Annotated in this window: 51 protein-coding genes, 1 tRNA gene and 3 pseudogenes (1 of these 55 running past the window's edge); 34 read left to right on the top strand and 21 right to left on the bottom strand. The window is 71.2% G+C overall.

Features of this window, described 5'->3' with window-relative positions; genetic code table 11:
* Both V7E45_RS06500 and V7E45_RS06495 read left to right on the top strand, forming a co-directional pair.
* Positions 1-1,001 carry the 3' portion of an aldehyde dehydrogenase family protein gene (locus V7E45_RS06500; RefSeq protein WP_333773108.1) on the top strand. It extends 619 nt beyond the left edge of the window, so the window shows 1,001 of its 1,620 coding nt (coding positions 620-1,620); its start codon lies off the left edge, out of view; its stop codon occupies positions 999-1,001.
* Positions 972-1,059: transfer RNA gene (locus tag V7E45_RS06495), tRNA-Leu, on the top strand. Before V7E45_RS06500 ends, V7E45_RS06495 begins: the two co-directional genes overlap by 30 nt.
* Before the next feature lie 190 nt (positions 1,060-1,249).
* Here the strand turns inward: V7E45_RS06495 and V7E45_RS06490 are convergent.
* From V7E45_RS06490 to V7E45_RS06480, 3 genes are all read right to left on the bottom strand, one after another.
* Positions 1,250-2,581 (bottom strand): L,D-transpeptidase, encoded by a 1,332-nt coding sequence (locus V7E45_RS06490; RefSeq protein WP_333773107.1) that lies wholly within the window; start codon positions 2,579-2,581, stop codon positions 1,250-1,252.
* A gap of 171 nt (positions 2,582-2,752) precedes the next feature.
* Entirely contained in the window at positions 2,753-3,046 is a 294-nt protein-coding gene (locus tag V7E45_RS06485) for a hypothetical protein (RefSeq protein WP_333773106.1), read from the bottom strand.
* A complete protein-coding gene (locus tag V7E45_RS06480; RefSeq protein WP_333773105.1) occupies positions 3,043-3,678 on the bottom strand; it encodes a ParA family protein in 636 nt (211 codons plus the stop codon). The genes V7E45_RS06485 and V7E45_RS06480 overlap by 4 nt, the downstream gene beginning before the upstream one ends.
* A 676-nt stretch (positions 3,679-4,354) precedes the next feature.
* Here V7E45_RS06480 and fusA point away from each other — a divergent pair.
* From fusA to V7E45_RS06465, 3 genes are all read left to right on the top strand, one after another.
* Complete coding sequence (gene fusA / locus V7E45_RS06475) at positions 4,355-6,427, top strand: elongation factor G (protein ID WP_333773104.1); 2,073 nt, start codon at positions 4,355-4,357, stop codon at positions 6,425-6,427.
* Positions 6,428-7,033: 606 nt separating this feature from the next.
* On the top strand, positions 7,034-7,381 hold the full coding sequence (locus V7E45_RS06470) for a carboxymuconolactone decarboxylase family protein (RefSeq protein WP_333773103.1): 348 nt from the start codon (positions 7,034-7,036) through the stop codon (positions 7,379-7,381).
* Positions 7,382-7,416: 35 nt separating this feature from the next.
* Positions 7,417-8,250: a class II glutamine amidotransferase gene (locus V7E45_RS06465; protein WP_333773102.1), complete on the top strand. Its 834-nt coding sequence runs from the start codon at positions 7,417-7,419 to the stop codon at positions 8,248-8,250.
* A gap of 60 nt (positions 8,251-8,310) precedes the next feature.
* Here the strand turns inward: V7E45_RS06465 and V7E45_RS06460 are convergent, their stop codons facing one another.
* Positions 8,311-9,600: an ROK family transcriptional regulator gene (locus V7E45_RS06460; protein WP_333773101.1), complete on the bottom strand. Its 1,290-nt coding sequence runs from the start codon at positions 9,598-9,600 to the stop codon at positions 8,311-8,313.
* 195 nt (positions 9,601-9,795) lie between these two features.
* Here V7E45_RS06460 and V7E45_RS06455 point away from each other — a divergent pair, with 195 nt between their 5' ends.
* The 7 genes from V7E45_RS06455 (at position 9,796) to V7E45_RS06425 (ending at position 19,140) form a co-directional block, all read left to right on the top strand.
* Entirely contained in the window at positions 9,796-11,112 is a 1,317-nt protein-coding gene (locus V7E45_RS06455) for an ABC transporter substrate-binding protein (RefSeq protein WP_333773100.1), read from the top strand.
* A 5-nt stretch (positions 11,113-11,117) separates the two neighbouring features.
* A complete protein-coding gene (locus V7E45_RS06450; protein ID WP_333773099.1) occupies positions 11,118-12,104 on the top strand; it encodes a carbohydrate ABC transporter permease in 987 nt (328 codons plus the stop codon).
* A 13-nt stretch (positions 12,105-12,117) separates the two neighbouring features.
* Entirely contained in the window at positions 12,118-12,957 is an 840-nt protein-coding gene (locus V7E45_RS06445; protein ID WP_333773112.1) for a carbohydrate ABC transporter permease, read from the top strand.
* The gene (locus V7E45_RS06440; RefSeq protein ID WP_333773098.1) at positions 12,954-14,351 is read left to right on the top strand and encodes a GH1 family beta-glucosidase; all 1,398 of its coding nucleotides are present in this window, start codon (positions 12,954-12,956) and stop codon (positions 14,349-14,351) included. The genes V7E45_RS06445 and V7E45_RS06440 overlap by 4 nt, the downstream gene beginning before the upstream one ends.
* Before the next feature lie 187 nt (positions 14,352-14,538).
* Positions 14,539-16,416: a discoidin domain-containing protein gene (locus V7E45_RS06435; protein WP_333773097.1), complete on the top strand. Its 1,878-nt coding sequence runs from the start codon at positions 14,539-14,541 to the stop codon at positions 16,414-16,416.
* Positions 16,417-16,620: 204 nt separating this feature from the next.
* The gene (locus tag V7E45_RS06430; protein WP_333773096.1) at positions 16,621-18,507 is read left to right on the top strand and encodes a DUF2075 domain-containing protein; all 1,887 of its coding nucleotides are present in this window, start codon (positions 16,621-16,623) and stop codon (positions 18,505-18,507) included.
* 393 nt (positions 18,508-18,900) lie between these two features.
* Positions 18,901-19,140 carry a hypothetical protein gene (locus V7E45_RS06425; RefSeq protein WP_333773095.1) on the top strand — a complete coding sequence of 80 codons (240 nt, stop codon included), beginning with the start codon at positions 18,901-18,903 and terminating at the stop codon, positions 19,138-19,140.
* A gap of 8 nt (positions 19,141-19,148) precedes the next feature.
* On the opposite strand, the gene V7E45_RS06420 is transcribed toward V7E45_RS06425, so the two are convergent.
* The 3 genes from V7E45_RS06420 to V7E45_RS06410 are packed head-to-tail and all read right to left on the bottom strand — an operon-like array spanning position 19,149 to position 21,576.
* A complete protein-coding gene (locus V7E45_RS06420; RefSeq protein WP_333773094.1) occupies positions 19,149-19,658 on the bottom strand; it encodes a hypothetical protein in 510 nt (169 codons plus the stop codon).
* Positions 19,655-21,112 carry a hypothetical protein gene (locus tag V7E45_RS06415; protein WP_333773093.1) on the bottom strand — a complete coding sequence of 486 codons (1,458 nt, stop codon included), beginning with the start codon at positions 21,110-21,112 and terminating at the stop codon, positions 19,655-19,657. The genes V7E45_RS06420 and V7E45_RS06415 overlap by 4 nt, the downstream gene beginning before the upstream one ends.
* Before the next feature lie 47 nt (positions 21,113-21,159).
* The gene (locus V7E45_RS06410; protein ID WP_333773092.1) at positions 21,160-21,576 is read right to left on the bottom strand and encodes a hypothetical protein; all 417 of its coding nucleotides are present in this window, start codon (positions 21,574-21,576) and stop codon (positions 21,160-21,162) included.
* Positions 21,577-21,878: 302 nt separating this feature from the next.
* On the opposite strand from V7E45_RS06410, the gene V7E45_RS06405 reads away from it, so the two are divergent.
* Positions 21,879-22,754, top strand: coding sequence for a hypothetical protein (locus V7E45_RS06405; protein WP_333773091.1), 876 nt, complete (start codon positions 21,879-21,881; stop codon positions 22,752-22,754).
* A 1,642-nt stretch (positions 22,755-24,396) separates the two neighbouring features.
* Here the strand turns inward: V7E45_RS06405 and V7E45_RS06400 are convergent.
* The 3 genes and pseudogenes from V7E45_RS06400 to V7E45_RS06390 all read right to left on the bottom strand — a co-directional run bounded on the left by V7E45_RS06400 (position 24,397) and on the right by V7E45_RS06390 (position 26,733).
* Complete coding sequence (locus tag V7E45_RS06400) at positions 24,397-24,933, bottom strand: hypothetical protein (protein ID WP_333773090.1); 537 nt, start codon at positions 24,931-24,933, stop codon at positions 24,397-24,399.
* A 663-nt stretch (positions 24,934-25,596) separates the two neighbouring features.
* A pseudogene (locus V7E45_RS06395) lies at positions 25,597-25,944 on the bottom strand (pentapeptide repeat-containing protein); the annotation flags it as partial.
* Between the two features lie 414 nt (positions 25,945-26,358).
* Positions 26,359-26,733, bottom strand: coding sequence for a C40 family peptidase (locus V7E45_RS06390; RefSeq protein WP_443055956.1), 375 nt, complete (start codon positions 26,731-26,733; stop codon positions 26,359-26,361).
* On the opposite strand from V7E45_RS06390, the gene V7E45_RS06385 reads away from it, so the two are divergent.
* Positions 26,710-27,270, top strand: coding sequence for a sigma-70 family RNA polymerase sigma factor (locus tag V7E45_RS06385; RefSeq protein ID WP_443055955.1), 561 nt, complete (start codon positions 26,710-26,712; stop codon positions 27,268-27,270). The genes V7E45_RS06390 and V7E45_RS06385 overlap by 24 nt on opposite strands.
* A gap of 344 nt (positions 27,271-27,614) precedes the next feature.
* Positions 27,615-29,141, top strand: a complete 1,527-nt coding sequence (locus V7E45_RS06380) for a hypothetical protein (protein ID WP_333773088.1) — start codon at positions 27,615-27,617, stop codon at positions 29,139-29,141.
* A 217-nt stretch (positions 29,142-29,358) separates the two neighbouring features.
* Here V7E45_RS06380 and V7E45_RS06375 read toward each other — a convergent pair whose 3' ends face one another.
* Both V7E45_RS06375 and V7E45_RS06370 read right to left on the bottom strand, forming a co-directional pair.
* Complete coding sequence (locus V7E45_RS06375) at positions 29,359-29,610, bottom strand: hypothetical protein (RefSeq protein ID WP_333773113.1); 252 nt, start codon at positions 29,608-29,610, stop codon at positions 29,359-29,361.
* Between the two features lie 30 nt (positions 29,611-29,640).
* Positions 29,641-30,261, bottom strand: coding sequence for a hypothetical protein (locus V7E45_RS06370; protein ID WP_333773087.1), 621 nt, complete (start codon positions 30,259-30,261; stop codon positions 29,641-29,643).
* A gap of 337 nt (positions 30,262-30,598) precedes the next feature.
* Between V7E45_RS06370 and V7E45_RS06365 the strand changes: the two genes are divergently transcribed.
* The 8 genes and pseudogenes from V7E45_RS06365 (at position 30,599) to V7E45_RS06330 (ending at position 36,954) form a co-directional block, all read left to right on the top strand.
* Positions 30,599-31,048: a hypothetical protein gene (locus V7E45_RS06365; RefSeq protein ID WP_333773086.1), complete on the top strand. Its 450-nt coding sequence runs from the start codon at positions 30,599-30,601 to the stop codon at positions 31,046-31,048.
* Positions 31,045-31,887, top strand: coding sequence for a nucleotidyltransferase domain-containing protein (locus tag V7E45_RS06360; protein WP_333773085.1), 843 nt, complete (start codon positions 31,045-31,047; stop codon positions 31,885-31,887). The genes V7E45_RS06365 and V7E45_RS06360 overlap by 4 nt, the downstream gene beginning before the upstream one ends.
* A gap of 437 nt (positions 31,888-32,324) precedes the next feature.
* Positions 32,325-32,594: a hypothetical protein gene (locus V7E45_RS06355; RefSeq protein WP_333773084.1), complete on the top strand. Its 270-nt coding sequence runs from the start codon at positions 32,325-32,327 to the stop codon at positions 32,592-32,594.
* Between the two features lie 15 nt (positions 32,595-32,609).
* On the top strand, positions 32,610-33,605 hold the full coding sequence (locus tag V7E45_RS06350) for a hypothetical protein (protein ID WP_333773083.1): 996 nt from the start codon (positions 32,610-32,612) through the stop codon (positions 33,603-33,605).
* A gap of 113 nt (positions 33,606-33,718) precedes the next feature.
* Positions 33,719-34,067 (top strand): annotated as a pseudogene (locus V7E45_RS06345) (hypothetical protein); the annotation flags it as partial.
* Between the two features lie 130 nt (positions 34,068-34,197).
* A complete protein-coding gene (locus V7E45_RS06340; protein ID WP_333773082.1) occupies positions 34,198-34,866 on the top strand; it encodes a hypothetical protein in 669 nt (222 codons plus the stop codon).
* A gap of 51 nt (positions 34,867-34,917) precedes the next feature.
* A complete protein-coding gene (locus tag V7E45_RS06335) occupies positions 34,918-35,673 on the top strand; it encodes a YcnI family protein (RefSeq protein ID WP_333773081.1) in 756 nt (251 codons plus the stop codon).
* A gap of 135 nt (positions 35,674-35,808) precedes the next feature.
* Positions 35,809-36,954, top strand: a complete 1,146-nt coding sequence (locus tag V7E45_RS06330; RefSeq protein ID WP_333773080.1) for a protein kinase family protein — start codon at positions 35,809-35,811, stop codon at positions 36,952-36,954.
* Between the two features lie 90 nt (positions 36,955-37,044).
* Here V7E45_RS06330 and V7E45_RS06325 read toward each other — a convergent pair whose 3' ends face one another.
* Positions 37,045-37,824 (bottom strand): CDP-alcohol phosphatidyltransferase family protein, encoded by a 780-nt coding sequence (locus tag V7E45_RS06325; RefSeq protein ID WP_333773079.1) that lies wholly within the window; start codon positions 37,822-37,824, stop codon positions 37,045-37,047.
* 108 nt (positions 37,825-37,932) lie between these two features.
* Between V7E45_RS06325 and V7E45_RS06320 the strand changes: the two genes are divergently transcribed.
* The 5 genes and pseudogenes from V7E45_RS06320 to V7E45_RS06300 all read left to right on the top strand — a co-directional run.
* Positions 37,933-38,907 carry a zinc-dependent alcohol dehydrogenase gene (locus V7E45_RS06320; protein WP_333773078.1) on the top strand — a complete coding sequence of 325 codons (975 nt, stop codon included), beginning with the start codon at positions 37,933-37,935 and terminating at the stop codon, positions 38,905-38,907.
* Positions 38,908-39,068: 161 nt separating this feature from the next.
* Positions 39,069-39,467, top strand: a complete 399-nt coding sequence (locus tag V7E45_RS06315; RefSeq protein WP_333773077.1) for a 6-pyruvoyl trahydropterin synthase family protein — start codon at positions 39,069-39,071, stop codon at positions 39,465-39,467.
* Positions 39,464-40,645, top strand: a complete 1,182-nt coding sequence (locus V7E45_RS06310; protein WP_333773076.1) for a glycosyltransferase family 4 protein — start codon at positions 39,464-39,466, stop codon at positions 40,643-40,645. The genes V7E45_RS06315 and V7E45_RS06310 overlap by 4 nt, the downstream gene beginning before the upstream one ends.
* The gene (locus V7E45_RS06305; protein ID WP_333773075.1) at positions 40,642-41,775 is read left to right on the top strand and encodes a methyltransferase domain-containing protein; all 1,134 of its coding nucleotides are present in this window, start codon (positions 40,642-40,644) and stop codon (positions 41,773-41,775) included. Before V7E45_RS06310 ends, V7E45_RS06305 begins: the two co-directional genes overlap by 4 nt.
* Positions 41,772-42,836, top strand: a pseudogene (locus V7E45_RS06300) (lysylphosphatidylglycerol synthase transmembrane domain-containing protein); the annotation flags it as partial. The gene V7E45_RS06305 and the pseudogene V7E45_RS06300, both read left to right, overlap by 4 nt.
* Before the next feature lie 101 nt (positions 42,837-42,937).
* Here V7E45_RS06300 and V7E45_RS06295 read toward each other — a convergent pair.
* Positions 42,938-43,714 carry a creatininase family protein gene (locus tag V7E45_RS06295; protein ID WP_443055954.1) on the bottom strand — a complete coding sequence of 259 codons (777 nt, stop codon included), beginning with the start codon at positions 43,712-43,714 and terminating at the stop codon, positions 42,938-42,940.
* A gap of 38 nt (positions 43,715-43,752) precedes the next feature.
* Between V7E45_RS06295 and ribA the strand changes: the two genes are divergently transcribed.
* The 4 genes from ribA (at position 43,753) to V7E45_RS06275 (ending at position 48,035) form a co-directional block, all read left to right on the top strand.
* Complete coding sequence (gene ribA / locus V7E45_RS06290) at positions 43,753-44,412, top strand: GTP cyclohydrolase II (RefSeq protein ID WP_333773073.1); 660 nt, start codon at positions 43,753-43,755, stop codon at positions 44,410-44,412.
* Positions 44,413-44,687: 275 nt separating this feature from the next.
* Positions 44,688-45,833 carry an NAD(P)/FAD-dependent oxidoreductase gene (locus V7E45_RS06285; RefSeq protein ID WP_333773072.1) on the top strand — a complete coding sequence of 382 codons (1,146 nt, stop codon included), beginning with the start codon at positions 44,688-44,690 and terminating at the stop codon, positions 45,831-45,833.
* Positions 45,830-46,891, top strand: a complete 1,062-nt coding sequence (locus V7E45_RS06280; protein ID WP_333773071.1) for a saccharopine dehydrogenase — start codon at positions 45,830-45,832, stop codon at positions 46,889-46,891. The genes V7E45_RS06285 and V7E45_RS06280 overlap by 4 nt, the downstream gene beginning before the upstream one ends.
* Entirely contained in the window at positions 46,884-48,035 is a 1,152-nt protein-coding gene (locus V7E45_RS06275; protein ID WP_333773070.1) for a saccharopine dehydrogenase family protein, read from the top strand. Before V7E45_RS06280 ends, V7E45_RS06275 begins: the two co-directional genes overlap by 8 nt.
* A 22-nt stretch (positions 48,036-48,057) precedes the next feature.
* On the opposite strand, the gene V7E45_RS06270 is transcribed toward V7E45_RS06275, so the two are convergent.
* The 5 genes from V7E45_RS06270 to V7E45_RS06250 form a co-directional block, all read right to left on the bottom strand.
* Positions 48,058-49,008: a CU044_5270 family protein gene (locus tag V7E45_RS06270; protein WP_333773069.1), complete on the bottom strand. Its 951-nt coding sequence runs from the start codon at positions 49,006-49,008 to the stop codon at positions 48,058-48,060.
* Complete coding sequence (locus tag V7E45_RS06265) at positions 49,001-49,639, bottom strand: RNA polymerase sigma factor (protein WP_333773068.1); 639 nt, start codon at positions 49,637-49,639, stop codon at positions 49,001-49,003. The genes V7E45_RS06270 and V7E45_RS06265 overlap by 8 nt, the downstream gene beginning before the upstream one ends.
* A 169-nt stretch (positions 49,640-49,808) precedes the next feature.
* The gene (locus V7E45_RS06260) at positions 49,809-51,032 is read right to left on the bottom strand and encodes a serine hydrolase domain-containing protein (protein ID WP_333773067.1); all 1,224 of its coding nucleotides are present in this window, start codon (positions 51,030-51,032) and stop codon (positions 49,809-49,811) included.
* Positions 51,033-51,090: 58 nt separating this feature from the next.
* A complete protein-coding gene (locus V7E45_RS06255) occupies positions 51,091-52,452 on the bottom strand; it encodes an MFS transporter (RefSeq protein WP_333773066.1) in 1,362 nt (453 codons plus the stop codon).
* The gene (locus V7E45_RS06250) at positions 52,449-53,024 is read right to left on the bottom strand and encodes a TetR/AcrR family transcriptional regulator (protein WP_333773065.1); all 576 of its coding nucleotides are present in this window, start codon (positions 53,022-53,024) and stop codon (positions 52,449-52,451) included. Before V7E45_RS06250 ends, V7E45_RS06255 begins: the two co-directional genes overlap by 4 nt.
* Before the next feature lie 99 nt (positions 53,025-53,123).
* On the opposite strand from V7E45_RS06250, the gene V7E45_RS06245 reads away from it, so the two are divergent.
* On the top strand, positions 53,124-53,585 hold the full coding sequence (locus tag V7E45_RS06245) for a PPOX class F420-dependent oxidoreductase (protein ID WP_333773064.1): 462 nt from the start codon (positions 53,124-53,126) through the stop codon (positions 53,583-53,585).
* Here the strand turns inward: V7E45_RS06245 and V7E45_RS06240 are convergent.
* The gene (locus tag V7E45_RS06240) at positions 53,564-54,556 is read right to left on the bottom strand and encodes an NAD(P)-dependent oxidoreductase (protein WP_333773063.1); all 993 of its coding nucleotides are present in this window, start codon (positions 54,554-54,556) and stop codon (positions 53,564-53,566) included. The two genes, V7E45_RS06245 and V7E45_RS06240, sit on opposite strands and share 22 nt — an antisense overlap.
* Before the next feature lie 84 nt (positions 54,557-54,640).
* Here V7E45_RS06240 and V7E45_RS06235 point away from each other — a divergent pair, with 84 nt between their 5' ends.
* Positions 54,641-55,237, top strand: a complete 597-nt coding sequence (locus tag V7E45_RS06235) for a TetR/AcrR family transcriptional regulator (RefSeq protein WP_333773062.1) — start codon at positions 54,641-54,643, stop codon at positions 55,235-55,237.
* A 235-nt stretch (positions 55,238-55,472) separates the two neighbouring features.
* Here the strand turns inward: V7E45_RS06235 and V7E45_RS06230 are convergent, their stop codons facing one another.
* Complete coding sequence (locus V7E45_RS06230; RefSeq protein WP_333773061.1) at positions 55,473-56,138, bottom strand: TetR/AcrR family transcriptional regulator; 666 nt, start codon at positions 56,136-56,138, stop codon at positions 55,473-55,475.
* Positions 56,139-56,354 lie beyond the last annotated feature (216 nt).

Raw genomic sequence — 56,354 nt, 5'->3', positions numbered from 1 at the left:
CGCTCGCCGCCCGCGAGGGACTCCCCGTCACGCTCGTCAGCGGCAGCGGCGGAGAACTCTCCCAGGCGCTGGTACGGGCGCCCGAGATCGGCTGCGTCTCCTTCGTCGGCGGCCGTGACACCGGTGCCGCGGTCGCCACGGCCGTGGCCGACCTGGGCAAGCGGCACGTGCTGGAACAGGAGGGCCTGAACACCTGGGGGATCTGGAACCACTCGGACTGGGACACCTTCACCGCGCTCGTGCCCAAGCTGTTCGACTACGGCAAACAGCGCTGCACCGCCTACCCGCGCTTCGTGGTCCAGCGCGACCTGTTCGACGCGTTCCTCGCCGCCTACCTGCCGGCGGTCCGCGCGCTGCGGGTCGGCCACCCCCTGGCGGTCGAGCACCCGGATGACCCGTTCCCGGACCTGGACCTCGGTCCGGTCATCAACGCGGCCAAGGCCAAGGAACTACGCGACCAGGTCACGGAGGCCGTCGACCGCGGTGCCGTCCCCCTCTTCCGCGGCGATCCGGCCGCCGCCCGCTTCCTGCCCGGCCAGGACACCTCCGCCTACGTCCAGCCCGTCACCCTCCTCGACCCGCCCCGCTCCTCACCGCTCCACCACGCGGAACCCTTCGGCCCCGTCGACACCATCGTCCTGGTCGACACGGAGGCCGAACTGCTGGCCGCCATGAACGCCTCCAACGGCGCCCTGGTCGCCACCCTGTCCACGGACGACCGGGCCACGTTCGAGCGACTGGCCCCGCAGATCCGCGCCTTCAAGGTCGGCCACGGCAGGCCCCGCTCCCGCGGCGACCGCGACGAACTCTTCGGCGGCTTCGGCGCCTCCTGGCGCGGCGCCTTCGTCGGCGGGGAACTGCTGGTACGGGCGGCCACCGCACGGAATACGCAGGTGAAACGCACTCCGAAACCTTGGTATTGTTGTCCATGTCGCCGCGGGGAACGCCCCGCAGGGCGGCAGACACACCTGGTCCGGGTGGCGGAATGGCAGACGCGCTAGCTTGAGGTGCTAGTGCCCTTTATCGGGCGTGGGGGTTCAAGTCCCCCCTCGGACACCAGCGAAGACCCCAGTGCATCTGGGGTCTTCTTCTGTTTCACCACGCACGGCGTGGCCGGCCTCCACCCTCGGGGCCCGCCCGCCCGCCTCGCTCGGTAGGGCTCGAGCCGCCGCGGGCGGCGGCCGACAGGGAGCCGGCCCGCCGCCCGGCGGGGATTCGAGTCGCCGCACGTGAAGTGAGCGAGGTGGCGTCAGCCGGTCGCGCTGCCCGAGACCCACTCGCTCCACGGCATGTTCCAGTCGCTGAGGCCGTTGCCCGGGGCCAGCTTGGTCTTGTCCTGGGAGTTCTTGATGATCACGACGTCGCCGATCATCGAGTTGTCGAAGAACCACGCGGCAGGCGTCCTGCTGCTACCGCCGCCCCTGACGTCCTTCAGACCCACGCAGCCGTGGCTGGTGTTGACCTTGCCGAAGACCGCGTCGGTGCCCCAGTAGTTGCCGTGGATGAAGGTGCCGGAGTCGGTCAGGCGCATGGCGTGCGGTACGGCCTTGATGTCGTACGACGGCTTGCCGTCCTTCTCCGTGAGGCCGACGGTCGCACCGTTCATGTGGATCTGCCGGAACTTCTCGGAGATGACCATCCGACCGTTGTACGTCGGGTGCTCGGCGCTGCCGGACGAGATCGGGATGGTCTTGATCTTCTTGCCGTCCCGCACGACGGTCATCTGCTTCGTCTTGGCGTCGACGGTGCTGATCTGGCTCCGGCCGATCTTGAACGTGACCGTCTTCTGGACGCCGCTGCTGCTGAGCGTGACGGTGACGGTGGAGCCCGGCTTCCAGTAGTTCTGGGGGCGGAAGTCCAGACGGTGATCGTTGAACCAGTGGCCGACGACCTGCTGGCCGCCGCTGGAGCTGACCTGGATCGCCGACTGCACGGCCGCCCTGTCGGCGACCGCCTTGCCGAAGTCGACCGTCACCGGCATGCCCACGCCGACGGTCGAGCCGTTCTCGGGGGACAGGTGCCCGATGAAGTTGTTGGCCGGGGAGACCGTGGTGATCGTGGCGTTCCCGGTGACGGAGCGGCCCTGGGCGTCCACGGCCTCGGAGGCGACCTGGTACTTCGTGGCCCGCTCCAGCCGGCCGGTCGACTTCCAGGACGTGCCGTCAGCGGACAGGGTGCCCGCGACCTCGGTACCGGACGCGACGGCGGTCACGGTCACCTTGGTGAGCTTGCCGTTGCTGACGGTGACCACGACGGGCCTGTCGACGCCGACGTTGTTGGAGCCCGGCCCAGGAGTGATCTTTATTCGGGCGTCCGAGGGCGCCTGAGCGGCCGCCGACGCCTGATCTCCCTGCGTCTGCGTCTGAGTCTGAGTCTGCGTCTGGGCCTGGGTCTGCGCCTTTGCCGGTGCGGGTGCCGACGACTGCGTGGGCGTCGGCGCCTGTGAGGTCGGCTGGGTCCCGGTGCCGTTGCCGCCGGTGGCGGCGTGACTGGTACCGCCGAGGGCCGTGAGGGCGAGTGCACCGCCGATTACGCCGGCCGTAGCCATCAGCCCGGTGCGTCGCTTACGTGCCGTGATCAAACGCTTCTCCCATGCCACTGGTCGTTGAATCCCTGGAGCCGTTCGCACGAAGACGTGCGACCGGCCGTAAAGAGCCATTTTTATGCATTCATCCGCTGAAACGGACAAATTGTGGCGGATTCCACGTGAGGGGAGACAGTGCCGTGTCGAGGTCCGGGAACGGATCGACCGTCACACAGTGTGTTCATCCTGGTCGGCTCGCCGGTCCTGCCGCGACGGTCGCAGGACCGCCTCGCCCGCGCGCACGAGTGCGGACAGTTGTTGCCCGGCCCAGCGGCTGAGGTCCCGCGCGGGGGCCGTGTCCAGTTCGATGGTCACCTTGACGTAGCGGGTGTCCAGTGGCGTGACCTGGGTGAGAGCGAACGCGGAGGGCGGGGGAGCGGCGGGGGCCGTGGGAGCCGTCGGGGGTGTGGTCTCCGGTCGACGCCGCAGTGCGGCGCGGTAGGTGTCCTTGCGCTGGTTCATACCGCGTCCTGACGTTTGACGAGTTCCTCGGCGAGGTCCATGTACGCGGTGCCCTTCACCTCGACAGGGCTGCCGAAGGACTGGGAGTACAGGTCGAGCCGGGGGATGTGCGTGGTCAGCACGTCGAAACCCCGCTCGGTGAGGGCTTCGCGGGCATCGGCATCGGGGCCGGTACGGGTGGCGTCCGGGCGGTTCGTGCGGTTCAGCAGGACGGCGGCGCGGGCCGGCCGGGAGCGCAGCGACTGCATGTCGTCCATCTCCCGGTCGATGGGCGCCATCCGGTCCAGCTCGATCGGGGCCGGGGTCACGGGAATGATCCACTCGCTCGCGTACCTCATGACCCCCCGGGCGATCTGGGCGTGATCCTCCATCTGCGGGGCGTCGAACACCACGGCCCGCCGGTTGTCGAGGAAGTCGTTCACCCGCCGGTGCACGTCACCCACCGGCAGGGCGAGCACGGGAAACGGGAATCCGCCCGCGAGCTCGCTCCACCGCAGCGCCGAGGACGCGGGGTCGCTGTCCACGAGCAACGGCGACAGGCCCGACGCGTGCAGCGCGTGGGCCAGCCAGACGGCGCTGGTCGTCTTTCCCACCCCGGGTTTCAGATTCACGAACGCATAGCTCAGAGGCACGGGAGCCGACGCTAGCGGGCGAGCGCCTGCGGCTTCCGACGACGCGTGATCGCCGTACGAGGTTCACCCGGTGGCGCCGGTGAATCATTCGCGCGGGCTAATGCGTGACACCGGCGAGGAGTCGGTGGTCTCCCTGAGCGCGCCGCGGGCGCAGGCGCCGGAAAATCAGGTGCTCCGGCCGAGCGATCTCTCGTACCGTCGTCGCGTACCGGGCGCCGCGACTTCACGGCGGCGCGCGCCGCTGCACACACAGACACCGAGGGGAGCCGACCGTGCGTGACCGCACCGCCGTCGTCGTCCCCCCGTCGCGGTCAGAGGTGATCCTGGTGTCCTCGTCCGTCCGGTGCCCGCTGCGCGGCCGGCACCGGACCCCGTGACGAGTCACTGACCCGGTTCACTCGTACTCGCCCCTCCCGTCCACCGCGGACCGGCACGCCTCCTGTTCACCGGGGGCCGGCCGGGTTCGCATCCCGCGGCCCGGGAGGCCGGCGCCGGTGAGACCCCTGTCCGGGACACCTCCGCCTGGGACCCCCCGTCCGGGAAACTTCCGTTCGGGAGGCCTCCGTCCGGGATACCACGGGCCGGAAGAACCTCGTCCGGGATACCCCGGGCCGGAAGAGCTCCGTCCGGGAAATCGCGCTGCCCCCTTCCCTGAACCGCAGAAAGGCCATGGGCCGTGCGCACTCACGTCAACGACCTCGCGACCGTCCGCAACCTCGGCATCCTCGCCCACGTCGACGCCGGCAAGACCACCGTCACCGAGCGGATCCTCTTCGCGACGGGCACCACCCACAAGCGCGGGGAGGTCCACGACGGCACCACCGTCACCGACTTCGACCCCCAGGAACGCGACCGCGGCATCACCATCTTCGCCGCCGCCGTCAGCTGCGCCTGGGCCGGACACCGCATCAACCTCATCGACACCCCCGGCCACGTCGACTTCGCCGACGAGGTCGAACGCTCGCTGCGCGTCCTCGACGGGGCCGTCGCCGTCTTCGACGCCGTCGCCGGGGTCGAGCCGCAGAGCGAGTCGGTGTGGCGGCAGGCCGACCGGTACGGCGTCCCGAGGATCGCGTTCGTCAACAAACTCGACCGCGCGGGCGCAGACCTCGACCGGGCCGTCGACTCCATCCGGGAACGGCTGCACCCCGCCCCACTGGTCGTGCAGCTGCCCATCGGCGCCGAAGGCGACTTCACCGGCGTCGTCGACCTGGTGCGCATGCGCGCGCTGGTGGGCGACGACGGCGGTGGTGGTACGGCGGTGGAGGCGCCGGTTCCCGAAGCGCTGCGGGAGGAGGCCCTTCGCCGGCGCCGCACGCTGGAGGAGGCGGTGGCCGAGCTGCATCCGGCCGCGCTGGAGGAGTTCTGCGACCGCGAGACCCTGTCCGCCGCCACCCTGACCGCCTGCCTGCGCGATCTCACCCGCACCGGTGACGGCGTGGTCGTCCTGTGCGGCTCCGCCTACCGCGACCGCGGCATCGAACCGCTGCTGGACGCGGTGGTGGCCTACCTGCCGTCACCGCTCGACGTGCCCGCCGTACGCGGCGTCCACGAGGGCACCGAACAGCGGCGGGCCGCCGAACCCGGGGCGCCGTTCGCCGCGCTGGCGTTCAAGGTGAACGCGAGCGGCACCGGGCGCCTGACCTGTGTACGCGTCTATTCGGGCACGATCGAGAAGGGAGACACCGTGTGGGACCCCGGCACCGGGCGCACCGAGCGGGTGGCACGGATCATCCGCCTCATGGCGGACCGGCACCTCCAGCTCGACCGGGCCGTCGCCGGTGACATCGTCGCGCTGGCAGGGCTGAAAGGCGCGCGGGCCGGGTCCACCCTCTGCGACCCGGGCGCCCCGCTGCTCCTGGAACGCCCCGTGGTCGCCGAACCCGTGGTGTCCGTGGCCGTCGAGGCGCGCCGCGCCACCGACAGCGGCCGGCTGGCGACGGCACTGGCGCGGCTCGCCGAGGAGGACCCCTCACTGGTCGTCCGCACCGACGGCGAGACGGGACAGACGGTGCTGTCCGGAATGGGTGAACTGCATCTGGAGGTGGCCGTGGAGAAGATCCGCCGCGACGGCGGGCCCGAGGTGACCGTGGGACGGCCACGGGTCGCGCACCGCGAGACCGTCGTACGTGGAGTCGGCGGGCTTGTCTTCCGGCACGTCAAACAGGACGGCGGAGCTGGGCAGTTCGCCCATGTCGTCCTGGACGTGGAGCCGCTCACGGGTGAACCGGCCGCGGCCGGCTTCGAGTTCCGGTCCACGGTGGTCGGCGGACGGGTGCCGCAGGAGTACGTGCGCGCGGTGGAGGCCGGCTGCCGGGACGCCCTGTCCGACGGGCCGCTCGGCGGCCACCCGGTGACCGGGCTGCGGGTCACGCTGACCGACGGCTCGACCCATGTGAAGGACTCCTCCGACATGGCCTTCCGCACCGCCGGGCGACTGGGCCTGCGGGAGGCGCTGCGCGCCTGCTCGATGGCCCTGCTGGAACCGGTGGCCGAGGTCACGGTCACCGTGCCCGAGGACGCGGTCGGCGGGGTGCTCGGTGACCTGGCCGCCCGGCGCGGCCGGATCAGCGGCTCCGAGAGCAGGGGCGGTGCGGCGGTCCTGACCGCCACCGTGCCGCTGGCCGAACTCTTCGGCTACGCGACCCGGTTGCGCAGCCGCACCCAGGGCCGGGGCACCTTCACCACCCGCCCGGCCGGCTACGCACCGGCGCCCCAGCCGCAGCCGCGGTCGGTCGCGGCCCGGTAGCCGACGTAGCTGGTCGGTATACAGGCCGTGGGCTTGTGTACGCGGTATACGGTCCGCACCACGCACCGGTGATACGCGCGGTGCGGACCGTCCGGCGACCGCATGTCGTCGGGCGGGTACCGCCGACTGCATACCGCCTACCGCATCCCACCGCCCGGTGACCGGCCCACGCCGACCGGTCCACGCTGACGGGCGACGGTCGACCGGCGCCCACCGACCGGTGACGGTTGACCGGCCCCCACCGATGGTCGACCGCTGCCCGCTGCCCGCTGCCCGCTGCCCGCTGCCCGCTGCCCGGCCGCAGCCGCCAGTGCCCGTCGGCTGTCTACCGTCGCCCGTCGCCCGTCGCCCGGCGACTGTCGACCGCCGACCGCCGACCGCCGACTGTCTAGCGGCGACCGGCGACCGGCGACCGCCGACCGCCGACCGTCGGCCATAGCCCCCCGCCCCCCACCCCAGGCGAACCCGCGCACCCCACCACCGCACCCGCAGGCAACCCCACAGACCCGGGAATCACCCTCCCCGGGCGATGCGGATGGTCCAGGCACCGGATGAGGTGGAAGGCGGACACCACCGGCCCGGTTGCCCGGAAGGCGTGAGGCGAAGATGACCGACGAAATCACCGGCGCGAGCGGCATGGCCGCCCTCGCCGAGGCAGACGCTCCCGTTTTCGAGACGCTCGTCCACATGACCCTGGACACCTTCGAGCGGTCCGGACTCGACCCCGAGACCTATCTGCTCGCCCGTATCGCCGCCCTGGTGGCGCTGGACGCGGCGCCGGCCTCCTACCTGCTCAACATCGGCACGGCGGAGCAGTTGGGGGTGCCGTTCGAGAAGGTGCAGGGCACGCTCGTGGCGATCGCGCCGGTCGTCGGCAGTGCCCGGGTGGTGTCCGCGGCCCGGAACATCGGGGTCGCGTTCGACCTGGACCTGGCCGGGGCGGAGGAGGCATGACGCGCCGCGGCGAACCGGCGGGGAGGGCATGAGCCATGTGCCGTTGGCTGGCCTACTCGGGCACACCCCTGGTCCTCGAAGAGGTCCTTTACCGCCCTAAGCACTCGCTGATCGACCAGAGCCTGCACGCGCGGATGGGCGTCGAGACGACCAACGGCGACGGCTTCGGCATCGGCTGGTACGCGACACACGCGCGGACCCCGGCCGTCTTCCACGACGTCGGGCCGGCGTGGAGCAACCGCAACCTCCAGGAGATCGCCGGGCACGTCAGCGCACCGCTGTTCTTCGCCCACGTCCGGGCGTCGACGGGTACGGCGGTGCAGCAGACCAACTGCCATCCGTTCCGCCATGATCGCTGGATGTGGATGCACAACGGCGCGATCGCCAGCTTCCACCAGCTCCGCCGGCCGCTCCTCCTCGGCGTCGACCCGGCGCTCTTCGCGTCGGTCGAGGGCACCACCGACTCCGAGGCGATGTTCTACCTGGCGCTGACGTTCGGGCTGGACGAGGACCCGCCCGGTGCGGTGGCGCGGATGGTCGGCTTCGTCGAGCGCGTCGCGGACGAACACGGTGTGTCCGCGCCGATGCAGATGACGGTCGCGGTGGCCGACGGGGAGAGCGTGTGGGCGTTCCGGTACGCCAGCGAGGGCACGCCGAGGTCGCTCTACTACAGCCGCAGGGTGGACGACCTGAGGGCGCTGCACCCGGACACGGACTTCCTGCGGGACGTCTCGGACGAGACCCGCCTGGTGGTGTCGGAACCGCTGGGTGATCTCCCCGGCGCCTGGAACGAGGTACCGGCGAACACGTACGGAGTGGTGGAGCCGGGCAGCGACCGGCTCCAGGAGTTCCATCCCGAACTCCCCTGACGGCCGACCGACTTGACCGTCCCTCCGGCCGGCCCTCCGGCCGGCCCTCCGCTCACCCCCTCACACCAGTCTCCCGTCCAGCGCCGTCCGCCACGCGGGCGACGGTGCGGCCCGGTTCGCCGGCCGGGGGCGGCTGCCGCCGCAGGCGAAGAAGGCGGCGAGGGGGAGGACCGCCGCGCCGACGGTGACGGCGTCCGGTCCGAGGCGGCCCAGTTCGATGCCGACCCGGCCCGCGGGGAAGCGCAGGGCGTGCGCGAGGGCGTGGGCGCGGACCTCGTCCAGGAAGCCGCCGCCGAGCTGGAGCCCCGCCCAGCCGCCGATCAGGACGCGTTCGGGCTGGAAGAGGTTGATCAGGTCGGAGAGGCCGGCGCCCAGGTACTCGGCGGTCTCGGCGAGGACGGCCGCGGCCACCGGATCGGGGTCGGTGCCGCTCGTCGGGCGGGCCGCGGCGAGCAGTTCGGTGAGGGCGGTCTCCTCGCCCGCACCGGCGGAGGGGCGGCCGCCCGCCTCCCGCCAGCGGGCGACGAGTGCCTCCGCACCCGCGTAGGCCTCCAGGCAGCCGTGGGCGCCGCACCGGCACCGGCGGCCGCCGACCCGGACCGTCAGGTGCCCCCACTCCACCGCCCGCCCCTGGGCCGCCTCCTCGGTGACGACGCAGGCGCCGACGCCGGAGCCGAACAGGACGACCACGGCGTTGCGGGCCCCGCGTCCGCCGCCGGACCACATCTCGGCCTGGCCGAGCGTCTTGGCGCCGTTGTCGATGAAGTACGGCACGTCGTCGGGCAGTTGGCCGCTGCGGCGCAGAAGTCGTTCGAGCGGGACGGCGTCCCAGCCGATCGTCTGGCCGTGGACGACCGCGCCGTCCTCCCCGGTGTCCTCGATGATGCCGGGTACGCCGATGCCGACGCCGAGCAGGTCGCCCGGCTCGAGCCGGGCCGTGCGGAGCACTTCGGCGACGCCTTGGTGCACATGGCCGACGACCGCGTCGACGTCGTAGCCACGCGGGCCCAACGGCCTTTCGGCGCGAGCTAGTTCGGTGAGACCGAGGTCCAGCAGCTCCACCCGCACCCGCGTCTCGCCGACGTCGACGCCGATCAGCCGGCCGCTGTCCGGCCGTATCCGCAGCAGCCGGCGCGGCCGGCCGGCGTCGGAGCCGACGCTGCCGGCCTCCTCCACCAGGCCGTCGGCCAGCAGTTCGGCCACGACGTTGCTGACGGAGCCCGAACTCAGCCCGGTCGCCGGGCAGAGCGCCTGCCGGCTCATCGGGCCGTCGAAATACAAACGTTGCAGAACGCTGCTCCGGCTCTCCCGTCGCAGGTCACGCACCGTACGGCCGCCCAGCCCTGCCATCCGGCCTCCCTGGTTCGCGCGTTTTGAGGGCCCGCCGGGCCGGTCGACGTTGCCGGATCCCTTGACGAGCGTTTCTCTTGAGGTTTAACTCACATCCTAAATTAAGCCATGAGGGGCTTCGGGGGCCGCACGGGGTGTCGGTTCCCGCGAACGCCCCTCGGGGTCTTCGACTCCCGGAAAGGGACACCAGGAGCCATGCGCAGCATCCGAGCCGCGGCCGTAGGCGCCGTCACCATGTCTCTCGCCCTCGCGGCTACGGCCTGCGGAGGCGGTTCGTCGAGCGGCGGCGGGTCCAATGACTCGCCGAAGACGCTCACCTACTGGGCCTCCAACCAGGGCGCCAGCATCGCGATCGACAAGAAGGTCCTGCAGCCGGAACTCGACAAGTTCCAGAAGCAGACCGGCATCAAGGTGAAGCTGGAGGTCGTGCCCTGGTCCGACCTGCTCACCCGCATCCTCACCGCCACCACCTCCGGTCAGGGCCCGGACGTGCTGAACATCGGCAACACCTGGAGCGCCTCCCTGCAGGCGACCGGCGCGCTGCTGCCGTGGGACGCGAAGAACTTCGACAAGATCGGCGGCAAGGACCGGTTCGTCGACTCGGCGCTCGGCTCGACCGGAGCGCAGGGCAAGGACCCGGCGGCGGTGCCGCTGTACTCGATGGCCTACGCGCTCTACTACAACAAGCAGATCTTCGCCGACGCCGGCATCAGCAAGCCCCCGGCCACCTGGGACGAGTTGATCGCCGACGGCAAGAAGATCAAGGCGAAGGGCAAGAACGTCCTCGGCGCCGAGGGCTCCAACCTCTCGGAGAACATCCACCACGTCTTCGTCTTCGCCAAGCAGCACGGCGCCGACTTCTTCACCGCCGACGGCAAGCCCGACTTCACCAACCCCAAGGTCGTCGAAGCGGTCAAGCAGTACGTCGACCTGATGGCCAAGGACAAGGTCATCCCGACCAACGACGCCGAGTACGCCCAGAACCAGTCGGTCAGCGACTTCGCCAAGGGTAAGCAGGCCATGCTGCTCTGGCAGTCCGCCGCCGCCAACCTCAAGTCGCAGGGCATGAGCGACGGCGCGTACGGCATCGCCCCCGTGCCCGTCCGGTCCGGCGCCCCCGGCACCGGCGCGCAGACCAACTCGATGGTCGCCGGTATCAACATCGCCGTCTTCAAGAACAGCCACAACCTGGGCGGTGCGACCAAGTTCGTGAAGTTCATGACCAGCGACGCCGAGCAGAAGATCCTCAACACGGCGTACACGTCCATCCCGCCGGTCAAGTCCGCACAGGCCGACGCGGCGTTCAACTCCCCGGCCACCGCGGTGCTCAAGCAGACCCTGGCCACCAGCGCGGCCGCGCTCCCGCAGGTCGCGGCTGAATCACAGTTCGAGACGGCGGTCGGCACGGCCGTCAAGGACCTGTTCGCCGACGTAGCGGCCGGCCGCTCGGTGACCACCGACTCCGTCAAGGCGAAGCTGGAGAAGGCCCAGCAGCAGATGCCGGCGGCCTGAGCACCATGACCTCGACCGCTCTGAAGGAGCCGGTCCGCGAGAACTCCCCCGGGGCGGCGCGCGAACCCCGCCGCCGCCCCGGGCGGATCCGCCGGATCGGACTCCCGTACCTGCTGCTCCTGCCCGCCCTGCTCCTCGAACTCCTCGTCCACCTCGTGCCGATGGTCATCGGCATCGTGATGAGCTTCAAGGAACTCACCCAGCTCTACATCCGCGACTGGGGCAGCGCCCCCTGGTCCGGCCTCGGCAACTACAAGGTGTCGGTGGACTTCGACGCCCCCGTCGGCGAGGCGCTGCTGCACTCGTTCTTCGTCACCATCGGCTTCACCCTGCTCTCGGTCGTCCTGTGCTGGCTGATCGGCACCGCCGCCGCGGTCTTCATGCAGGACACCTTCCGCGGCCGCGGCCTGCTGCGCGCCCTGTTCCTGGTGCCGTACGCGCTGCCCGTCTACGCGGCCGTGATCACCTGGGTCTTCATGTTCCAGCACGACAACGGCCTGGTGAACCACGTCCTGCACGACCAGTTGCACCTCACCGACAAGCCGTCCTTCTGGCTCATCGGCGACAACAGCTTCTACGCGTTGCTCGTCGTGTCGGTCTGGAAGGGCTGGCCGTTCGCCTTCCTCATCGTGATGGCCGGACTGCAGAACATCCCCAAGGAGCTGTACGAGGCGGCCGCGCTGGACGGCGCCGGGGTGTGGCAGCAGATCCGCCGCATCACGCTGCCGTCGCTGCGCCCCGTCAACCAGGTCCTGGTCCTGGTGCTGTTCCTGTGGACGTTCAACGACTTCAACACCCCCTACGTGCTGTTCGGCAGGTCCGCCCCCGAGGCGGCCGACCTGATCTCCGTGCACATCTACCAGGCGTCCTTCGTCACCTGGAACTTCGGCACGGGCTCCGCCATGTCGGTCCTGCTGCTGCTGTTCCTGCTGGTCGTGACGGGCGTGTACCTCCTGTTCACCTCGCGCGGACGGAGGGCCGCCGATGTCTGACCCCAGTTCCCCGATGGCACCGCCGCGTTCGTTCACCTGGTCCCGACGGATCTTCCTGACCCTGCTCACCGCCTTCGTCCTGGTGCCCGTGTACGTCATGGTCTCCAGTTCGCTGAAGCCGCTGGCCGACGTCACGGACAAGTTCCGCTGGCTGCCGAGCGGTCTGACCATCCGGCCGTACATCGACATCTGGTCGACGGTCCCGCTCGCCAGGTACTTCGTGAACTCGCTGATCGTGGCGGGCGCGGCCACCGTCTGCTCCGTCGTCATCGCCGTGTTCGCCGCCTACGCCGTCAGCCGGTACGACTTCCGCGGCAAGCGCGTCTTCACGGTGACCGTGCTGTCGACCCAGATGTTCCCGGGCATCCTCTTCCTGCTCCCGCTGTTCCTGATCTACGTCAACATCGGCAACGCCACCGGCATCGCCCTGTTCGGCTCCCGCGGCGGGCTGATCCTGACGTACCTGACGTTCTCCCTGCCCTTCTCCATCTGGATGCTCATCGGCTACTTCGACTCGGTGCCGCGCGACCTGGACGAGGCGGCGCTGGTGGACGGCTGCGGGCCGCTGAAGGCGCTGTTCAGGATCGTCGTGCCGGCCGCGATCCCCGGCATCGTCGCGGTCGCCGTGTACGCCTTCATGACCGCGTGGGGCGAGGTGCTCTTCGCGTCGGTCATGACCAACGACACCACCCGCACCCTCGCCGTCGGCCTCCAGGGCTACTCCACCCTCAACGACGTCTACTGGAACCAGATCATGGCCGCCTCGCTGGTCGTCAGCGTGCCCGTGGTGGCCGGCTTCCTGCTCCTCCAGCGCTATCTCGTCGCCGGTCTGACGGCGGGCGCCGTCAAATGACCCACACCCCTGATCCCGAAGGGACTTCAGTGTCCGAACGCATCGACCTCGCCGCACTCCCGCACGACTTCCTGTGGGGCACGGCCACAGCGGCGTACCAGATCGAAGGCGCCGTCGCCGAGGACGGCCGTTCACCGTCGATCTGGGACACCTTCTCGCACACCCCGGGCAAGATCGCGAACGACGACAACGGCGACGTCGCCTGCGACCACTACCACCGCTGGCGCGAGGACATCGATCTGATGCGCCGACTCGGCACCAACGCCTACCGGTTGTCGGTCGCCTGGCCGCGGGTGATCCCCGGCGGGCGCGGCCCGGTCAACGCCAAGGGCCTGGCGTTCTACGACGAGTTGGTGGACGCCCTGCTGGAGGCGGGCATCACCCCGTCCGTCACGCTGTACCACTGGGACCTGCCCCAGGTGCTCCAGGACCGCGGCGGCTGGCCGGAGCGGGACACCGCCTTCGCCTTCGCCGACTACGCCGCCGTGGTCGCGCGCCGCCTCGGCGACCGCGTCAAGCTCTGGACCACCCTCAACGAGCCCTCCTGCTCGGCCTGGATCGGCCACCTCGAAGGCACGATGGCCCCCGGCTGGACCGACCTCACCGCCGCCGTCCGCGCCTCCTACCACCTGCTCCTCGGCCACGGCCTCGCCACCGGGGCGATCCGCGCCGCCGTCCCGGACGCCGAGGTCGGCATCGTCAACAACCTCTCCACCGTGCACGCCGCGACCGACCGCCCGGAGGACCTGGCGGCCGCCCGCCGGCACGACGGCCACGTCAACCGCTGGTGGCTCGACCCGGTGCACGGCCGCGGCTTCCCGGCCGACATGGTCGACACCTACGGCGTCGAACTCCCCGAGCGACCCGGCGACCTGGAGACCATCGCGAGCCGGCTGGACTGGCTGGGCCTCAACTACTACTTCCCGGCGTACGTCGCCGACGACCCCGACGGCCCGGCGCCCCGCGTGCGCGCCGTGCGCCGCCCGGACGTCCCGCGCACCGGCATGGACTGGGAGATCGACGCGAGCGGCATCGAGACCCTGCTGCTCCGCCTGACCGAGGAGTACGGCGCCCGGAAGATCTTCGTCACCGAGAACGGCTCGGCCTTCGAGGACGTGGTCCGCCCCGACGGCACCGTCGACGACCCGGAGCGCCAGGACTACCTGGAGCGCCACCTGGCCGCCTGCGCCGCCGCGGCCCGCAAGGGCGCGCCGCTGGCCGGGTACTTCGCCTGGTCGCTGCTGGACAACTTCGAGTGGGCTTACGGCTACGACAAGCGCTTCGGCCTGGTCCACGTCGACTACCGCACCCAGGTACGCACGATCAAGGGCAGCGGACACCGGTACGCGGACATCGTCCGCGTCCACCGCGGCCAGGCACGCCGGGCCGCCTGAGCCCGGCCCGGACGACCGGTGGGCGCGGGTACGGGAGCCCGCCCCCACCGGTCCCTCACTCCGCAGGCCGGGCACCCACCGGCCGCGCACCCGCCGGTCCCGCACCCGACCGGCATTTCTGGACTGTCATGCACGCGCCAATGCGCCAAATGAACGGACGCATCCCCACCCCACTGAGGAGAGCCGCATGCCATCCCGTGTCCCGCGCACCCTGCTCGCCGCCGCCCTGTCCACCGTCGCCCTGCTGACCTCCGGCCCGCTGCTGGCCGCCCCCGCGCACGCCGCCCCGGCCGTCGCCGCCTGGGACACCGACCGCGCGGCCGCCGCCTACGCCGTGAACCCGGCCGCCGTCACCGCCTCCGGCAGCGAGAACGCCGGCACCGCCCCCGGCCTCGCCTTCGACGGCAACGGCTCCACCCGCTGGTCCAGCAACTTCGCCGACGACGCCTGGATCCGCGTGGACCTCGGTAGCGCGATCCGCGTCGACCACGTCACGCTGGACTGGGAGGCCGCCTACGGCAAGCGCTACGTCCTGGAGATCTCGAAGAACGGCACGGACTGGACCCCGTTCTACACGGAGACCGCCGGCACCGGAGGCTCCGTCACGGCCCACGCCTACCCCCAGGAGGTCACCGGCCGCTACGTACGCCTGCGCGGCCTGGAACGCGCCACCCCGTGGGGCTACTCCCTCTGGAACTTCCGGATCTACGGCGGTGAACCGGCCCCGGCGTCCACGACCCGCACGAACCTCGCCCTGAACCACCCCGCGTACACCAACTACTACCAGGACGCGGGCCATTCACCTGCGGCCGTCACCGACGGTGGCTGGCCGGCCGACCTGAAGGGGGACACCACCCGCTGGTCGACGGACTGGAACGCCGACCGCTGGGTGTCGGTGGACCTGGGCGCGCAGTCGACGATCGACACGGTGGACCTGTACTGGGAGTCGGCGTACGCGGTCGACTACCTCCTGCAGGTGTCGGACGACAACCGCACATGGCATACCGTCTACGAGCCGTCGGCGTCGGACATCGCGGCCCGCCGCGCGAACGTGAAGGCACCCGGCGACGCGACCGGCCTCCACGACACGGTCAAGCTCCCCTCCCCGGCGACCGGCCGCTACGTCCGCATGCTCGGCAAGGAGCGCCGCTCCTTCTACAACCCGGCTCCGGCGACTGCCCAGTTCGGCTACTCCCTCTATGAGTTCCAGGCCTGGGGCACAGGAGGCAGCGCGACCGCGGCGTACCCCGCCCTCCCCGCCGACCAGTCGGGCACGTACCGCACCACGTTCTTCGACGACTTCACGGGAACGAGCCTCGACCGCGCCAAGTGGCGGGTGGTCCGCACGGGCACGGAGATGGGCCCGGTGAACGGAGAGTCGCAGGCGTACGTCGACTCCCCGGACAACGTGCGCGTGACGAACGGGGAGTTGCTGCTCCAGGCCAAGTACTGCAAGGGCTGCACGAAGGCGGGCGGCGGCACCTACGACTTCACGTCGGGCCGCATCGACACCAACACCCACTTCGACTTCACGTACGGCAGGGTCAGCGCCCGCATGAAACTCCCCGTGGGCGACGGCTTCTGGCCCGCCTTCTGGCTGCTCGGCAGCAACGTCGACGACCCGTCCGTCTCCTGGCCGGCCTCGGGAGAGACCGACATCATGGAGAACATCGGCTACGGCGACTGGACCAGCACGGCTCTGCACGGCCCCGGCTACTCGGCGGACGGCAACATCGGCGCCCGCCAGACGTACCCCGCCGGCGGCACCGCGGACCAGTGGCACACCTACGCGGTCGAGTGGACCCCGACGGCGATGCGCTTCTACGTCGACGACCGCCTGGTCCAGGAGACGACCCGCAACGTCCTCGAATCGACCCGCGGCCAGTGGGTCTACGACCACAACCAGTACGTGATCCTGAACCTGGCCCTGGGCGGCGCCTACCCGGCGGGCTGGAACAAGGCGACCAGCCCCTACTGGGGCCTGCCCCAGTCGAGCGTGGCCAAGATCGCCGGCGGGGGAGTGGGGGCTGAGGTGGACTGGGTTCGGGTGGAACAGAAGGGCTGATCCGGCCGGGCGATCTTCCGCAACGGGACCGGGCGTTACTGGCGTCCGGTCCTCACAGCCGCAGCCCTGCCTCAAGTGCCCCAACGGCAGGTAGGCTTGATCACGTCGTCATTGCGGCCCGACGGGCTTCCGCTCCACTGACGTGGAGTCTCAAGGACATGCCCCCACCCGCACGAGTCTCTTCGTGCTGCCTGGGGGATTCCCTTGCTGTTCCGCGAGTCCGCGCAAACGATCGCCGAGAGGGCACTCGACAGCTCGCTCTACCTCCACCTCACCGAGCAGTTCGCGCACATGCATGGCTACCGGCCCAGCGCCGCTGAGGTCCGCTCCTGGGAGCGGAGCATCCCCGCGCTCGCCGCCGCACTCAACGACGCCGGTCTGGGCGAAGTCGAGATCATGCTGGAGTACGCCCTCCCGCTGAACAGCAAGCGTGCGGACGCAGTCCTCGCTGGAATGCATCCCGTCACGGGGGAGCCGTCTTACGTCGTCGTGGAACTGAAGCAGTGGAGCCAGGCGGAACCGGACGAGGACGACCCGGTGCTGTGCCATATCGATGCTTACGCCCATCCCGTCCTCAACCCCATAGAGCAGGTACGCCGCTACTGCGAGTACCTCGTCAACTTCAATGGGGCCGTGGCCGAGCACCCGCACCGGGTCAGTGGCGTGGCGTACCTGCACAATGCCACCGAGTTCGGCGTAGGCGGCCTCCGCGCAATCGAACTCGACTCCCACGGGCAGATGTTCACGGGGGAGAGGCGTGGCGAGTTCATCGAGCATCTGCGCGCCAAGCTCAGCGACAAGGCTGCCGGCGCTCGTGCGGCTGATGAGCTCCAGGCCGGCCGGACGGTTCCGTCGAGGCAACTGATGGCCGTTGCGGCCCAGGAGGTGCGCGAACGCGAGCAGTTCGTGCTTTTGGACGAACAGCAGGTGGCCTATCGCATGGTGCTCAATGCGGTACGCAGGGCCAAGCAGTCCGACCACAAGGAGATAGTGGTCATCACGGGAGGTCCCGGCACGGGCAAGAGCGTCATCGCGCTGTCCCTGCTCGGTGAGCTGTACCGGCAGGGCGTCCCGGCACTGCACGCCACTGGCTCTCAGTCCTTCACCAAGACGATGCGCAAGGTCGCCGGCACCCGCAAGCGTGAGGTGCAGGAGCTCTTCAAGTACTTCAACAGCTTCATGACCACCGAGAAGAACGCCCTCGACGTCCTGATCTGCGATGAGGCCCACCGCATCCGTGAGACCTCCGCCAACCGCTTCACCTCGGCTGCTCACCGCACCGGTAGGCGACAGATCGATGAACTGATCGACGTGGCCCGCGTCCCCGTTTTTCTTCTCGACGAGCATCAGGTGGTGCGCCCCGGCGAGATGGGCACGGTGGAGGACATCAAGGCGGCAGCCGCCGCGAAAGGTCTCGAATGCTGTGTCGTGCCGCTGGAGAGTCAGTTCCGCTGCGGCGGCAGTGACGCGTACCTGCGCTGGGTGAAGCGCCTTCTCGGCCTGGAGCGCGGCGGCCCGGTTGTCTGGGAGCCCGACGACCGTATGCAGTTGCTGGCCGCTGACAGTCCCCAGGAAATGGAAGCGTTCCTCGAAGCCCGCAGGGCCCAAGGCTACGGCGCCCGCATGTCCGCGGGCTACTGCTGGCCCTGGTCGCCGGAGCCCAAGCCCGGCGAACCGCTCCCGGCCGACGTGGTCATCGGCGCCTGGGCCAGGCCCTGGAACCTTCGAGGCGACCGCTCCGTCTCCGGCGCGCCGCCGTCCGCCCTCTGGGCCACCGACCCGGCCGGCTTCGGGCAGGTCGGTTGCGTCTACACCGCCCAGGGCTTCGAGTACGACTGGTCCGGTGTGATCATCGGACCTGACCTGGTCTGGCGCGGTGACCGATGGGTCACCGACCGCACGCAGTCCAAAGACACAGTCTTCAAGAAGTCGACCTCGGACACGGACGTCGACCGCCTGATCCGCAACACCTACAAGGTGCTGCTGACCCGCGGCATGATCGGCACGATCGTGTACTCGACGGACGCGGAGACGCGGGAGAAGCTGAGGGAGCTGACGGGTGGAGTGGAGCGAGAGCTGACAACGGCCTGAGCGTGCCCCGCACCACACGGGCGGACCATCCCACTGGCCGGATCCGGCCACACCTTTTCCCTCAACCACGGCCACGCCCCCATTCGCACGAGTCATTCGTGCTCCGGGGGATCCTCCTCGTGTCCGTGCTCCTGCTGCTCTTAGCGGCACGGTACCTGCTTGCTCTGAACGCACGGCGTCGCCTGGTGCCCCACCTCGCGGCCCGCTGGACGGGCAGGGCATCCCGGGAAAGGCACCCTCTCCGTGCAGTTCGTCGAGCTGAAGCATGGTCGTCGGTGACGAGGGCGGAGGCCGCCCCGGCCGATCTCGTATACGTACTCGGTGTCGACGACGGCCCGTACCGCCGCCAGGGCCATCGCGCGCCGCTGCTCCCGTCCGGCGAGGTGCGGCTCGGTGTCGACGCACCCACGGGGCCTTACGCCCGTACGGACACGAGCGACACCCGGGCCAGACTCCAAGGATCTGCAGCGCCACTTCACCGGCGAGGACGACTACTCCGCGGCCGAGGGCCCCGCGCACGTCCGCTCGCGCAACACCTTCAGTAGCCAGGCGCCCTGCTCGCCGGATGCCCGCGACGGTCAGTGCGGTGCGGCCGTCCACGTCCGCCTCGGGCCCGGTGCCGTGCTCGGCTGAGACTGAGGTCAGAACGCCTTGAGATAGACCCTTGCCTGACCGTCCTTGAGTGTCTGGACGTAGATGTCGATCCACTGCACCTTCTTGCGGCGATCGTCCTTCACGCACGGAGGGCAGACACCGGCCGAGCGGGCTCCCTTCAGCGTTTGCGGCTCGGCCAGCCCAAGGTGCCGGAACAGCTCGCCATCCGGGGCGAAGTCGACCTTCTTCACTTTCAGTGGTTCTTCGGGACGAAGGTCCGCCGCGATGTCTTCCGCGTTCTTCTCGCTGGTGACGAACGAGAGGAGGTAGATGTCCTCCTGGGGGTTGATCTGCACGGCTCCCTTGACCTCGGTCGCACCCTCGGGTGCCGTCACGTGCATGAACGCCGACGCCTCGGGCACGCCGGCGTTCTCGTCCCACCGCGAGGTGCTCCCGTCGGTCACACGGCGATCGTCCGTGTCCGGGCCGGAGCAGGCGGAAAACAGGAAAGTGGCTGCCACTGCCGCGATGAGGAGGGCACCTCGTTTGGTCGTCACCGGTTCTCCTCGTCACCGCGTGAGACGTCGCCGCGGGTTCCTTCTCGTCCTTGGTCCGGCGGGTTCACTGTCGGTTTCGCATCGCTGCCCAGGTCGTACGTGTACGTGGAACTACTGCCTCGCATGTCGAACTCCTGAGCAAGTCCGGTCTTGTGCAACCGTCCCATCTCGGAGTCCGGGATCACCACGCCTCCGGGGAAGGTGGTCGACTTGCCAGCGTCCCAGTTGTACCGGTCCCACACGTTGGCCTGGTATTCGAGCGAAACCTTGGGCTTGCCGTCCACCCCGGGGGTGACGGTGACCATCCCCGACACGTTCTGCTGGTGGGAGCCGACCGCGTGGAACCACTCGTCGCTTTGGAAGGTGCGACCGACCGCCTTGCTCTCCACCGGCACGACGACCGTCTTGTCACCACCGGCCTTCTCGAAGGCGTCGAGCCCTTGCTGTCGCCACGCGTCCTGGTTCTGGGCGATGTGGACCGAGACGTCGTCGCGAAATCCGGGATCGTCCTTGAGGATGCGGTCGATGTCGAGGTCCAGTGGCTCACCCGTTGCACTCAGGTAATGCTCCATGTTGCGTGACGCCGCGTTCTCGCCGCTGACGTCGCCGCCGGCCGCGATGCCCTGCGCGCGGGCCAGGTACCACAGATCCTTGGCCGTGGGCTTTTCGGTGTCGAAGGCTCCGGACCCCGCGTCAGCAGCATGCCAGTGGTACAGCGGGCTCATGATCCCCGCCTTCCGCAACTCGTCGCCCTTCTCCTGCAGCAGGATGCCGCGCGTGACCGGATCGAGGCCGCGCCACCACTCGGCGACCGCCTTCTTGCCCTTGGGGACGTGCTGCGCCTTCGCCCTCTCCGCAAGCGACGGGTACGGGTCGGACCCCGCTTCCCGGTTGAAACCGCCGATCGTGCCGTCCAAGGGGTCGCTGTCCCGCATCACGGAGGTGAGAGCGAGTTTGAACCCCTCGTCCGCGTCGTTCAGGGCCGCCACCGCCGAATCCAGTTGCGCGGCCCATCCGGCAGCAGCCTTGCGGGAGCTCTCCTGGTAGTCAGGATCGTGCACGTAGGCCATGTACTCGCTGTGATCCAGCTTGGACGTGTCGAAGGCGACGGCGCCTTGCTCGGACACCTTCATGCCGGCCTTCACCGCGTCCTCTCGGACGTACTCGATCTTCTTGCGAAGACGGCTGAACTCAGCGTGCGCGTCCCGGAGCAGTTCGGCGACGGCCTTCGCCTCGCTCTGCGCTCCCTGGTACTCCTTCCACGTCACGTCGAAGCGTGCGGAGCCGACGTTGGCACTCAGACCCACCCACGTGTGACCGAGGGAGATGCCGTGCACTTCCTGCTCGTAGGTCCGCGCGAGCTTCTCGAAGTCCTTGGCCATGGCGGCCCAGTCGTCGGCAGCCGTGGTGAGCTTGGACAGGTCGGTGCCCATGATCTCGTAGTACGTCACCATGACTGAACTCCTGTTCCAGCGCCCGCCGTTCGGTCGGACCAATGCGATCAGAACGAGTCGAGCGCGGAGGACTTGCGGATGCCCAGCTCGATGGCGGTGTCCGTGTTCTGCAGCAGCGTGTTCGTGGCGCGCAACGCGGCCTTCTCCGAGCCGAGGCGGTTCATCAGCGTCGTGAGCTGTTCGCTCCACGTCGTACGCGCGGTCTTCAGAGCAGGTCCGGTGAGCCACCCCTCAAACTCCCGTGCGGCAGCCCCCGTGCTCTCACGCGCCTGGGTGCCGTCCCTGTGGGTGTCAGGTTCCAGGTGCCTCTCGATCGCCTCGGCTGCCTTCTTCTTCTCCGCGGGGCTCGAAGCGAGATCCTTGCCGCCGGGCGGAGAGCCTCCACCGCCATCGAGCGGGGCCGCATGGTTCAGGCGCATCCGGGTCGGCGCCGCATCGCCCGGTGATATGTCATCTCCGGTCATGATCTCTCCCCCGAGTGTGATCAGATGCCCGCAACTTTATGTGAGGCACAGTCAGGGCTGCAAAGTGCTGGTGAGCCGGAAGCCGGCCTCGCTGACACGGTACGGACCGCGTCGGCGAAGGTGTACCTGGCCCTGGAAGGCACGCGAATCCTGGGGGCTCCTCCGCGATCTGCGGCGCCCAGCCACCCGGATCGCCGGCCTTGTCCAGGCCGTCTCCATCCTTCATCTCCGGCTCAGAGCGAGGACGGAAACGGTCAGTGCATCCCGGCCCCTGGAGCGCGGAGTTACTGTAAGTTCCTGCCATGAAGCAGGGTAAAGAGGTCGAGAATCCCGAGTCGCGCTTTTTCGCGGTGCTGCTGGCGGCGGCCAAGCTCCCCGGTGTGCGTATCCACCGGGAGGCGTATCTCCGGACGGCGCTGGCGCGCCACTGCACCGAGGATGAGGTCCGCAGAGCGATCGAAGGGACTCCCGCGGCGGCTGGTATCACCGTCGACGTTCTGGAGAAAGCGGCCAACGACTCGATCCGCTACGAGACCGCCAAGGTCAGCGCTCTCTCCGCCGCAGCCGGTATACCCGGCGTCCTCGCCCTGCCCGCCACGGTGCCCGCCGACTTGGCCCAGTATGTCGGCCACATGTTGCGCATCGCGCAGAAGCTCGCCTATCTCTACAGCTGGCCCGAACTGTTCTCCGACGAGGGCGATGACGTCGATGACGCGACCGTGGGGGTGCTCACGCTGTTCTTCGGCGTGATGTTCGGCACCCAGTCGGCGAACGCCGCTGTGGGGAAGGTCGCGGGGATGATGTCGGAACAGGTCGCCAAGAAGCTGCCTCAGAAGGCGCTCACCAAGGGCGTCGTCTATCCCATAGTGAAGAAGGTCGCGGCCTACCTCGGCGTGAAGATGACGAAGGAGTCGTTCGCGAAGGCCGTCTCGAAGGCCATCCCTCTCGTAGGGGCTGCTGTCTCCGGCGGGCTCACCTTCGCGACCTACCTTCCGATGGCCAAGAGGCTCAAGAAGCACCTCGCAGGCCTACCACTGGCGGACCCGTCGCACCGAGTGACGGAAGAGGAAGTCGTGGACGGTGAAGTCGTGGAAGAGCACGAGTCCTTCGCCACAGCACGCGCTGAAGTGCATGGCGTGGACACCGCTGCCGTCAAGCTGGAGGAACCCAGGTCCTGACGCCGCGAGTGCCCTCCCGGCTGCCGAAGTTCCGGCCTTCCGTCTTCGACAGAGGTGAGGGCCCGGGTTCGCAGTTGTGGGACACCTTCGCCGCCACCGCATTCAAGGACGACGGCTTCCGGCTGAACAGCGCGGCCCTCGACGAGATGGGCAAGTCCCGTACATGGAAGCTGATTTAGTCCCCCGACTCGAAGATTCCCGTTCCTCCGGCGCGGGCCGGCGACTACGAGTTGGTCTCGGGCGACCCGGTCTACTTCGGCAAGAACACCACCACGGTGGGTTACGGCGAGCGCACCCTGAACAACCTGCAACGGGTCGCCCGTGTCCCCTCCGGCGTTCCTGGAGCTCACGGAAGCCCGAGGGGACCGGTGACCGCTTTGGGCCCGGGGACAGCCGCGCGCTTTCGCCCGGCTCACGGCTGTCCCCGGGCTCAACCATCCCACTTTCCGGTGCGACGGAATCTCTCAGTAACGTCAGCCGCCTGCAATCCGGGTGCCGGCCCCCGGGCAGACCGCAGCAGCCGTCGCCTTCCAGCTGCGTCGGCGGCGCCACGCTGCCCCCCGCTGCCACGAGGGCACGCCTTATGCACGGGCTTGGTACGTGAGATGTCCGCCCGATGGACCCGGAGTTTCCCTCGAAGATCGATGTGCCGCCCGAAGGGGAGTCCTCTTGACGGCAAGGGGGTGGGGGCCGCGTGCGGCCGAGGGGTGGGAGGTGATGGGGTCGGCCGCATGCGGGGTTCAGGAGATGCTGCTCAGTACCGTGCTGAGGAGCGTTTCGTGCGGCCGGAACCGGTCCAGGAGCTCACGCAACGGACCCGGCGGGACCAGTCGGTTACCGCGCATAGGCCGCCGCCAGAACACCCCGGGCGGATCCGTCCCCCCCGGCGGATCGGTTCCTTACCCGTCAGCGGCGCCGGGCGGCACCCGCCCGGTCGGGCCGCCGGAAGCCTGTGCGGACGGGTGAGCGACTGATGACGGGGGTGGTGCAGCAGGCATTGCCCGAGCGGTCCCGGGAGATCCTCGCGGATGCGGCGTGGCCTGCACTGCGGGAGCGGCTGACGAGGGTGGACGCGGCGGGTGACGATCCGGTCGAGGTGCTGCGCGCGGTGGCGGCCCGGCGGGAATTGGGTACGGCAACAGTCGGCCGCGGAAGTACTGTCGTGGCGTCTGGACGGCTGGCTCAAGCAAGACGGATCACCGTCCGGGGCCGCCGCGAGTACGCAGGGACCGGCCACGGGCGGTACGGGATCGGGTCGGGGGCCGTCTGCACCGACGAGACGGAGCGCCCCGGGGGACGGACCGAACAAGGGTCCTGGACGGGCCCGCTGACCGAGGGGAACGACAGTGGCGACACCGAGCGGGGGACCCGTTCACCGATGCGTCGGTGGAGGCAGCGCAGATCGTCTCCATGGCGGTACGGCTGACCATGGCGATCGCGGAGGCCGCACGGCGCCGTGCGCAGCAGCAGGCGGGTTAAGCCGCCGGCGAAGATGGCGGTGCCGGCCCAGCCGGGAGTTGCCGCGCACCGGCAGAGCGCTGCGAGCACCACCCGCAGCAAGGCCAAGTAGGTCCACAGGCTGGAAGAGGGACGGGAGGAGCGCCCCGGCGGGTAGCCGGGGCAGACGCCCCGCGAGGTTGGCTCAGCGTTTGATGCGGCCGCGTACGGCGAGGGCGGCCAGGGCGAGGAGGGTGGGCTCGAAGAGGCGGGAGGCCATCTCGATGTACGTGCCGGCGGTGGTGAGGTTCTGCCCGCTGGAGCGGAAGACGACCGAGTTGACGGCCACGCGGGTGGCCTTCTCCGCGCGGGCCCAGGTCATGTGCTGAGCCCATGGGCCGTGCAGGGCAGGGTCCGGGGTGCTGGTGTGGAGGCTGATCTTGCTGCCGCGGAGGGTGCCGGTGGTGGTCGGGTCGGGGTCGTGGGTGGGCAGGCCGCAGCTCATGAGCAGCAGGATAGTCAGGCTCATCGCGGCGAGTAGCCACGCGACGGCACGCGAGGCGCGCAGGCCGTAGCCGGAGAGCAGCCAGTACGCCCACAGCAGGCGGCGTTCGCCCTGAGAAGTGATGGGATCGTGGCGGCGCATCTCGCACTCGCCGTAGTAGAAGTCGGCGGCGCCGGGCTCGTTCTTGCCGTCCTCGAAGGCTTTGCGTAGCTGCCGGTAGAGGGCGGCGACGTCCACGGGGTCGGGGGTGTGGCGCAGGGCGCTGGGATGGCGTGGTCCGGGTCGCCAACGTCTTGTTGAGGGGACGCGCCCCATGGATCGGCCACGGGAGCGCCAGTGGTGTTCTTCCGCGAGGGTGCGTCGACGCGTCCAGCGGATCGGGAGGATGCCGCGTAGGTGCCAGCCAGTGGGGGTGGAGGCAAAAGGAGTGTTGCCTTCCAAGCGGATCTGGTCGAGGTGGAAGGCTCCCGAGAAAAGGCAGTCGCTCAAGTCCGTGTCGGTCAGGACCAGATGTGCGGCATCCACTCCCTGCACCGAAGTCACTCGCACCGTATCCGGATCCGCGTCTGCCAGCAGGTGTTCCTCCGGCAAAAACTCCCCGGTGCTGGATATAAAGGGGCCCGGGTGTGCGGTCACCGCTACCGGAGCGGAGAGGACCGCATGGCTGAGGTCCACGTCCGCGTATCGCAAGCGCACGGTTGCCGTCGACTCCCACCGCGTTCGCTCGCACACCACATCCCCGGCAGCTATCTCCACCGTCACCGGCAGCGCAAACACCGCCCCCGACAACTTCACCCGGCGCGCGCACACCAGCGGCCCCAACATCGACACGCCTTCGAACTGCGCACCGTCGAACCGGGCGTCGCTGGAGAACTGCGCACCGTCGAACCGGGCGTCGCTGGAGAATCGCGCACCGTCGAACCGGGCGTCGCTGGAGAATCGCGCCCCACTGAACTGGGCGGCGCCGGAGAAGTGCGTCCCGACGAACCAGGGGGCGCCGAAGAACTCCGCCCCGTCGAAATCGGCGTCGCTGGAGAACTGCGCCCCGCTGAATTGGGCGGCGTCGGAGAATCGCGCCTCGTCGAACTGGGCGAGGCTGGAGAACTGCGCCCGGTCGAAGTGGGCGGCTCCGGAGAACTGCGCTCCGTTGAAGTAGACGCGACCGGAGAACTTCGCATGTAAGAACCGGACGACGCCGGAGAACTGGGCCCCGAGGAACCAGGCGTCGCCGCAGAACTGGGCCCCGATGAACCGGACGTCGTCGGAGAACTTGGCCTCCTGGAATCGGGCTACGCCGACGTGCGGTTGGCCAGTTGAGGGGTCGATGAGGGCGACGAGAAGGGCTCTCAGCAGGTCTCGGGTGATGGGGGTGCCCCTGTGGTCGATATCAGTGCCAGGGGTAAGGCGGCTCAGGTAGGTGGTGCGGTCGGTGTCGGCGAGGGTGGGCCAGGCATGCGGTGTGGCCGGGAACCTGGATGCCGCGGCAGCCGATCGGGTCGGTGTCCGGGTCCGCGCCGTTCCCGCAGTGGGGCCAGGGAGGCAGTGAGGGTGTGGTCATGGTGCCGCGGCTCCGCAGTTTGCGACTGGACTGAACGTAGAGCTGTGCGCTGGGACTGCGCCTGTCCCCGCCTGGCGGAAGACGCAGTACGCCGTGGCCGGGTTCTAGGGGCGGGTGGCGCCGACGTAGTCGGAGTCGGGCATGGCGCTGGTGAGGGGGGCGAGGGAGACGTCGCGGCCGGTGCGGGGGGCGTGCAGGACGTTGCCGTCTCCGGCGTAGATGGCGACGTGGTAGATGGCGGTGCCGTGGGCCCAGAACAGCAGGTCGCCCGCTTTGAGGTTGCTGCGAGACACGGGGTGGTCGGCGGTTGCCCGGTACTGGTCGGCGGCCGTGCGGGGGAGTTTGACGTTGGGCCAGTATGCGTACTGGGTCAGACTGGAGCAGTCGAAGCCGACGGTGTGCGAGGCGATGCAGCGGCCGTTCTGGTAGCCGTTGGTGCCGTCGCAGAACCCGGTGTGGACGTTGACCGGGCTCAGCACGGTGACCGGTCCGCGTTCGGGCGGCTGTACGACGAGTACTGCGACACCGTCTACCGACATGTCTATTACCGCGTTGGTTCCAGGGCGACCGCCGAGGACCTCACTAGTGAGACGTTCCTGCGAGCATTGCGGCGCATCAATAGCTTCACCTGGCAGGGGCGCGACTTCGCAGCCTGGCTGGTGACCATCGCCCGTAACCCGGTCGCCGACCACTTCAAGTCCCGTCGCTTCCGTCTGGAGGTCACGACCGGCGAGATACTCCACAGTGCCGAAGTCGGACGCAGCACAGAGGAGAGCGTGCTGGAGTCGCTGGCGAACGAGGCACTGCTGAAGGCCTTCCAACAACTGCCCAAGCGCATGCGCGAAGTGATTTGGCGTTGGGCTACCGGTGCCTCCGTGGCCGACATCGCCCGGGACATGGGGATCGCCCCGGCGACCGTACGGGTCCACCTCCACCAGGCACGACTGCGCCTTGCGTCTGACCGCGGCCTCGCCGACGCCCGGTGGCCGGCCGCTGTGCGAACCGGCGACCGGTGAGAATGGGATGGCGGCAGCAGCATGCACTCTTGTTCTGCATGTGCGGTCTGCCGTCCGGCCACTACAGGGGTGCGCCGCCCTCAGTCCTAAGCGGCCGCAGTTCGGCCCACACGGTTTGCCGCGGTGTGGATGATCCGGGCCACCGAGCGCTCCCGGCGGTAGAGGCAGCAGCCTATTGTCCAGGCACCCGTGCCAGGTGACCTGGCCTTTTTGCCTCGGCAGGCATGGACGACTCACCGCTGGGGCGAACGCACGAACCGTCGACCATGACCGCACCCCTATCCGCAAGGCCTCCCACAGAGGCCGCGAGTCCATTGTCAGTGCACGGTGTTACTTTCTGTGACATGACCGATCACGCGCTATGGCTGCTGCGGCAGGACCGCCGCCTGGCCGAACTGGCCGCCTTCCCCTTCGACTTCGACCTGGACCGCGCCGCCCACGGCCATGTCGCGGAGGTCCGCCTCGCCTCGGGCGGGCCGCTGGAGACGGTAGCCGGGGACGATACCGGCGGTACGTACTTCGTGTGCGCGGACGGCTCGGTGCTCTACGCCTCCTCGGAGGGCGCCGCGGGGATCATCGGCTCCAGTGTCGACGAGACCCTGGAGCTCGTGATCGGCCTGCCCGGCTGGCGCGGCTACACACGTCTGTCGCCAGACGACGGCGAGGAGAAGATCCTGGCGTGCGTCGCGGAGACCGAGGACGAGATCCGTGAGTACTACGGAATCGACGAGGAGCGTGCCGAGCTCCGTGCGGCGCTGGGCTTCCCGAAACGCTCCCCGGTCGAGCTGGTGGGCAGGCTGCGTGCCGCGCTGCTGCGCACCGAGCCGGACTTCGTACTGCTCAACGCGGATGAGGGGTGCGCGTACGACCGGATAGGCCCGGCCGGTCCCCCGCTGTGGGAGCCAGTGCTCGCGGCGGGCCGCGCCGATCTCGCCTGGCTGCGGGAGGGCGACCGCACTGCATGGCGTGAAGTCGCCGAGGACCCGGTGCGGCGCCGGATCACCCTGCGGGCCGCGCAGTTCGACCGCGCCGAGGGCGATCTGGAGCTGCTGCGGCATCTGCTGCGGCACGAGACACGGTCATCGATGACGGACGAACTGCGGCTCGCGGCCGTGCTGGTGGGGCTGCGCGGGGACACTGGAGATCTGCCGCTGCTGCTTGAGGTCCGGGAGACGGACTTCGACACGGCGTGCGGCCTGGGCGGTATGCCGCAACCGGGTGCAAGCGCGGACGAGTTGCAACAGTGGGCGCGGACGCTCGACGAGTCGATGTTCGGGACGGACCCGTCGGATGAGCCGGTCTCCACATGGACCGACCTGGCGCGGGACCAGGGGATGACGGACCTCGCGCGGGTGACGCTGATCCGCGAACTCGACAACATCTTTATGGACCAGAGCAGACTCCGCCGCCCCGAGGCGCCCCGCACCCTGGCCACGGCTCCGCTGAGCAGGCTCGCCCGGGACTTCGAGGAACTCGGCGATCTTCCCCAGGCGCTGCGCGCCCAGCGCCTGTACGCAGCCCTTCAGGAGACGGCATGGGACCGGGCCGCGGCCCGGCACACCCTGGCCCGCCTGGAGCGGGAGGCGGGCCAGCTGCCGCAAGCGGCGGACAGCCTGGCCGACGTGCGCAACGCCCTGGCCACCCCGGGCGACGACTCACTGCGCTACTGGCAGCAGGTCAACCTCGGCCGCTTCATCGCCGAGGAGCACTACCGGCTCATCCTCGCCCTGGCCGACGCGGGCCGCCCCGAGGAGGCCCGTGCCCTCCTCACGGCCGCCGACGCCATACTCGGCGAGCTCTCGGAGAACGCCGTGAACGGCATCCGTGAGCTCGCCGAGCGGACCGCCGCGAGAGTGCGGGAGGTCAACTGAGGATGGGCACGGCAGGCGGGCGGTCCGCCAGGAAGCAGCGGGCGCGGCGGGCCAGGTAGCCGGCCTGTCCGGCAGCAGGTCCTGGCCACGCCCTCCTGTGGTGCACCGCTGAGCGTGGCGTTTGAGCATCTGCCGGATCAGCCGCAGAAATCGTCCATCGAGGATTATCTCCTCCAGAATTACGAGCACACCTCGTGACGAGCCGATGAAGGTGAGGTCAAGCCCTGGCCCCATGGGTGAGGATCACGTTGGCGAGGCCGATGTCCTCGTCGGTGAGCTGGCTGGCGTCGGCGGCCTCCCGGGCGAGGTCGAAGCCTCGTGCGCACCGCAGCGGGTTTTCCTCCTTGGGATCCCGGCGGGCTCGGCAAGCGGCGGGTAGCCCGACGCTCGCTCGACGTCGCGCCGACGCCCGGTGTAGGTGGATGCACTCGTCGGGATACCTGTCCATGCCGTCGAGAAAGACGATCACCGGAAGACACGGTGTCCCCTGTCAGGGCGATCACTGCGGGCGCGCCCGGGTGCGGCGATGGATAAGTACCATGCCGATGACGAGCAGAAGCTGGTGCCCGGCTTGGTCGAACTGCTCCTCGAGGGTGGGCTCGCGGAAGAGGTCGGCTAGTGCTCCGGCTTCGGCGGCGAGGATTCCGCGCTTGGCGAGGTAGTCGGTCATGGAAGCACGGTGGACGGCCCTGGCCCGTTCCAGCAGCGCGGTGTCGACCTTCCCGTCTAGGGTGCGGCCCAGCGCGGTGCTGAGGGCCTCGACGTGGCCGACGACCGTCTCGACGGTCATCGGTGTCTGCGCGGGCCCGAGCGCACGCACGATGCCGCTGGCGGCGAACACCGACTCCGGCTCCATCACGTCCCGCACGGCGTCCAGCACCTCGGGCCGCCCGCGCACCGTCAGGGACTTGCCGTTGCCCAGCTCGGTGATGATCCGCACGAACCGGGCTCGCGCGGTCGGCGTGGCCAGCTGATATCCGACCTGTTCCAGCAGGCCGAGCGCGCCCTCGCGGGCCACCTCCTGGTTGCGCCGGCCGCGCCCGACCCACGTCGTCCACGCTCGCTGCGCCTGTCGGGTGGGCACGTAGCCGTCCCACCACAGCCACATCGCCAGCGGCACCTGCGCGAGCGCACTCAGGTGCGCGACCTGCTGTCGCTTGTCCAGCAGGAGCAGCAGCAGCCGACGCTGGGTGGCGCTGTGCTCGGCCTTGTCCGAACCCCGCCGCCGGGTACGCAGCTGCGGCTGGTTGATGGGCGTCGTCTGTTTTTCATTGGGTGGGTGTCATCGGTTTTCACTGCCTGGGGGCGGGTTGTTATGGCTGGTTGGTGTTGATGGTGTCGTCTGGTTGGTGAAGGGCGTTGTCGTTTCGCCGTGTGGGGTGTGGTTGGCGTTTGTATGGGGCGGGAGTTGGTGGGTTTCCGGGCTGGGGGAGTGGGGGTGTGGCTACGCTCGGTGGGTGCCTTCGTTTGCGGGTGATCCGCGTCATGAGCGTCTTGTTGCTGTTCTTGTGCCGTTGCTGCGCCGGTCGTGTCCTTCCGGCGGGGGTGGCTTCGGTGGGTCGTACGAGCTGCGCCTGGCTGTCGATGAGGCCGAGGCGCTGGGCGGCATGGATCTGATCCGCTCCGCGATGCGCAAGGCGGCACGGTCGTTGGGCTGGTCGCGGCTTCAGACGTTCGGCGGTCTGTATCCGCAAGTGGCTGTCGCGGGAGTCGTGGACCGGCGTGAGGTCCCGGAGGAGTTCGCGGCGGTGGTTGAGGACTACCGGCTGGATCGGATGGCGGCTTCGGCGGAGGTGATCTCCGAGACCCTCAAGGATGGTAGGCGCCGGGCGGTGCCAGGCTCCGTGTTTGTGACGACGCAGGAGTTCCGTGCGGCCTTCGCTGCGGCGGAGGGAGTGGCCGGGTGAAGCGTGAGCGGGCCACTGGGCTGCTCCAGGACATGATCACGCGCTTGGAGCAGGGTGGCTGGCCTCTGGGCCTCGTGGACGAGGTGTATGTCTTCGGGTCGTACGCGCGTGGTGCGCTGGAGCCGAACGATGTCGACGTCGTCATCGAGCACGGCACGGACAGGCGTTGGCTGGGCGAGTCGCTGGATGCGTCGATCAACGGGCGTGACTCGTACGTGGGGATGAAGCAGGCGCTGAGGGGCCGTGCCCGGGGAATGTCGTTCCAGTTCCGTGGCCGCAGCAGCCTGCTCGACGAGGGCTTCGACCTGTTCTTGCTCTGGAGGAAGGGCGAGCCGTTCTCCCTGGCTCGCGAGCGCCTTGCCTCTCTGACCGCGGACCCGGAAGCCGGGCCTGCGCCACGGGACCACATGCTCCCTGAGTTCGAAGGGCTTCAGAGCCTGGTGCCCCGTCCGGCGCGGATTGAGCTGTTCACCCGGCGGGCGAAGGGCAAGATCAGTCTCACGCCGCTGAGACTGAAGGACGCAGAAATCGAGGACCCTGTAGCCGCCCTGCATGTACGGCGGCGCTGGGTGGAGACGAGCCCGCTGCGCCGGGCGGCGGCATGCGCACTCGTCGCATTGGAGCAGCGGGGCGTTGACCTGGGCGAGGTGACGCTGCATGGTCGGCGCCTGTTCGGTCGGGACCAGCAGGCCGAGCATTATTTCGTCGATCTGGGGTGGAACGGCTTCGGATCTATGGGGCGTCTCCTGGACAGTTCAGTGACCTGGCTGGAAGTGTTGCGTCCCCATCGCAGCAAGACCATGGACGCACTGCTCATCGAGCCGATGCCGCACCCCTGACCGGGCATTCGCATACCCGTTCTTCGGCGCGCCAGGGGAACCAGGCCCTACCTCATCCGTTCGTGTGGGCCTCATCGGCGTGTCGGGATGGATAAAGCCACGGCGGACAGCCACCACCTGCACGGGGTACAGCCGGGGGTGAAGGGTGTCCGATCAGGTTCCTGCTGGCGAGGACATGTCGCGGCGGTGGCCAACTGGTGGGCGTGAGGGAGCGGTGGCGCGCCTGATGATCCTTGATTCCCGAGGCAAGTTGGCCACTGAGCACGCGCGTGCGGTCGCTGGGGCTCTGGGTGTGTCGCTTCGGACGGTGTGGAACTGGGTGGCGGTGGCTCGGTGCGAGGGGCGGCTGTCCGCACGGGCTCCGTCGCGGGCCGGTGTTCCCCCGGATGTGCGTGTCCGTCTGGCGGTGTGGGGCGGGAACGTGGCCGCGGTCCATCGTGAGCTGCTGGCGGAAGCGGCGACACGCGGACGCGATCCGCAGCAATCCCAACTACCACGGCGAACTGGTGCGCCTCATCTCCTGCTACTCCGGCGCCGACGCGAGACCGCCCGAGCTGCCCCTCGCGCAGTCCGTCGCCAACGAGCTCGGTGTGCCCGTGACGGCGCCCACGAGCAAGGTGGGAACCTCTCCCCAGCTCGGCCTCAACCAGACCCCCACCATCGGCAACAATGGCTACTGGCGTACCTACCTGCCCATGGCCCACTAGGGCAGGCTCACAGGAGTGGAAACGATCAAGCGAGCGGGCTTCTATCGGGAGATCGGCGGCCAGGCCACCACGCCGGACGATGCGTCGTCTCTGCGAGACGCCGTACAGGACAGTGGGCCCTGGGACGAGGACCGTGTCCTCGCCTACCTGGAGTCGGCCCTGGAGATCTACACCACGATGGGCGCCGAGCGCGACGCCCTCACCGGCGAGGAGTGGATTGTGGGCTCCGGATCTCTGATGACGGATGGCACCTGGCTCTGGCCCGTCGATCTTACGCACTACGTACGTCGTCACCACGCTGCCCTGCCGCAGGAGTTCCTGGACCACATCCGGACCAACAACTACACGGTCCCCGTCGTGCCCGACGAACAGGCCAGGCGCATTTTCCGGGAGGAGTTCCCGGACAGCGCCCCCGCTACGACCCCACCCAAGGCTGCAGGCTTCTTTACTTGGTACGTGCCGAAGCTGGACAGCGCGCGAGCCCATCAGCTCCTCACGCGTCTGGAGAACGCCGGGCTCTCCGCCGTGCACCCGCTGACCAATGCCCTCTTCGGGTTTCGCGAGATGCCGGTCGGAAACCGCGAACCGCTGATGGGCGATGGCGCGGCCCTGGCCGCTGCCTTGGCTGACGATCGATACTCGAAGGTCGAGTTCACCTGCTGGAAGGGCTACGACCAGTCCCTGACCGGCATTGTGCGACGCACGGACGAGGCGACGCAGAGCATCACGCTGCGCCTCACCGACATCCCCGTGCCCGACCGCGAGGAGGCGGTCGCGGCACTGGTGCGCACGCTCGATCAGGATGCGGCCGACTGCCGCGGGTTTGTCATCGACCGAGCCGGCGTTTCGGCTTCCCAGGACTGGGAGCGCATCCTCGTCGGCGACGGAGGGAACTTCACCGTGTGGCCCGACACCGTCGGCATCCTCCGGGACCGCGTGGGCAAGCATCCTGAGTTGGCCAACAGCAAGCCGATTGCTTACGGCCCACTCGACGTCTTCCACCGCGCGTGAAGGGGTTAGTGCGGGCTGCGACACCTCATTCCTGGTCGTACCGGAAAATGGTTCCGCACGGGTACCTGTTTTCGGTACGACTGGTGGAGTTGGGTGCCTCCGGCGTCGGCTTCATGGCCGCCGGTGACCCCGACTTCGTGCCGTCCCTCGCCGAGGCGACGACGCCCGAGAGCGCCCAGCACGCGCTCACGGACTACGTCGTCACCGAGCGGCTGCTGGAGAACTTCGACGGGGCGCTGGACCTCATCAAGTCCGCGCTGGACGGGCACCGCTCCAAAGCGGCGTATCTATGTGCACCACGTCAAGAAGCTGCACCCGAGGCCCCGACCCCGCTGGTGTACCGGACCGACTCCGGACGAGTGGGGCGAGGGCTTCGCCTGGACCCCGCAGCTACTCGACGCGTTTCGTGAAACTGGCTCGGGTCGAACGGAACTGGATCTTCGTGTAGGGCGCCTGCCGGCCGGCGAGGCGACGCGATCACCGGCACGCCTCGCACGTGGGCGACACTTTGCATCATCGGTGGCACGCCGTAGGCGACTGAACAGCCCATCCGCGCCCCACGTATCCCCCCACCGTGGGAAGATCCCTCAGCATGAGCGCATCCCCGGCCGTGAGGAGCCTGCGCGCTGCCGTGTTCGCCGCGGTGTGCGTGCTGCTCGCCGCTGCCGGGCACGGGCTGGCCATGGGGGACATGCCGTCGGTGGGGGCCGACGCCGTCGCGTTCCTCGGTGTCTTCGGGCTCGGCTGGGCGCTCGGCCTGCGCGAGCGATCGCTGCCCGGCATCTGTGCGGCCATGCTCGCCACGCAGGCTGGGCTGCACTTCGCCTTCGGGGCGGCGCACCCGGGCCCCGCGGTCGGTTCGGGGCGTGCTCACTCCATGCACATGGCCTCTATGGCCGGGCACAGCATGGCCGGGCACGCCGTGGCAGGGCACGGCAGGGCGGCGACGCACCTCCATTCCGCGACGGTTCATACGACGACGGCCCATGCCACGACCGCGTACGCCACCCTCGCCCATCTTCTCGCCGCCCTCGTCGCCTCCTGGTGGCTGCGGCGGGGCGAGGCCGCGCTGTGGTCGCTGCTGCGGCGTACCGTCGCGCTCGTGCCCGGGCTCGTCGCCTGGTGGCGCAATGCCCCGCTGACCGCCCCCGCCGGGCGCGCCGTGCCCCTTCCCGCCGCCCCCGAACCGCCCCGCCGGCCGGCGCTGCGGCACGCGGTGAGTCGTCGTGGGCCCCCGCTCCCGATCCCGTACACGGTCTGAACCGGGACTGACCAGCCCACACACCTCACCCGTACGGAGATCCACTCACCCATGTCCACGACCCGCACACACACCCGCAACGGCACCCGTGCCCGCGTCACCCTGGGCCGTGCCGCGACCGTCACCGCCCTCGCCGCCGCCGGGCTGCTCGGCGCCGCCGGTATCGCCTCCGCGCACGTCACCGTGCACCCGGAGAGCTACGCCAAGGGGGCCACGGACGGCGTACTGACCTTCCGCGTACCCAACGAGGAGGACAGCGCCTCCACCACCAAGGTGCAGGTCTTCCTGCGCACCGACCACCCCGTCCTCGGTGTCCTCGTCCACCCGCAGGACGGCTGGACCGCCAAGGTCACCAGCACCAAACTGAAGACGCCGGTCAAGACCGACGACGGCACCATCACCGACGCGGTCTCCGAGATCACCTGGACCGGCGGGAAGATCGGCGCCGGACAGTTCGAGGACTTCGACGTCGCCTTCGGCCAACTTCCCGACAACACGAACCAGTTGATGTTCAAGACGCTGCAGACCTACTCCGACGGCAAGGTCGCCCGCTGGATCGAGGCGCCGACGGGAGGGGAGGAGCCGGAGAACCCGGCGCCCGTCCTGAAGCTGACGGCCGCCGGTGACGAGAACGCGGCGCCCACCGCGTCGAAGGGCGACTCCGACGGCGCTTCCAAGTCCACCGCCGCGTCGAGCGACTCCAGCGACTCCACCGCCCGTGGTCTCGGGATCGCCGGGCTGGTGGTCGGTGTGCTCGGCCTCGCCGCCGCCGCGTTCGCGATCGTGCGCGGCCGGTCGGCCCGGTAGTAGCCGGCTCGGTCGTAACCCGCCACAGGGCAGGGTCCGGACCGGCACCGTGCGTGCCTGGTCCGGGCCCCTCCGGTTGCGGGGGCAGGGTTGCAAACCGGTTGCGGCCCCGCGGGTGGCGGTGAGGATGGGCCCATGGGAGAGGGAACGCCGACGCAGCCGGCCGACGGGACGGAGCATGTCGCTCGGGTGTCCGCCCACGCCGCGGTGGGGGCCCGGCTGAGCCTGCTCAGCGATCGCCGGCTGCGAGACGTCGTGGCCGGCGCGCGGGGGCTCGGCTCCGGGGTCGGCGGCCGGGCGGCCGAGCTGGAGGTCGACGGTCTGCGTGTCTTCGTCAAACGCGTGCCGCTCACCGACCTGGAGCTCACGGCCGATCACATACGGTCGACTGCCAACCTCTTCGGGCTTCCCCTCTTCTACCAGTACGGGGTCGGCTCGGCGGGCTTCGGCGCCTGGCGTGAACTGGCCGCGCACCTCATGACCACGACCTGGGTGCTGAGCGGCGCGTACGCGGGGTTCCCACTGCTGTACCACTGGCGGGTCCTGCCGGACAGTCGCCCGGACGGCTTCGCCGACGAGTTCGGCGGGATCGAGGGAGCCGTGGCGCACTGGGACGGATCATCGGCTGTCCGGCGCCGGCTGGAGGCCATCGGCTCGGCTTCCTTCAGCCTGGTCCTGTTCCTGGAGCACGTGCCCCACACACTCGCCGACTGGCTCCACGACGCCCGGCAGGCAGCCGGGCCCGGACCGGCGGACGGTCCGACCAGCGGCTCGACCAGCAGCTCGGCGGACGGCTCATGGGCCTACCTGTGGGCCGAGGAAGCGCTGCGCAAGGGCACGGAGTTCATGAGCGGACGCGGACTCGTCCACTTCGACGCCCACTTCCGGAACGTGCTCACCGACGGCCGGCAGGTGTACTTCGCCGACCTCGGGCTGGCGCTGAGCGGCGACTTCGAGCTCTCCGAGGCCGAACGCGCCTTCCTCAGCGCGCACTTGGTGTACGACGGCTCGTACGTCCCCACCCACCTGCTCCGCCACCACCTGCCCGACGAGATGCGCGGGGGCGTCGAACCCGGGGCGTTCCTGCGCGCGTGGACCGAGGGGAACCGGCCCCGCAGTGTTCCGCCGGGGCTCGCCGCGCTCATCGACCGGCACGCTCCACACGCGATCGTCCTGGACGACTTCCACCACCGGCTGCTCAACCGGAGCAAGCACACTCCGTTTCCCGCGGCCGAGGTCCGGCGGGCGCTGGCCGCCGGGGCGCCGTCGGCGAAGGGGTGAGAGCGGCGGGCTGCTGTTTGTCGATTGTCCCCAGTCGACCGTCGACCACCGGCTGTCGGCAGGCCCCGGTCGACAGTCGACGCCATACGCTCAGCGCACCGCCAGCTCCAACTCCCGTACCAGCGGCTCGACAGCGGCCGTCTCCCCGACTCCCGCTCCCGTACCCGAGTTGCCGTACAGCCACAGCACGTCCCGGCCGAACGACCAGACCAGGGAGCCGAGGGACAGCAGGACGATGCCCAGGTTGGCCGCGTGCGGCAGCAGGTCCGCGCCCGCGAGCAGCAGGCAGATGCCCTGGAGCGCGGCGACCGTCTTGCGGGCGAAGGACGGGGGCAGCGGGGCGTTCAGCCACGGGGCGACCCGGGCGGCGGCGACGAACGCGTAGCGCATGCCGCCTATCAGCAGGACCCAGGGGCCGAGCTGCGTGGACACGTACACGCTCAGTACCAGGATCAGGAACGCGTCGACCTCCATGTCGAAGCGGGCCCCGAGCGCGGTGGAGGTGCCGGTGCGGCGGGCCACCTTGCCGTCCACCCCGTCCAGCAGGAGGGCGACGGCGGTCAGGCCGACCAGCAGCGTGACCGGCGGGGAGCTCTCGAAGGAGTCCGCGACCAGCGCGGTCACCCCACCGACCAGCGTGGCGCGGCCGAGCGTGACGCGGTTGGCGGGGCCGAAGGAGCTGAGCCGGGAGCGGTGCAGGGCGCGGGAGAGGACCGCCCAGGTGGCGAACGCGAAGACCAGTCCCGTCAGCCAGCCGGCCGGCCCCATGCCGATCGCCGAGCCGAGCAGGGCCAGCAGCAGGATCTGCACGCCCGCCCCCACAGCGGTCTCCTGCTGGAGCCTTGCGTCAAACGTGTTGTTCAGGGCCACCGCACATTCCTCCGGCCGAGTGACAGAGTCGATCACCGCCGCGTACTGTGCGCGGCCTGTGCACATCTCGGTACGTGAACAACTTCCCGATCGTTCAGGAGGATGCCGATGAACCACTCGGCCCGCGCGTTCTGGCTCCGCTCGCCGGGGCGCGGTGAGATCCGTGATGTCACCCTCACGGCGCCGGCCGAGGACGAGGTGCTGGTCCGCGCGCTGTACTCCGGAGTGAGCCGCGGCACGGAGACGCTGGTCTTCCGCGGCGGGGTGCCCGAGTCCCAACACGCCGTGATGCGGGCCCCGTTCCAGGAGGGCGACTTCCCCGGGCCGGTGAAGTACGGCTACCTGAACGTCGGCGTCGTGGAGCAGGGCCCCACCGACCTCCTCGGCCGTACGGTGTTCTGCCTGTATCCGCACCAGAGCCGTTACGTCGTTCCGGTGAGCGCCGTCACCGTCGTACCCGAGCGGGTGCCCGCCGGACGGGCCGTGCTGGCCGGGACCGTGGAGACCGCGGTGAACGCCCTGTGGGACGCCGCGCCGCTGGTCGGCGACCGGATCGCGGTCGTCGGCGGCGGCATGGTCGGCTGCTCGGTGGCCGCGCTGCTCGCCCGCTTCCCCGGCGTGCGGCTCCAGCTCGTCGACGCCGACCCGGCGCGCGCCGAGACGGCGCGGGCGCTCGGCGTCGACTTCGCCACCCCGAGGGACGCCCTCGGCGACTGCGACCTCGTCGTGCACGCCAGCGCCACCGAGGCGGGCCTGAACCGCTCCCTGGAACTCCTCGCCACCGAGGGCACGGTCGTGGAGATGAGCTGGTACGGCGACCGGCGGGTCAGCCTGCCGCTCGGCGAGGCCTTCCACTCCCGCCGGCTCACCGTGCGCGCCAGCCAGGTCGGCACCGTCTCCCCGGCCGCCCGCGCCGGCCGGGGCTACGCCGAACGGATGGCGCTCGCCCTCGACCTCCTCGCCGACCCGGCACTGGACGCCCTGGTCACCGGGGAGAGCGCCTTCGAGGAGCTGCCCGCCCTGATGCCGAAGCTGGCCTCCGGCGAGATCATGGCCCTGTGCCACCGCATCACCTACGGCTAGGACCCCCGACCCGCGACCTGACCTGCGCGGGGACGAGTGCCGGTGCGGAGAAAAGGGTGAGAGGGGGCTGAACACGGGGAAGTCAGGAGCCGTACTACACGGCATCCCCCGGCAGGGAACCGCTGGGGACACCAGACGCGCCGCACCTGGAGGGTCGTCCGTTGTTCAGCATCACCGTCCGCGATCACATCATGATCGCCCACAGCTTCCGCGGCGAGGTGTTCGGGCCCGCGCAGCGACTGCACGGCGCCACGTTCCTGGTGGACGCCACCTTCCGCCGCGAACAGCTGGACGAGGACAACATCGTCGTGGACATCGGTCTGGCCACGCGTGAACTCGGCGCCATCACCGCCGAACTGAACTACCGCAACCTCGACGACGAACCCGAGTTCGCGGGGATCAACACCTCCACCGAGTTCCTCGCCAAGGTCATCGCCGACCGGCTCGCCGAACGCGTCCACAAGGGCGCGCTCGGCGAGGGCGCCAAGGGCCTGAAGAGCCTCTCGGTGACCCTGCACGAGTCGCACATCGCCTGGGCGAGCTACGAGCGTGGCCTGTGACCGAGACGACCGTGGCGAAGGCGCGGCTCGCCTACGTGCCCGCGCAGCCCACCGCTTCCGAGAAGGCCGGGATCATCCCCATGTCCCTGCGCACCGTGCACTTCGTCATGCCGGGCGGTGTCGACGACCAGGCCGCGCCGAGCGGCGGCAACGCCTACGACCGCCGGGTCTGCCTCGACCTGCCCGGCTTCGGCTGGCAGGCCGTGCGGCACGCCGTGCCCGGCAGCTGGCCGCGCCCCGGCCGGGCCGACCGCGACGTGCTCGCCCGCACCCTGCGGGAACTGCCGGACGACACCGTCGTCCTGTTGGACGGCCTGGTCGCCTGCGGCGTCCCCGAGGTCGTCGTCCCCGAGGCCGAACGCCTGCGCCTCGCGGTGCTGGTGCACCTGCCCCTCGGCGACGAGACGGGCCTCGACCCGCTCGTGGCAGCCGACCTCGACGCCCGCGAGCGTGCGGTGCTGCGGGCGGTGCCCGCCGTGATCGCCACCAGTGACTGGGCGGTCCGCCGCCTCGTCTCCCACCACGGCCTGGCGCCCGAACGGGTGCACGTCGCCGCACCCGGCGCCGACATCGCACCTCTCGCCCCCGGCACCGACGGCGTCTCCCGGCTGCTGTGCGTGGCCGCGGTCACCCCGCGCAAGGGCCAGCACCGGCTGGTGGAGGCGCTGGCCGCGGTGACCGACCTGCCGTGGAGCTGTGACTGCGTCGGCGGGCTGACCGGCGACCCGGAGTACGTGGCCCACCTGCGCGGTCTGATCCGCGAGCACGGCCTCCAGGACCGGCTGCGGTTGGTGGGGCCGCAGGCGGGCGCCGCGCTCGACGCCAGTTACGCCGCGGCCGACCTGATGGTTCTCACCTCGTACGCGGAGACGTACGGCATGGCCGTCACCGAGGCCCTCGCGCGCGGTGTGCCGGTGCTGGCCACCGATGTCGGCGGGGTGCCCGAGGCGGTCGGTCGCGCCCCCGACGGCGGCGTCCCCGGCATCCTGGTGCCGCCGGAGGACCCCGCCGCGTTCGCCGCCGAACTGCGCGGCTGGTTCGGCGAACCCGACGTGCGTCGCCGGCTGAAGGCCGCCGCGCGCGGGCGCCGGGCGGCCCTCGACGGCTGGGCGACGACCGCCCGCAGCCTGGCCGGGGTCCTCGGCCGGCTTCCGCAGGTCCAGGGGAGGGTGGCATGACGGAGACGACGACGGTGGCCGGCGGGCTGCCCGCGCAGCCAGGATCCCGTGAGGGCGCGTACCCGCGGCCGGCCGGGAGCGAGGAGACACGTGTGGACGCCGGTGGGCGAACGGGCGAGCCGTCCGGTGCGGACGCCGGGCCGGACGGCCACGGCGGCCACGGCGGGCAGGGCGGTTCCTCGGGTGTGATCGCCGGTGCCGGGCCCGTCGCCCGGCCCGGTGAGCGGGCCACCCTGCGACTGCGGGACGGGGCGGACGACGCGGACGGGGCCCACGGCGAGCACGACGGCGGCGAGGAGCCGCCGCGGTACGCGCCGGAGTGGCTGCAACTGCGGGAACCGGCCGACGCGGCCGCCCGGGCGGCGGACCTGCTGGACCCGCTGCGGGCCCGGTTCGCCGACCTGCCGGGCCGGGAGGGCGGCCTCGTCGTGCACGACCTGGGCTGCGGCACCGGCTCGATGGGCCGCTGGCTCGCACCCCGCCTCGACGGCGCCCAGCACTGGATCCTGCACGACCACGACCCGTATCTGCTGCACTTCGCGGCCGTCGCCTCCGCGCGCTCCGCCGCAGACGGCAGCCGGGTCTCGGTCGAGACGCGCCGCGGCGACGTCGCCCGGCTCACCCCGGACGCGCTGACCGGGGCCTCCCTGGTGACGGCCTCGGCGCTGCTGGACGTCCTCACCACGGAGGAGATCGACGCCCTCGCCGCCGCGTGCGCCGGCGCCGACTGCCCGGCCCTGCTCACGCTGTCCGTGGCCGGACGGGTCGAACTCGGGCCGCCCGACCCGCTGGACGCGGAGCTCACCGAGGCGTTCAACGACCACCAGCGCCGAACCGGCCTGCTCGGCCCGGACGCGGTCACCGTCGCCCGCGAGGCGTTCGCCGCGCGCGGGATGACGGTACGGCTGCGTCCCAGCCCGTGGCGGCTGGGCCCGGAGCAGGCCGCGCTGACCGCGCAGTGGCTGCGCGGCTGGGTGGGCGCGGCCGTCGAACAGCGGCCCGACCTGGGCGAGCGCGCCGAGCGCTACCTCCACGAGCGCCTGGCCGCCTGCGAGGCCGGTGAACTGGAGGCCGTCGTCCACCACACCGACCTGCTGGCCCTGCCCCGGTCGTCGGGAGCAGCCTCATGAGCGAGCCGGCCGGGCCAGGCACAGGCACGACCCGCCCGCCGGAGGTGGCGACGGCACTGCTGGAGCTGCCCGCGGGTGAAGTCGTGCCGGCCGGCGCCTCGGCGCCGGGCGGGTCCGGCGTCTCCGGGCAGGCCGAGCGCGGCGCCTCCGAGTCCGCCGAGCCCGTCGCCCCCGAGTCGCCGCAGCACGCTGGAGAACCCGCACCCCCTCCCCGGGCGTTCGCGCCCCGTGCCCTGTTCGCGCGGGTCAACTCCCGTGCGGCCCGAACCCACTTGGGCACGGTGGCCGGTACGGCCATCCTCGCCGTGCTGCTGTGGCGGCTCGGTACCGGTGTGCTGCTCGACGGGCTGCGGCGGATCGACGCGACGACGCTGTTGCTGGCCTCCGGCATCGGTGTGGCCACCACCGTGTTCAGCGCGTGGCGCTGGCAGTTGGTGGCCCGGGGCCTGGGCATCCGGCTGCCGCTGGGCGCCGCGGTGGCCGACTACTACCGGGCGCTGTTCCTCAACGCGGCGCTGCCCGGCGGCGTGCTCGGCGATGTGCACCGGGCGGTACGGCACGGGCAGAGCGCCGGTGATGTGCGGCGCGGGGTGAAGGCGGTCGTCCTGGAGCGGGTCGCCGGGCAGATCGCGCTCGCGGTGTCCGGCGCGGCGGTGCTGCTGACCCTGCCGTCGCCCGTCCGCTCCGACGTCCGCGCCGTCGCCCTGCCGGTGGCTCTCGCCGCTGCGGCCGCGCTCGCCGTGCTCCGCGCCGTCCGGGGGAACCGCGCCTCCGCTCCCGGCGGCGGGGTGCGCCGGTTCCTCGCCGAGGCACGGCAGGGTCTGTTCTCCCGCCGGTCCGGCCCCGGTGTCGCGCTGTCCTCGGCCGTCGTCCTGGCCGGGCACCTCGCGATGTTCGTCGTGGCGGCCCGGGTGGCGGGCTCGGCCGCATCCGTCGCGGTGCTGCTCCCGCTCGCCGTCCTCGCCCTGGTCGCCATGGGCCTGCCCCTGAACGTGGGCGGCTTCGGACCTCGCGAGGGCGTCACCGCCTGGGCGTTCGGCGCCGCCGGGCTGGGCGCGAGCAGTGGGGTGGCCGTCGCCGTCGTGTACGGCGTGCTCAGCTTCGTCGCCGCCCTGCCCGGCGCCGTCGTCCTCGTCGCCCGCTGGTGGACCGGGCTGCGCGGCTACTCCCGTATCGCGCCGGAGCCGTCGACGGACGTGAGCAGCGCGAAAAGCGCGCCGAACGAATCCGCCAGGCTCGCCAGCAGTTCCTTCCCCTTTTCCGCCGAGCCCAGGGAAGGACGGCCGATGACGCCCGAATCGGTATAGGCGGACATTCCCACGGTGAGCAGATGGCGACGGTCGTCCGCGGTGAAATCGGCGGACGCGTATCCAGGGCGGACGAATTCGGGGTGAGAGTGCAGCAGAATCGACGTCTCGATTTCTCCCGCGTGCATGTCGGTCAGCAGCGAGGTGGTCACCCCCGCCCGCTGCCGAGCCGTCTCCCAGTCCTCGGCGGCCGGGAAGAGCCCCATGCGCTCCCCGCGCGCGGACGCCTCCTGGACGACGTTGCCCAGCACGTAGTTCCCACCGTGCCCGTTGACCACGACCAGCGCCTCGACACCGGAACGGCGCAGCGACTCGGCGATGTCGCAGACCACCGCGTGCAGGGTCGGGGCCGAGATGCTGACGGTCCCCGCCCAGGCCGCGTGCTCGTGCGAGCAGGACACCGTCAGCGGAGGAAGGAGGTGCACCGGGTACGCGCCGGCGATCTCCCGTGCCACGGCACAGGCGACGAGCGTGTCGGTCGCCAACGGAAGGTACGCCCCGTGCTGTTCCAGGCTGCCGACGGGAAGGACGGCGACCTGTGTTGAAACGCCCGCCCCTCGCATCCGTACGTCTTCCGTAGTGTCCGCCGGCACCACCCCGTATGCCACCGGTCGCGCGCCCGAACCACTCATCTTTTCCCGGCCTTTCGTCTCTGCTTAGGAATCAGATCATGACAGAAAACCTCGGCGTCCTCGGCAAGAAGTCCTCGCGGCGTTCGGGCGCGGAACGCGTCGTGAATACCCCGTTGCCCACCGTGTACGGGAAATTCCAGGCGATCGGCTACCTGGACCACGACCGCGGTGACGAGCAAGTCGCCCTCGTGCACGGCGAGATCGGCACCGAGAACGTTCTGGTCCGGTTGCACTCCGAGTGCCTGACCGGGGACGCGTTCGGCTCCCAGCACTGCGAGTGCGGCGACCAACTGGCCTCCGCCCTGCGCGCGGTGGTCGCCGAAGGCAGCGGCATCGTCGTCTACTTGCGGGGGCACGAAGGGCGCGGCATCGGCCTGCTGGCCAAGCTTCGTGCGATGGCCCTGCAGGCGGAGGGCCTGGACACGGTCGAGGCGAACCTGGCGCTCGGCCTGCCGGTCGACGCCCGGGACTACGGCGTCGCCGCGCAGATCCTGCACGACCTCGGAGTGCGCTCGGTCCGCCTGATGTCGAACAACCCGCGCAAGCGGGAGGCGCTGGTGCGGCACGGCATCCAGGTCGCCGAGCAGGTACCGCTGCTGATCGAGCCGTGCGAGAGCAACATCACCTACCTGCGGACCAAGCGGGAGCGGATGGACCACGTCCTGCCCCACCTGGACGCGGTCGCCCACGGCTCCTGAACCGCTGACTGCCGACTGCCGACCGCTGACTGCCGACCGTCCACCGTCGACTGTCGACCGCCGACCGCCGACCGCCGACCGCCGACCGTTCGGCCCCTGCCCGTCGATCCCCGGCGGCCCGGTCCCGCCCGGGGCCCCGCCGGGGGAGGTGCCCGCCGGGCGCCATGGCGCCCGCGGCACCCGGGTGACATCGTCTAAGGCGACAGCGTCGGACTCGGCATCCGGGACGCGGCGGCGCCCCGGACCGTGACCCGCGTGGCGGAGGAGGCGGCCGAGTGAACCTTCGGGCCCGGGTGGTCATCGTCGGTGGCGGGGTGATGGGCACGAGCATCGCCTACCACCTGGCGCGCGCCGGAGTGCGGGACGTGGTGCTGGTGGAACGCGACGAACTCGCGGCGGGCTCCACCTCCCGGGCGGCGGGCGGCGTGCGGGCCCAGTTCTCCGACGAGCTGAACATCCGGCTCGGCGCCCGCAGCCTTGAGGCCTTCGGCCGGTTCGAGGAGGAGATCGGCCCGGACATCGGGCTGCACCGGGTCGGCTACCTGTTCCTGTTGTCCACACCCGAGCAGGTCGCCTCCTTCGAGGCGGGCGTGCGCCTGCAGAACTCCCTCGGGGTGCCCAGCCGGCTGCTGACCCCGGCGGATGCCCACCGGCTCTCGCCGCTGATCAGGACCGACGGGCTGCTGGCCGCCGCCTACTCCCCGGACGACGGCCACTGCACCCCCGAGGCCGTCGTCCACGGCTACGCCGCCGCCGCCCGCGCCCGCGGTGCCCGCATCCTGCGCCACACCGAGGTCACCGGCATCGAACGCGACGGCACCACCATCACCGCCGTCACCACCACCCGCGGCCGCATCAGCACCGACACGGTTGTCTGCGCGGCCGGGGCCTGGTCACGGGCGGTCGGCGCCCTGGCCGGCGTGGACCTGCCGGTACGGCCGCTGCGCCGGCAGATCGCCGTCACCGAACCGGTGCCCGGCCTGCCGCCGGCGCTGCCCATGACCATCGACTTCACCACCAGCCTCTACTTCCACGCCGAGGGCCCCGGACTCCTGCTCGGCATGTCGGACCCGGACGAGCGGCCGGGCTTCGCCACCGACACCCACGACCGCTGGATCCCGCGGCTGTGCGAGGCGATGCAGCGCCGCGCCCCCGCCCTGCTGGAACTGCGCCGCACCGGCGGCTGGGCCGGTCTGTACGAGAACACGCCCGACCACAACGCACTGATCGGCGAGGCGTCCTCGGTATCCCGTTTTCTGTATGCGACCGGCTTCTCCGGACACGGCTTCCTCCAGGGACCCGCCGTGGGCGAGATCGTCCGCGACCTGTACCTCGGCCGCGTACCCTTCCTGGACGTCAGCCCCCTGAGCGCCGGCCGGTTCGCGGCCGACGCCCCGCGCCCGGAGGCGAACCTGGTATGACCGAGCTCCACCTGTGGCTGCGCCACGAGGCCCGCACGACCGAGCGGCGCACGCCGGTCGTCCCCGCCGACGCCCGCCGTCTCGTCGAGAGCGGTGTGCGCCTGACCGTGGAGGAGTCCCCGCAGCGGATCTTCCCGCTCGAGGAGTACGTGGCGGCCGGCTGCGGCACCGCACCGGCGGGCTCCTGGGTGACGGCCCCGTCGGACGCGGTGATCCTCGGCCTGAAGGAACTCCCCGGTGATCCGCCCGCGCTGACGCACCGGCACATCTCCTTCGGACACGCCTACAAGGGACAGCCGGGCGCGGACGCCCTGCTGCGCCGGTTCGCGGCCGGGGGAGGAGCACTGCTGGACCTGGAGTACCTGGTCGACGAACACGGCCGCAGACTCGCCGCCTTCGGCTTCTGGGCGGGCTACCTGGGCGCCGCCCTCACCGTGTTGCTGCACCGCGGCCGGCTGCGCGCCCCCCTGCGGCCGACCGGCAGGGCGGAACTGGACGCCGCCCTCCAACCGGCCTCCGGAGACGAGAAGTTCACGGCCCTCGTGATCGGCGCGCTGGGCCGCAGCGGCCGGGGCGCCGCGGCCGCCCTCGACACCGCCGGCGTGACCGCCACCCGATGGGACCTCGCCGAGACCCACGATCTGAACCGCACGGCCCTGCTGGCCCACGACGCGATGGTCAACTGCGTCCTCGCCACCACCCCCGTCCCGCCCTTCCTGCGCGACGCCGACCTGGACGACCCGGCCCGCCGCCTGCGCACCCTGTGCGACGTCACCTGCGACGTCGGCTCCCCGCTGAACGTCCTGCCCGTCTACGACCGCACCACCGACTGGACCGATCCGGCGCGCCGGCTGCGCGAGGACCCGCCGCTGGACCTCATCGCCATCGACAACCTGCCGTCCCTGCTGCCCCGCGAGTCCAGCACCGACTTCTCCGCGGCCCTGCTGCCCGAACTGCTCGGCTTCGGCACCTCGGCGGCCTGGCGGCGCTGCCTCGACCGTTTCCACCTGGCCTGCCAAGAACTCGGCGTCGCACAAGGGGAGTTCCGTCATGACTGAGCGCGTTCCGGCGAGCGGCACCGTGCACTGGGTGGGCGCGGGGCTGTCCACCGGCAGCGGCCTGGCCGTCCTGTGCGAGCGGGCCGGCCGGGTACGGCTGTGGCACCGTACCGGGGAACGCGCGGCCGGCGCCCTGGCACGCCTCGGCCTGACGGGCCGGGCCGAACCCCGCGCGTTCACCCTGCCGGCCCTCGCCGCCGAACTGGCGCCCGGCGACGTCGTCGTGTCCATGCTGCCCGCGCCCGAACACGCCGGGCTGCTGTCCGCCTGCGTCCGGGCGCGGGCGCACTTCGCCTGCTCCAGCTATGTGTCGCCCGAGGTGCTCACCGAGGTCCCGGCGGCCCGGGCCGCCGGTCTCGTCGTGCTCACCGAGGCGGGCCTGGACCCCGGCATCGACCACCTCTTCGCGCACAGCCTCATCGGCCGGGCCCGCGCGGACATCGGCCCGGACACCCCGGCGGTCTACCGCCTCACCTCCTACTGCGGCGGTGTCCCGGAGGTCCCGAACGACTTCCGGTACCGCTTCAGCTGGGCACCCCTAGGTGTCCTCAACGCCCTGCGCGCCCCCGCGCGTTACCTGGAGAACGGCGTCGAGGTCACCGCCGCCCGGCCCTGGGAGGCGACCCGGCCGCACGTCCTGGACGGGGAGACCTTCGAGGCCTACCCCAACCGGGACAGCGTTCCCTTCGTCGAGCAGTACGGGCTGCCGGCCGCCTGGGCGCCTCGCACCTTCGTGCGCGGCACGCTGCGCCTGGACGGCTGGCGGAAGGCATGGGAGCCGGTCTTCGGGGAGCTGCGCACGGGCGACGACGAGCGCATCGCCGCCCTGGCCCGGGAGCTGGCCGCGGCCCATCCGACCACGGACGCCGACCGTGACCGCGTGGTGCTCTCGGTGTCCCTGACGGTCGAGGCCCCGGACCGCACCTGGACCGGCGGCTACCTGCTCGACCTCGTCGGCGACGAGGAGGAGTCGGCGATGGCCCGCTGCGTCTCCCGGCCCCTCGCCCTCGGCGTCCGCCACGTCCTCGACGGCTCGCTGCCGACGGGCCTGAACCGGGCGGCGGAAACGGCCGCGCGGTCCGACCTGTGGCTGGCCGAACTCGCCGCCGAGGGACTGGATTTCAGCCTGCGGTCCGGCGGGTAGGCCGGGCCCCCGGCGCGACGGCTCAGTGGTGCTGTCCGATGCGGTCGACCACCTGGATGTCCTCCAGCGTCGTGGTCTTGTAATAGTAGTTGACCTGCTTCCACTCGCCGTGCACCTTCTTGGCGGAACTGCCCTTGGTGCGCAGGCCCAGGTAGTCGTAGGTCTTGCGGTCGAAGAGAAAAGTGAAGGAGGCCTGGGGGTGCGAGACGCCGACGGCGCGCCGGCCGGTCACGGTCGCGTCGTGGTAGTCGAGCCTGATCCGGGGCAGCTTCGACAGCGCCTCGAAGGCGGCGGCCTGCAGCGCCGGAGGCAGCACCCGGGGCTCCGTCAGCAGCATGCACCCCTCGAAGAACGCTTGCACGTCGTTCAGCAGCGAGCTCTTCATGCCGAGTCTGAACTGGGCCAGGAGCTTGTCGGGATCCGTCGGCATGTGCTGGAGCTTGGAGTAGACGGTCGGCGGCCAGCGCACCTCGTGCTTGCCGAGCGGCGGGTCGTGGTGGATCTTCCCGTTCTCCTGGCGCAGGGACGGCTTCGAGCCGTCCACCGACGTCCAGCTCTCGTCGGTCCACGTCCGGGTCCTGCCGCCGTTGAGGTACGTCTGGACGACGTACGTCCGGGTGTAGAAGTACTGGTCATCGCGCGGGACGGGCAGGTCGCGGTTCGCGGTGCGGGACCGGTCGGCGGCCCGGCGCAGCACCTCGGCGGCGCTGACCGTGTCCAGCCGGGTCGTGCGGTCGTGTCCGTCGCCGTCGCGCGTGACGACGACGGCGACGCCGACGCCCGCCGCGGCCGCGCCCGCGAGCCCGGTGCGGAGCACGAGGCGCCGGCTCGGCCCACCCGCGCGGGCGGTGCGGCCTCGGGACCTCTCGGCGGCCACGGCGGCGTCGAGCCGGGCCCGGGCCGCGGCGCGCGCCTGGTCCGACGGTCCCTGCCCGGCGGAGTCCCAGCGCCGCACCCTCGTCAGCTCATCCATGATCGGTCTCCTTCTCCGGTGCGGTCGGGGCGGTGCGGTCGGGTCCGGCCAGTGCCGTGCGCAGCCTGGTGCGGGCGCGGTGCAGACGGGAGCGCACCGTGCCGACGGGCACGCGCAGGGCCCGCGCGGCCTCCTCGTAGTCGAGTTCACCCCAGGCGATCACCAGCAGCACGTCCCGGTACCGGGTGGGCAGCCCGGCGAGGGCGCCGGCCAGCGGTGCGTCGGCGCTGAGCCGCTCGGCGACCCCGTCCTCGGGCCCGTCGTGCTCGGTCCCGGTCGACAGGGACGCCACGCGCGCCAGCGCCCGCAACCGGCGTGCCTCGTCACGGCGGTGACGTCTGATCAGGTTCGTGGCGATCCCGTACAGCCAGGGGCGGGCGTGCGGATGCGCCAGGTCGTAACGCCGCCGCCGCTTGAAGGCGATCTCGAAGGTCTCCGCCATCAGGTCGTCCGCGGTGTCGGAGCCCAGGCGCCGGGCGATGTAGCGGTGGATGTCGTCGGCGTAGCGGTCGAAGATCACGGCGAACGCGTCGGGTATCTCCCAGGACCGTTCGATGACCGAGCCGTCGGAGGCGCCGCTCGCGTCCGTCGCCCGGGCGCCCGCGGCACCGTTGCCTCGCAGCAGGGTCACGTTCCACCTCTGTGGTTCATTCGCGTCCTCGGGGATCCGGTCGTGGTGTCGTGGTCACCCGCTGTTCGCCGTTGCCGGGCGCCGAGTTCCAGCCCGGTAAGTGACCTGCCTCACAATCCCGATGGTCCGCGTCCCGGGAGGCGCGACCTGACCGCTGCGGTCCGCGAGGTCAGTCCGTCAGTGCCTCGTGCACCAGCCGGCGCAGGTCCGGGAAGACCTTCAGGCTCTTCGGTCGCACCTGGGTCATGAACTGCACGGTGAGGTCGTGGGCCGGGTCGACCCAGAAGGCGGTGGTGGCCACGCCGGTCCAGCCGTAGGTGCCGCGGCTGGACGGGGCAAGGGTGCGGGCGGGGTCGACGACCACGGAGACGTTGAAGCCGAAGCCGAGCCCCTGGTTGGCGCGCCCCTGGTGGGCCGTGGTGCCGAAGGAACTCAACTCGGCTTCCCCGGGCAGCTGGTTGTGTGACATCCGGGCCACCGTGCCGGGCGACAGCAGGCGGACGTCGTCCAGTTCGCCGCCCCGGCGCAGCATTTCCATGAACCGGTGGAAGTCCGGCGCGCTGGAGACCAGACCGCCGCTGCCGGACAGGAACAGCGGCCGCCCCAGCACCGGCAGCCCGGGGACCGGCGTGATGCCGCCGTCCTCCGTCTCGCCGTACAACTCGGCCAGCCGGTCCCGCTGTTCGGGGGTGATGTGGAAGCCGGTGTCGGTCATGCCGAGCGGGCGCAGGATCCGCTCCGTGACGTACTCGTCCAGGGGGCGGCCGGAGACCACCTCGATCAGCCGGCCCAGGACGTTGGAGGCGACCGAGTAGTTCCACCGTGTGCCCGGCTCGAACTGCAGCGGCATGCGCGCGTACACCTCGACGGCCTGCGCGAGGTCCTTGCCCGGCGGCACCGAGTACTCCAGGCCCGCGTCCCGGTAGAGCGCGTCCACGGGGTGCTCGTGGTAGAAGCCGAAGGTCAGGCCCGCCGTGTGGGTGAGCAGATGCCGGACGAGGATCGGTCCGGCGGCGGGGCGCGTGCGGACAGCGGTGCCCGAACCGCCCTCGTACACCCGCGGTCCGGCGAAGGCGGGCAGGTACCGGTCGACCGGGTCGTCCAGTGACAGGCGGCCGTCCTCCACCAGTTGCAGCACCGCGACCGCGGTCACCGGTTTGGTCATGGAGTAGATCCGCCACAGGGTGTCCGTGCCGACCGGCTGCCCGGCGGCGACGTCACGGTGGCCGTAGGCGGTGAGGTGGGCGACGCGGCCGCCGCGCGCCACGGACACCAGGAACCCGGGCAGCCGGCCCTCTTCGACGTGACGGGCGAAGAACCGGTCGAGCCGGCCGAGGGCCTGCGGGTCGAGCCCCGCCTCGTCCGGATCGGCTTCCTGCCGCAGCTGTGCCATGGTGCTCCTCCGCTCGGTCCCGCGCGTGCGGTCCGGCCGCCTGCCGGGACGCACCCCCTCATCGTCGCGCAGGAACCCCGGGACGGACCCGTCCGTCGGTGATCTCCGTGCCCGGCGCGACGCCGTGCCCCGGCAGCGCGCGGGCGACCGGTACGGCGAGCGCCGCCACGGCGGCGAGCGCGAGCAACGCCGGCCGGGGCCCGGCGGCCATCAGCGCCGTGCCGGCGGCGACACCGAGCACGGGCCCCACGTTGAGCGCGGTCTGCTGCAGCCCGCCCGCGACCCCGGCCACCGCCACCCGGGCGCCGCGTACGACGACCTCGGTGGCCGCCACCATCACCGTGCCGAACCCGGCACCCAGCAGCGCGAAACCGCCCCCGAGTGCGGCCGTGCCGGTGGCCCCGGACAGGACCAGGACGCCCAGCGCGAGCAGCGCCGTCGCCGCCGCGACCGTCCGTCGCGCGCCCAGTCGGCGCAGCAGCGCCGGGCACAGGGCGGCGGACAGCACCATCAGCACCGCGAGCGGCAGGCTGCGCAGGGCGCTCTGGAACGGGTCGAGGGCGAGCCGGCGCTGGAGCACGTACGTCTCGGCGAACAGGGTCCCGAACAGCGCGGCCGACGTGGCGACGAGCAGGCCCAGCGCGGCCCCCACCGCCGGGGAGCCGATCACCCCGGGCGGCAGCAGCGGATGCGCGGTCCGCCGCTCGTGGCGCACGAAGAGGGTCCCGGCGAGCACCGCACCGCCCAGCACGGGCACGCTCCACGCGCCGGAGCCGGGCAGCGCGACCAGCGCGTGCACGAGACAGGCCAGGGCGATCGCGAGCAGCAGGGCCCCGGGCAGGTCCAGCGGAGTGCGGGCCGCCGGGAGGCGGTCCCTGCCGGGCAGTACGAGTGCCGCGAGGCCGAAGCCGGCCGCGGGCAGCGCGCCGACGAAGAACACCGCCCGCCAGCCGAGACCGCCCACCAGCGCTCCGCCCAGCAGCGGTCCCGCTGCCGCCGCCAGGCCGATCGCGGCGGTGCGCACCGCCAGTGGCACCGCCAGCCGGTCCGGCGGGTACGCGGCCCGCAGCATCCCGAGCGTCGCCGGTTGCAGCAGGGCCCCGAACACGCCCTGCGCCAACCGCAGTCCGATCACCCAGCCGATGCCGGGCGCCAGGCCGACGCCCGCCGACGCCGCGCCGAACCCCAGCATGCCGAGCCCGAACATCCGCCGGTGCCCGTACCGGTCGCCGAGCCGCCCCGCGAACACCAGCAGGCTCGCCACCGCGACGAGATACGCGGTACTGGTCCACTGCACCTCGGCGAACGACGCGTGCAGGGCCCGTTGCAGGGAGGGTTGGGCGACCGTGAGGACCGTGCCGTCGAGGGCGACGAGCACGGCCCCCGCCACGCTGCTCGCCAGCGTCAGCCCGCGGTTCACCGCTCGTCCCGCGGGCCCAGATGGGCGCCCAGGACCGCGTCGAGCAGCGGGCTCAACTCGCTCTCCCCGGTGGCGAGCTGGAGGCTTTTCCAGCGCCAGAGCTGGGCGACGCCGTGCAGGTTCGCCCAGAGCGCGCCGGCCACCCGCCGGGCGTCCGCCCCGGGCCTGATCCGCCCCACGAGGTCCGCGAGCACCCCGAACAGGGGCAGGCTGGTCTCCCTGAGTCCCGAGCCGCCGCTGTCCAGCAGGTCGTGACGGAACATCAGCTCGTACATGCCCGGGTTGTCCAGCGCGAACTCCAGGTACGCCCGCGCCAGTTCGATCAGCTGCCGGCGCGCGTCGGTGCCGCCCGGCGTGGGCCGGACCCGGTCGCCCAGCTCGGTGAACCCCCGGTGGGCGATGGCGGACAGCAGTTCCCGGTGGGTGGGGAAGTGGCGGCGCGGCGCCCCGTGGGAGACCCCGGCGCGGCGGGCGATCTCCCGCAGCGTCAGCGCCTGCACACCCTCGGCGGCCACCAACTCCACGCCCACGTCCACCAGCCGGGCCCGCAGGCCCGTGTCCGACTCCGTCATGGATACTGTCTACCAGCGACACGTAGACAGTGTCTACTCGCGCTCGCGGTGCCTGCCGGCGCGGGGAATGCGTGACGATCCCGGCCGGTTGACCTCCCTATGACAGAGGACTCGACGCAGGACTCGACCCGGGCTTCGGCCGAGGACGCACTGCTCCGGCTGCTTTCCCGTACGCGGGGCGGGGTGCTGGTCACGCTCAAGAGCGACGGCCGCCCCCAGCTCTCCAACGTCAGCCACGCCTACTACCCCGAGGAGCGGATCGTCAGGATCTCCGTCACCGACGACCGGGCCAAGACCCGCAACCTCCGCCGCGACCCCCGCGCCTCCTACCACGTCACCAGCGAGGACCGCTGGGCGTACACGGTCGCCGAAGGCGCGGCCGACCTGTCTCCGGTCGCCCGCGACCCGCACGACGACACCGTCGAGGAACTGGTCCGGCTCTACCGGGACGTCCTCGGCGAGCACCCGGACTGGGAGGACTACCGGGCCGCCATGGTCCGCGACCGCCGGCTGGTGGTGCGGCTGCCCGTCGAGCGGGTCTACGGCATCCCGAAGGGCTGAGCCGCCGCCTGTCCCGCGGGGACGGTCCGGGGCCGGGACGCCCCCGCGGTCCGCGCCTCGATCGCGCGGAGCACCGCCACCATGTCCTGCCCGCCGTGCCCCAGCCCCACCGTCTCCTCGAACAGGGCGTGGCACACGTCGAGCAGCGGTGACGCCAGCCCGGCCCCGCGGGCCGCCTCGGCGATGAGCCGGTTGTTCTTGAGCACGTCCAGGGCCGCGGCCTGGACGGCGAAGTCACCCTCGCGCAGCTTGGGTGCCTTCATCCGGGACACCCCGCTGGCCATGGGGCCCGCGTCCAGCACCTCGAGGAACAGCCGCCGGTCCAGACCCTGCCGGTCGGCGAAGTGGAACGCCTCGGTCAGTCCGGTCACCAGCGTGATCAGGAAGAGGTTCACGGCCAGCTTCATCAGCAGCGCGCCCGGTGCCGCGCCGCACCGGAACGTCTCCCGGCACAGCGGCGCGAGCAGCGGTCGTACGGCGTCGACGGCGGACTCCTCGCCGGCGAGCATGGCCACCAGTTCCCCCCGCTCCGCCGGGACCCGCGACCCCGAGACGGGCGCCTCCACGTACCGGCCGCCGGCCGCGCACACCTCGGCCTCCAGGGCGCGGGAGTGCTCGGGGGAGGTCGTGCCCATCGGGACGACGGTCCGGCCGGCGACCCGGGCGGCGAACCCGGGGGTGCCGCGGCCCAGGACCGCGTCGAGGGCCGCCTCGTCGGCGAGCATCAGCAGTACCACCTCCGCCCGCGCGAACACCTCCGCGGGGTCCGTCGCGACGTCGGCGCCGGCCGCGCGCAGCGACTCGGCCCGCTCCGCCGTCCGGTTCCACACCACCAGGGGCGTGCCGGCGGCCGCCAGGCGCAGCGCCATGGGCCGGCCCATCACCCCGAGCCCGATGAATCCGACCCTCACGGCACTGCCCTCCGCTCCACACGTCCTCGGCCCCGCCCAGCCGACTATGACCGTCGTCATAGTAGCCGGTGTTATGACGTCGGTCATAGAGTGGGGCGGGAGGACGACGGACGAGGCACGGGCGCCGACGAGCGGAGGTCACGGATGGCGGAGTCGCGGCACGGACCGCGCGAGCGCATGGTGTTCAGCGCGGCCCAGCTGATCCGGCGCCAGGGGGTCGGCGCCACCGGCATGCGGGACGTGGCCGCCCACGCCGGAGCGCCGCGCGGATCGCTCCAGCACTACTTCCCCGGCGGCAAGGAACAACTGGTCAACGAGGCCGTCGGCTGGGCCGGCCGGTACGCGGGCACGCGGGTGGCCCGGTTCCTGGCGGCCCTGGACCGGCCGACGCCGAGCGGGCTGTTCGCGGCCATGGCCGCCCAGTGGACGCGGGAGTACGAGCAGGACGGCTTCGACGCGGGCTGCCCGGTCGCCGCGGCGACGGTGGACTGCGCGGCCGGGGGCGCCTCCACCCGGGAGGCGGCGGCCGCCGCGTTCGCGGCCTGGAGCGGCCCGGTCGCCGAGGCCCTGACCGGCATGGGGGTTGCCGCCGGCCGCGCCGACACCCTCGCCACCCTGATGATCAGCGCCCTGGAGGGCGCGATCCTGATGGCCCGCGCGGAACAGGACGTACGCCCGCTGAGGGCCGTGACCGGCGAGCTCGGGCCGCTGCTCGACGCGGCGGTGGTGCGCCCCGCCTGAGCGGGCGGCCCGAGCCGGAGGAGTGGTTCAGCGGCCCGGCACCGTGCCGGCGCAGTTGGTCGGCGTGTTGCCGCGGACCCGGCTGCTGACCGTTCGACGTCAGGTTCAGCACCGAGCCCGGGCATGACGTTCGCCTGGGCGACGGCCGCGGACGGCTGACCGGCGGTGGCAGCCGACGGGTGACGTGGCAGCCGACGGGCGGCGGTGGGGCGGTGCGGCCGCCGCCGGGGGGGCGTCAGCCCGTGGTCCGCTCAGCCGTGAGGTGGGCTGTGACCATGTCGCCGAGCATGGTCCGGTAGCGCTCGCGCTGCTCCGGGGCCACCAGGTCGCGGCCGAAGAGGACGCCGAAGGTGTGCCGGTTCGCCACCCGGAAGAAGCAGAACGAGCTGATCATCGCGTGCAGGTCGACGGCGTCCACGTCGGCCGTGAACACCCCGGACTCCCGTCCCGCGGCCAGGATCCGGTGGATCACGTCCAGCGCGGGCGAACCGATCCCCCCGAGCTTTCGGGAGGCAGCGATGTGCCGGGCTCCGTGGATGTTCTCGATGCTGACCAGACGGACGAAGTCCGGGTGCCGCTCATGGTGGTCGAACGTCAGCTCGGCCAGTCGGCGGATCGCCGCGACCGGGTCGAGCCCGTCCACGTCCAGGCTCCGCTCGGCGTCGCGGATCGCCCCGTACGCCCGCTCCAGCACGGCCGTGAACAGCTGTTCCTTGCCGCCGAAGTGGTAGTAGATCATCCGCTTGGTGGTGCGGGTGCGGGCCGCGATCTCCTCCACCCGGGCACCGTCGTAACCGGCCCGGGCGAACTCCCGCGTCGCCACGTCGAGGATCTCGGCCCTGGTGCGCGCGGCGTCACGCGCCCGCCCGTCGGGGCGTGCCGGTTCTTCGACACTGGTCATCGGGTTCCTTCGAGCGCGGGGCCAGTGCCGGTGATTCTAGAAGCAGGCCCGCCGGCCCGTCCCGGGTCCTCGCGGGGACGCGGGGGACGCCCGTGCCGGGCAGCCGGAGCGAGCGGAGTGCGCCGGTCCGCGCGCGGCAGCGGGGGGGGGGGGGGGGGGGGGGGGGGGGGGGGGGGGGGGGGGGGGGGGGGGGGGGGGGGGGGGGGGGGGGGGGGG

The sequence above is a fragment of the Streptomyces sp. IBSBF 3136 genome (genome assembly GCF_036815105.1).
Classification (GTDB): Bacteria; Actinomycetota; Actinomycetes; order Streptomycetales; family Streptomycetaceae; genus Streptomyces.
The sequence above is the reverse complement of the archived record's forward strand: the minus strand, read 5'-3'. Positions and strand labels throughout refer to the sequence as shown.

Excerpts from the sequence above, each read along its gene's own strand:
- V7E45_RS06485 (WP_333773106.1), bottom strand. The coding sequence starts at position 3,046 with ATGAACCAGCGCAAGGACACCTACCGCGCCGCACTGCGGCGTCGACCG.
- V7E45_RS06470 (WP_333773103.1), top strand. The coding sequence starts at position 7,034 with ATGACCGACGAAATCACCGGCGCGAGCGGCATGGCCGCCCTCGCCGAG.
- V7E45_RS06465 (WP_333773102.1), top strand. The coding sequence starts at position 7,417 with ATGTGCCGTTGGCTGGCCTACTCGGGCACACCCCTGGTCCTCGAAGAG.
- V7E45_RS06460 (WP_333773101.1), bottom strand. The coding sequence starts at position 9,600 with ATGGCAGGGCTGGGCGGCCGTACGGTGCGTGACCTGCGACGGGAGAGC.
- V7E45_RS06455 (WP_333773100.1), top strand. The coding sequence starts at position 9,796 with ATGCGCAGCATCCGAGCCGCGGCCGTAGGCGCCGTCACCATGTCTCTC.
- V7E45_RS06450 (WP_333773099.1), top strand. The coding sequence starts at position 11,118 with ATGACCTCGACCGCTCTGAAGGAGCCGGTCCGCGAGAACTCCCCCGGG.
- V7E45_RS06445 (WP_333773112.1), top strand. The coding sequence starts at position 12,118 with ATGGCACCGCCGCGTTCGTTCACCTGGTCCCGACGGATCTTCCTGACC.
- V7E45_RS06440 (WP_333773098.1), top strand. The coding sequence starts at position 12,954 with ATGACCCACACCCCTGATCCCGAAGGGACTTCAGTGTCCGAACGCATC.
- V7E45_RS06435 (WP_333773097.1), top strand. The coding sequence starts at position 14,539 with ATGCCATCCCGTGTCCCGCGCACCCTGCTCGCCGCCGCCCTGTCCACC.
- V7E45_RS06415 (WP_333773093.1), bottom strand. The coding sequence starts at position 21,112 with ATGGTGACGTACTACGAGATCATGGGCACCGACCTGTCCAAGCTCACC.
- V7E45_RS06410 (WP_333773092.1), bottom strand. The coding sequence starts at position 21,576 with ATGACCGGAGATGACATATCACCGGGCGATGCGGCGCCGACCCGGATG.
- V7E45_RS06405 (WP_333773091.1), top strand. The coding sequence starts at position 21,879 with ATGAAGCAGGGTAAAGAGGTCGAGAATCCCGAGTCGCGCTTTTTCGCG.
- V7E45_RS06380 (WP_333773088.1), top strand. The coding sequence starts at position 27,615 with ATGACCGATCACGCGCTATGGCTGCTGCGGCAGGACCGCCGCCTGGCC.
- V7E45_RS06340 (WP_333773082.1), top strand. The coding sequence starts at position 34,198 with ATGAGCGCATCCCCGGCCGTGAGGAGCCTGCGCGCTGCCGTGTTCGCC.
- V7E45_RS06335 (WP_333773081.1), top strand. The coding sequence starts at position 34,918 with ATGTCCACGACCCGCACACACACCCGCAACGGCACCCGTGCCCGCGTC.
- V7E45_RS06330 (WP_333773080.1), top strand. The coding sequence starts at position 35,809 with ATGGGAGAGGGAACGCCGACGCAGCCGGCCGACGGGACGGAGCATGTC.
- V7E45_RS06320 (WP_333773078.1), top strand. The coding sequence starts at position 37,933 with ATGAACCACTCGGCCCGCGCGTTCTGGCTCCGCTCGCCGGGGCGCGGT.
- V7E45_RS06305 (WP_333773075.1), top strand. The coding sequence starts at position 40,642 with ATGACGGAGACGACGACGGTGGCCGGCGGGCTGCCCGCGCAGCCAGGA.
- V7E45_RS06295 (WP_443055954.1), bottom strand. The coding sequence starts at position 43,714 with ATGAGTGGTTCGGGCGCGCGACCGGTGGCATACGGGGTGGTGCCGGCG.
- ribA (WP_333773073.1), top strand. The coding sequence starts at position 43,753 with ATGACAGAAAACCTCGGCGTCCTCGGCAAGAAGTCCTCGCGGCGTTCG.
- V7E45_RS06280 (WP_333773071.1), top strand. The coding sequence starts at position 45,830 with ATGACCGAGCTCCACCTGTGGCTGCGCCACGAGGCCCGCACGACCGAG.
- V7E45_RS06275 (WP_333773070.1), top strand. The coding sequence starts at position 46,884 with ATGACTGAGCGCGTTCCGGCGAGCGGCACCGTGCACTGGGTGGGCGCG.
- V7E45_RS06270 (WP_333773069.1), bottom strand. The coding sequence starts at position 49,008 with ATGGATGAGCTGACGAGGGTGCGGCGCTGGGACTCCGCCGGGCAGGGA.
- V7E45_RS06260 (WP_333773067.1), bottom strand. The coding sequence starts at position 51,032 with ATGGCACAGCTGCGGCAGGAAGCCGATCCGGACGAGGCGGGGCTCGAC.
- V7E45_RS06250 (WP_333773065.1), bottom strand. The coding sequence starts at position 53,024 with ATGACGGAGTCGGACACGGGCCTGCGGGCCCGGCTGGTGGACGTGGGC.
- V7E45_RS06245 (WP_333773064.1), top strand. The coding sequence starts at position 53,124 with ATGACAGAGGACTCGACGCAGGACTCGACCCGGGCTTCGGCCGAGGAC.
- V7E45_RS06240 (WP_333773063.1), bottom strand. The coding sequence starts at position 54,556 with ATGACGACGGTCATAGTCGGCTGGGCGGGGCCGAGGACGTGTGGAGCG.
- V7E45_RS06235 (WP_333773062.1), top strand. The coding sequence starts at position 54,641 with ATGGCGGAGTCGCGGCACGGACCGCGCGAGCGCATGGTGTTCAGCGCG.
- V7E45_RS06230 (WP_333773061.1), bottom strand. The coding sequence starts at position 56,138 with ATGACCAGTGTCGAAGAACCGGCACGCCCCGACGGGCGGGCGCGTGAC.